Annotated in this window: 52 protein-coding genes and 2 pseudogenes (2 of these 54 cut by a window edge); 30 read left to right on the forward strand and 24 right to left on the reverse strand. The window is 60.4% G+C overall.

The window, feature by feature from the left end:
- Positions 1–31, forward strand: the end of a protein-coding gene (locus tag CKW32_RS12000) for a hypothetical protein (RefSeq protein ID WP_095185049.1). Its footprint begins 212 nt before the window's first position; only the last 31 of its 243 coding nucleotides appear in the window; its start codon lies off the left edge, out of view; its stop codon occupies positions 29–31.
- A gap of 767 nt (positions 32–798) precedes the next feature.
- Here CKW32_RS12000 and CKW32_RS28570 read toward each other — a convergent pair.
- Positions 799–1098, reverse strand: a pseudogene (locus CKW32_RS28570) (VOC family protein); the annotation flags it as partial.
- Between the two features lie 8 nt (positions 1099–1106).
- On the opposite strand from CKW32_RS28570, the pseudogene CKW32_RS28575 reads away from it, so the two are divergent.
- From CKW32_RS28575 to pqqE, 10 genes and pseudogenes are all read left to right on the forward strand, one after another.
- Positions 1107–1259: pseudogene (locus CKW32_RS28575) on the forward strand (LysR family transcriptional regulator); the annotation flags it as partial.
- 36 nt (positions 1260–1295) lie between these two features.
- Entirely contained in the window at positions 1296–1742 is a 447-nt protein-coding gene (locus CKW32_RS12015) for an Lrp/AsnC family transcriptional regulator (protein WP_032883895.1), read from the forward strand.
- 146 nt (positions 1743–1888) lie between these two features.
- A complete protein-coding gene (locus tag CKW32_RS12020; RefSeq protein ID WP_095185050.1) occupies positions 1889–3580 on the forward strand; it encodes an NAD(P)/FAD-dependent oxidoreductase in 1692 nt (563 codons plus the stop codon).
- An 11-nt stretch (positions 3581–3591) separates the two neighbouring features.
- A complete protein-coding gene (locus CKW32_RS12025) occupies positions 3592–4386 on the forward strand; it encodes a carbon-nitrogen hydrolase family protein (protein WP_095185051.1) in 795 nt (264 codons plus the stop codon).
- A 48-nt stretch (positions 4387–4434) separates the two neighbouring features.
- Positions 4435–6789 carry a pyrroloquinoline quinone biosynthesis protein PqqF gene (gene pqqF, locus CKW32_RS12030; protein ID WP_095185052.1) on the forward strand — a complete coding sequence of 785 codons (2355 nt, stop codon included), beginning with the start codon at positions 4435–4437 and terminating at the stop codon, positions 6787–6789.
- 174 nt (positions 6790–6963) lie between these two features.
- Positions 6964–7038, forward strand: coding sequence for a pyrroloquinoline quinone precursor peptide PqqA (pqqA, locus tag CKW32_RS12035; RefSeq protein ID WP_003194766.1), 75 nt, complete (start codon positions 6964–6966; stop codon positions 7036–7038).
- A 71-nt stretch (positions 7039–7109) separates the two neighbouring features.
- Entirely contained in the window at positions 7110–8021 is a 912-nt protein-coding gene (gene pqqB / locus CKW32_RS12040; RefSeq protein WP_032883902.1) for a pyrroloquinoline quinone biosynthesis protein PqqB, read from the forward strand.
- Positions 8022–8032: 11 nt separating this feature from the next.
- The gene (pqqC, locus tag CKW32_RS12045; protein WP_095185053.1) at positions 8033–8785 is read left to right on the forward strand and encodes a pyrroloquinoline-quinone synthase PqqC; all 753 of its coding nucleotides are present in this window, start codon (positions 8033–8035) and stop codon (positions 8783–8785) included.
- Positions 8782–9057 (forward strand): pyrroloquinoline quinone biosynthesis peptide chaperone PqqD, encoded by a 276-nt coding sequence (gene pqqD, locus CKW32_RS12050; RefSeq protein WP_095185054.1) that lies wholly within the window; start codon positions 8782–8784, stop codon positions 9055–9057. The genes pqqC and pqqD overlap by 4 nt, the downstream gene beginning before the upstream one ends.
- Positions 9050–10180, forward strand: coding sequence for a pyrroloquinoline quinone biosynthesis protein PqqE (pqqE, locus tag CKW32_RS12055; RefSeq protein WP_095185055.1), 1131 nt, complete (start codon positions 9050–9052; stop codon positions 10178–10180). Before pqqD ends, pqqE begins: the two co-directional genes overlap by 8 nt.
- A gap of 5 nt (positions 10181–10185) precedes the next feature.
- Here pqqE and CKW32_RS12060 read toward each other — a convergent pair whose 3' ends face one another.
- Positions 10186–10344, reverse strand: a complete 159-nt coding sequence (locus tag CKW32_RS12060; RefSeq protein WP_003194776.1) for a YqaE/Pmp3 family membrane protein — start codon at positions 10342–10344, stop codon at positions 10186–10188.
- Between the two features lie 182 nt (positions 10345–10526).
- A complete protein-coding gene (locus tag CKW32_RS12065; RefSeq protein ID WP_095185056.1) occupies positions 10527–11792 on the reverse strand; it encodes an aspartate aminotransferase family protein in 1266 nt (421 codons plus the stop codon).
- A 197-nt stretch (positions 11793–11989) separates the two neighbouring features.
- Here CKW32_RS12065 and CKW32_RS12070 point away from each other — a divergent pair, with 197 nt between their 5' ends.
- Positions 11990–12889, forward strand: a complete 900-nt coding sequence (locus tag CKW32_RS12070) for a LysR family transcriptional regulator (protein ID WP_032883909.1) — start codon at positions 11990–11992, stop codon at positions 12887–12889.
- 227 nt (positions 12890–13116) lie between these two features.
- On the opposite strand, the gene CKW32_RS12075 is transcribed toward CKW32_RS12070, so the two are convergent.
- From CKW32_RS12075 to bioB, 10 genes are all read right to left on the reverse strand, one after another.
- Positions 13117–14895, reverse strand: a complete 1779-nt coding sequence (locus CKW32_RS12075) for an acyl-CoA dehydrogenase C-terminal domain-containing protein (RefSeq protein WP_032883911.1) — start codon at positions 14893–14895, stop codon at positions 13117–13119.
- A 122-nt stretch (positions 14896–15017) separates the two neighbouring features.
- Positions 15018–16787 carry an acyl-CoA dehydrogenase C-terminal domain-containing protein gene (locus CKW32_RS12080; RefSeq protein ID WP_095185057.1) on the reverse strand — a complete coding sequence of 590 codons (1770 nt, stop codon included), beginning with the start codon at positions 16785–16787 and terminating at the stop codon, positions 15018–15020.
- Positions 16788–16877: 90 nt separating this feature from the next.
- On the reverse strand, positions 16878–18167 hold the full coding sequence (locus tag CKW32_RS12085) for a diguanylate cyclase (protein WP_095185058.1): 1290 nt from the start codon (positions 18165–18167) through the stop codon (positions 16878–16880).
- Positions 18168–18367: 200 nt separating this feature from the next.
- A complete protein-coding gene (locus CKW32_RS12090; protein ID WP_032883916.1) occupies positions 18368–20173 on the reverse strand; it encodes a phenylacyl-CoA dehydrogenase in 1806 nt (601 codons plus the stop codon).
- A gap of 263 nt (positions 20174–20436) precedes the next feature.
- A complete protein-coding gene (locus CKW32_RS12095) occupies positions 20437–20718 on the reverse strand; it encodes a hypothetical protein (protein WP_032883917.1) in 282 nt (93 codons plus the stop codon).
- A 106-nt stretch (positions 20719–20824) separates the two neighbouring features.
- Positions 20825–21505 carry a dethiobiotin synthase gene (bioD, locus tag CKW32_RS12100; protein WP_032883918.1) on the reverse strand — a complete coding sequence of 227 codons (681 nt, stop codon included), beginning with the start codon at positions 21503–21505 and terminating at the stop codon, positions 20825–20827.
- The gene (bioC, locus tag CKW32_RS12105) at positions 21502–22314 is read right to left on the reverse strand and encodes a malonyl-ACP O-methyltransferase BioC (RefSeq protein ID WP_095185059.1); all 813 of its coding nucleotides are present in this window, start codon (positions 22312–22314) and stop codon (positions 21502–21504) included. Before bioC ends, bioD begins: the two co-directional genes overlap by 4 nt.
- On the reverse strand, positions 22307–23038 hold the full coding sequence (locus CKW32_RS12110; protein ID WP_095185060.1) for an alpha/beta fold hydrolase: 732 nt from the start codon (positions 23036–23038) through the stop codon (positions 22307–22309). Before CKW32_RS12110 ends, bioC begins: the two co-directional genes overlap by 8 nt.
- Positions 23031–24212 (reverse strand): 8-amino-7-oxononanoate synthase, encoded by a 1182-nt coding sequence (gene bioF / locus CKW32_RS12115; protein WP_032883921.1) that lies wholly within the window; start codon positions 24210–24212, stop codon positions 23031–23033. Before bioF ends, CKW32_RS12110 begins: the two co-directional genes overlap by 8 nt.
- A 143-nt stretch (positions 24213–24355) precedes the next feature.
- The gene (gene bioB, locus CKW32_RS12120) at positions 24356–25411 is read right to left on the reverse strand and encodes a biotin synthase BioB (RefSeq protein ID WP_032883922.1); all 1056 of its coding nucleotides are present in this window, start codon (positions 25409–25411) and stop codon (positions 24356–24358) included.
- A 92-nt stretch (positions 25412–25503) separates the two neighbouring features.
- Here bioB and CKW32_RS12125 point away from each other — a divergent pair, with 92 nt between their 5' ends.
- The 5 genes from CKW32_RS12125 to rarD all read left to right on the forward strand — a co-directional run bounded on the left by CKW32_RS12125 (position 25504) and on the right by rarD (position 31204).
- A complete protein-coding gene (locus tag CKW32_RS12125) occupies positions 25504–26241 on the forward strand; it encodes a ComF family protein (RefSeq protein ID WP_095185061.1) in 738 nt (245 codons plus the stop codon).
- 52 nt (positions 26242–26293) lie between these two features.
- Positions 26294–27058: a TOBE domain-containing protein gene (locus tag CKW32_RS12130; RefSeq protein ID WP_095185062.1), complete on the forward strand. Its 765-nt coding sequence runs from the start codon at positions 26294–26296 to the stop codon at positions 27056–27058.
- A gap of 79 nt (positions 27059–27137) precedes the next feature.
- Positions 27138–29036 (forward strand): PhoX family phosphatase, encoded by a 1899-nt coding sequence (locus tag CKW32_RS12135; protein WP_095185063.1) that lies wholly within the window; start codon positions 27138–27140, stop codon positions 29034–29036.
- Between the two features lie 179 nt (positions 29037–29215).
- Positions 29216–30190, forward strand: coding sequence for a serine/threonine protein kinase (locus CKW32_RS12140; protein WP_032883927.1), 975 nt, complete (start codon positions 29216–29218; stop codon positions 30188–30190).
- A gap of 129 nt (positions 30191–30319) precedes the next feature.
- The gene (gene rarD / locus CKW32_RS12145) at positions 30320–31204 is read left to right on the forward strand and encodes an EamA family transporter RarD (RefSeq protein ID WP_032883928.1); all 885 of its coding nucleotides are present in this window, start codon (positions 30320–30322) and stop codon (positions 31202–31204) included.
- Between the two features lie 111 nt (positions 31205–31315).
- Here rarD and CKW32_RS12150 read toward each other — a convergent pair whose 3' ends face one another.
- On the reverse strand, positions 31316–31828 hold the full coding sequence (locus CKW32_RS12150) for a glycine cleavage system protein R (protein WP_032883932.1): 513 nt from the start codon (positions 31826–31828) through the stop codon (positions 31316–31318).
- A gap of 266 nt (positions 31829–32094) precedes the next feature.
- Between CKW32_RS12150 and CKW32_RS12155 the strand changes: the two genes are divergently transcribed.
- Positions 32095–34272: a malate synthase G gene (locus CKW32_RS12155; RefSeq protein ID WP_032883935.1), complete on the forward strand. Its 2178-nt coding sequence runs from the start codon at positions 32095–32097 to the stop codon at positions 34270–34272.
- A gap of 118 nt (positions 34273–34390) precedes the next feature.
- Here the strand turns inward: CKW32_RS12155 and CKW32_RS12160 are convergent, their stop codons facing one another.
- Positions 34391–34837 carry a response regulator gene (locus CKW32_RS12160; RefSeq protein WP_032884510.1) on the reverse strand — a complete coding sequence of 149 codons (447 nt, stop codon included), beginning with the start codon at positions 34835–34837 and terminating at the stop codon, positions 34391–34393.
- Positions 34838–35083: 246 nt separating this feature from the next.
- Here CKW32_RS12160 and CKW32_RS12165 point away from each other — a divergent pair, with 246 nt between their 5' ends.
- The 8 genes from CKW32_RS12165 (at position 35084) to CKW32_RS12200 (ending at position 45080) form a co-directional block, all read left to right on the forward strand.
- Complete coding sequence (locus CKW32_RS12165) at positions 35084–37006, forward strand: putative nucleotidyltransferase substrate binding domain-containing protein (RefSeq protein ID WP_177434275.1); 1923 nt, start codon at positions 35084–35086, stop codon at positions 37004–37006.
- Entirely contained in the window at positions 37003–37710 is a 708-nt protein-coding gene (locus CKW32_RS12170; protein WP_032883937.1) for a PolC-type DNA polymerase III, read from the forward strand. The genes CKW32_RS12165 and CKW32_RS12170 overlap by 4 nt, the downstream gene beginning before the upstream one ends.
- Before the next feature lie 1126 nt (positions 37711–38836).
- The gene (locus CKW32_RS12175; RefSeq protein ID WP_032883939.1) at positions 38837–39355 is read left to right on the forward strand and encodes an RNA polymerase sigma factor; all 519 of its coding nucleotides are present in this window, start codon (positions 38837–38839) and stop codon (positions 39353–39355) included.
- Positions 39352–40320 (forward strand): FecR domain-containing protein, encoded by a 969-nt coding sequence (locus CKW32_RS12180; protein ID WP_095185065.1) that lies wholly within the window; start codon positions 39352–39354, stop codon positions 40318–40320. The genes CKW32_RS12175 and CKW32_RS12180 overlap by 4 nt, the downstream gene beginning before the upstream one ends.
- 157 nt (positions 40321–40477) lie before the next feature.
- Positions 40478–42916: a TonB-dependent siderophore receptor gene (locus CKW32_RS12185; RefSeq protein ID WP_095185066.1), complete on the forward strand. Its 2439-nt coding sequence runs from the start codon at positions 40478–40480 to the stop codon at positions 42914–42916.
- A 64-nt stretch (positions 42917–42980) separates the two neighbouring features.
- Positions 42981–44084 carry a PepSY domain-containing protein gene (locus CKW32_RS12190; protein ID WP_032883945.1) on the forward strand — a complete coding sequence of 368 codons (1104 nt, stop codon included), beginning with the start codon at positions 42981–42983 and terminating at the stop codon, positions 44082–44084.
- Positions 44081–44263, forward strand: a complete 183-nt coding sequence (locus tag CKW32_RS12195; protein ID WP_095185067.1) for a hypothetical protein — start codon at positions 44081–44083, stop codon at positions 44261–44263. The genes CKW32_RS12190 and CKW32_RS12195 overlap by 4 nt, the downstream gene beginning before the upstream one ends.
- Positions 44264–44450: 187 nt before the next feature.
- The gene (locus CKW32_RS12200; protein ID WP_095185068.1) at positions 44451–45080 is read left to right on the forward strand and encodes a glutathione S-transferase; all 630 of its coding nucleotides are present in this window, start codon (positions 44451–44453) and stop codon (positions 45078–45080) included.
- Between the two features lie 418 nt (positions 45081–45498).
- Here the strand turns inward: CKW32_RS12200 and creD are convergent, their stop codons facing one another.
- The 4 genes from creD to CKW32_RS12220 are packed head-to-tail and all read right to left on the reverse strand — an operon-like array spanning position 45499 to position 49541.
- Entirely contained in the window at positions 45499–46872 is a 1374-nt protein-coding gene (gene creD, locus CKW32_RS12205; protein WP_095185069.1) for a cell envelope integrity protein CreD, read from the reverse strand.
- A gap of 51 nt (positions 46873–46923) precedes the next feature.
- The gene (creC, locus tag CKW32_RS12210) at positions 46924–48363 is read right to left on the reverse strand and encodes a two-component system sensor histidine kinase CreC (RefSeq protein WP_095185070.1); all 1440 of its coding nucleotides are present in this window, start codon (positions 48361–48363) and stop codon (positions 46924–46926) included.
- Positions 48363–49031, reverse strand: a complete 669-nt coding sequence (gene creB / locus CKW32_RS12215) for a two-component system response regulator CreB (protein WP_032883959.1) — start codon at positions 49029–49031, stop codon at positions 48363–48365. Before creB ends, creC begins: the two co-directional genes overlap by 1 nt.
- 9 nt (positions 49032–49040) lie before the next feature.
- The gene (locus CKW32_RS12220; protein ID WP_032883961.1) at positions 49041–49541 is read right to left on the reverse strand and encodes an ATP-dependent zinc protease; all 501 of its coding nucleotides are present in this window, start codon (positions 49539–49541) and stop codon (positions 49041–49043) included.
- Between the two features lie 172 nt (positions 49542–49713).
- Between CKW32_RS12220 and CKW32_RS12225 the strand changes: the two genes are divergently transcribed.
- Positions 49714–50601, forward strand: coding sequence for an acyltransferase (locus CKW32_RS12225; RefSeq protein ID WP_095185071.1), 888 nt, complete (start codon positions 49714–49716; stop codon positions 50599–50601).
- On the opposite strand, the gene CKW32_RS12230 is transcribed toward CKW32_RS12225, so the two are convergent.
- Positions 50598–51170, reverse strand: a complete 573-nt coding sequence (locus CKW32_RS12230) for a DUF2780 domain-containing protein (RefSeq protein ID WP_095185072.1) — start codon at positions 51168–51170, stop codon at positions 50598–50600. The genes CKW32_RS12225 and CKW32_RS12230 overlap by 4 nt on opposite strands.
- 130 nt (positions 51171–51300) lie before the next feature.
- On the opposite strand from CKW32_RS12230, the gene CKW32_RS12235 reads away from it, so the two are divergent.
- The 3 genes from CKW32_RS12235 (at position 51301) to CKW32_RS12245 (ending at position 53136) form a co-directional block, all read left to right on the forward strand.
- Complete coding sequence (locus CKW32_RS12235; protein WP_095185073.1) at positions 51301–51927, forward strand: sigma-70 family RNA polymerase sigma factor; 627 nt, start codon at positions 51301–51303, stop codon at positions 51925–51927.
- Positions 51924–52601, forward strand: a complete 678-nt coding sequence (locus tag CKW32_RS12240) for an anti-sigma factor domain-containing protein (RefSeq protein WP_095185074.1) — start codon at positions 51924–51926, stop codon at positions 52599–52601. Before CKW32_RS12235 ends, CKW32_RS12240 begins: the two co-directional genes overlap by 4 nt.
- Before the next feature lie 76 nt (positions 52602–52677).
- Complete coding sequence (locus tag CKW32_RS12245) at positions 52678–53136, forward strand: anti-sigma factor domain-containing protein (RefSeq protein WP_095185075.1); 459 nt, start codon at positions 52678–52680, stop codon at positions 53134–53136.
- Between the two features lie 135 nt (positions 53137–53271).
- Here the strand turns inward: CKW32_RS12245 and fdhA are convergent, their stop codons facing one another.
- The 4 genes from fdhA to CKW32_RS12265 form a co-directional block, all read right to left on the reverse strand.
- Complete coding sequence (fdhA, locus tag CKW32_RS12250; protein WP_005792122.1) at positions 53272–54471, reverse strand: formaldehyde dehydrogenase, glutathione-independent; 1200 nt, start codon at positions 54469–54471, stop codon at positions 53272–53274.
- 197 nt (positions 54472–54668) lie between these two features.
- Complete coding sequence (gene purU, locus CKW32_RS12255) at positions 54669–55526, reverse strand: formyltetrahydrofolate deformylase (protein ID WP_032883972.1); 858 nt, start codon at positions 55524–55526, stop codon at positions 54669–54671.
- A 168-nt stretch (positions 55527–55694) separates the two neighbouring features.
- Positions 55695–56327 (reverse strand): sarcosine oxidase subunit gamma, encoded by a 633-nt coding sequence (locus CKW32_RS12260; RefSeq protein WP_032883974.1) that lies wholly within the window; start codon positions 56325–56327, stop codon positions 55695–55697.
- A gap of 129 nt (positions 56328–56456) precedes the next feature.
- A protein-coding gene (locus CKW32_RS12265; protein WP_095185076.1) for a sarcosine oxidase subunit alpha crosses the window boundary here: on the reverse strand, positions 56457–57671 show its 3' portion. Its footprint extends 1803 nt past the window's final position; 1215 of the gene's 3018 nt are visible here — the last part of the coding sequence; the start codon falls outside the window, past its right edge — the gene reads right to left on this strand; its stop codon occupies positions 56457–56459.

Here is a 57671-nt window from a genome sequence, read left to right on the forward strand (position 1 = left end):
GACGCGGCGGCGGTTCACGGAGAGGGACTGAAGCCCTTGCACGATTTCTCGGTGCCGTCTCTGACCCAAAATCATATGGGACAACAGTCGATCAACAGCGCGTTGATCGATAATCTTAGCGTTGGACCTTGCAGGCGGATTGAGGGGTTACTTTGAACATACTGGTAACTCCTAACGTAGGTTAGATGCCGCCAAAATCACTGCTAAATGATGGGTGGCGGCTGTAACGCAGACCAGGTGCAGTCGGAAATGTGTAATGCCACATTGACCAGCCTCGCCAACTCTGCGGGCGCGGCCTAATTCTGATCCTAGACAGCACGGATCTAGCGCACATGAAAGGTCACCGCAATCGCCAACCTTTAAAGTCAGACTATACGCATGCCTTAGGCCAAGTCGCGCTTTGCTTCTCGATCTGTGAATGGAACGTGGTTTTGAGATGCAAGAGAATTAGCCCGGGGGCACTACAGAAGATCGTGGGCGAAGAATTCACTGCGGGGCAAATTGCGAAACTCAAAGGGCGCAAAATCAGTACAACCACGGTACAGTACTCAGCTTGAGCAACCTTTTCAAAATTACGCTTAACACCACGTACTACGGGGCCTCCAGCTATTCCAACCTACGTTCACCTACGAACGATTTCTCTAGGCATATCAGCTCGCCCAGCAACTCATAATCCTTTGGTCCACGGTTCAAGTCCGTGTGGGCCCACCAACTCCAAAGCCGCGCATTGCGCGGCTTTTGTGTGTCTGAAGACCCACTCTCAGTGTCCGGACTGTCCACACAACGTCCGCCGCCCCACTTCGCAAACAACTGCCCAATATCCCTGGTTGCTTTGAACTCAAGCGCATTAACGCACGGGTCAAACAGGAACAATGTCGCCTGCCCTCCTACTTGGCCCTTGAACCGAATATGCGACTCCAGCGCAAACGTCGTACCTCGCGCCTGCAAGCGTTCCGCCAGTACGTGCCAATCTTCACAGCCCAATACCACGCCGAAATACGGCACGGGGACATCGTGGACGTCGACGGCATTGGTGTGGGCCGCGTCCTGGAAGGCGGTTTTCGGATGTTCGGGGATGACCAATGGGTGGCCGAAGAAACTACTGACTGTGGCTGGAGCGCTCGCCCCAAGTAAGAATAATCCCGCTGGGCGGCCTGACGTTTTACCGAGAGGTCATCCTACTGAGTCGCTATAGCCAACGGCACTTACCAGTGCCACAACTGTTTGCCCGCTGCCTGCTGGACGATTCAAGCCTGTAACATGCGTTTCCATTGCAGCCCGTCACGGAGCCTCCCTTGCCTGTCCTCGATGAAATCGATCGCCAACTGATCGCCGCCTTGCAGATCAACGCCCGCGAAAGCGTAGCCATGCTTGCGCGGCAGTTGGGCATCGCGCGCACCACGGTGACCTCCCGCCTGGCGCGCCTGGAGAAAACCCAAGTGATCACCGGTTATGGCGTGCGCTTGGGCCAACGGGTGGCAGACGGTGGTTTGCAGGCCTACGTGGGCATCACTGTGCAACCTCGCTCAGGCAAAGAAGTGTTGCGCAGGCTGAGTGCCATGGCTCAGGTGCAACAGTTGTGCGCGGTGAGCGGCGAGTTTGATTACGTGGCTTGGCTACGGACGGATTCGCCGGAGCAACTGGATCAGTTACTGGACCAGATCGGCAGTGTCGATGGTGTAGAGAAAACCACCACCTCGATCATCCTCAGTAACAAATTGGATCGCGGACAACCAATATGACCAGCAACCTCGTCACTTCGACTGAAAACAATTCATTCCGACGACACATTGCGTCTTATTAACGAGCGCAACGCTCCCTAAACTGGCTGCCATCTTTTCCTATACTCAGCGGGTCGTGCCCCGCCGGGTATCCAGCCAGGTCAGCCATGAATACGTCGAACAAAAAAAGTCGCCACCCTGCAGACGGTCAAAAGCCCATCACCATCTTCGGCCCGGATTTTCCGTTTGCCTTTGATGACTGGATCGAGCACCCCGCAGGCCTAGGCAGCATCCCCGCCGCCAACCATGGTGCAGAAGTAGCCATCATCGGCGCAGGTATCGCCGGGCTGGTTGCCGCCTATGAGCTGATGAAGCTGGGCCTCAAACCCGTAGTGTACGAAGCCTCGAAAATGGGTGGCCGTTTGCGCTCCCAGGCTTTCGAAGGTGCCGAAGGCATCATCGCCGAGCTGGGCGGTATGCGCTTCCCGGTGTCGTCCACCGCCTTCTATCACTATGTGGACAAGCTGGGACTGGAAACCAAACCGTTCCCCAACCCACTGACGCCGGCCTCCGGCAGCACCGTGATCGACCTCGAAGGCCAAACCCACTACGCACAAAAGCTGTCCGACTTGCCTGCACTGTTCCAGGAAGTGGCTGACGCCTGGGCCGACGCCCTGGAAGCCGGCTCGCAGTTCGGTGATATCCAGCAAGCCATTCGCGACCGCGACGTACCGCGCCTCAAAGCGCTGTGGAATGAGCTGGTGCCCCTGTGGGACGACCGCACCTTCTACGATTTCGTCGCCACGTCCAAGGCGTTCGCCAAGTTGTCGTTTCATCACCGTGAAGTGTTTGGGCAAGTCGGTTTCGGCACCGGCGGCTGGGACTCGGACTTTCCCAACTCGATGCTGGAAATCTTCCGCGTAGTGATGACCAACTGCGACGACCACCAACACCTGGTGGTCGGTGGCGTGGCCCAAGTGCCAATGGGTATCTGGCGCCATGTACCGGAACGCTGCGCCCACTGGCCGGCCGGCACCAGCCTCAGCTCGTTGCACAGCGGCGCGCCGAGAGCCGGGGTCAAGCGCATTGCACACGCAGCCGATGGCCGTTTCGCGGTGACCGACAACTACGGCGACACCCGTGAATATGCCGCCGTCCTCACCACCTGCCAAAGCTGGCTGCTGACCACCCAAATCGAATGCGATGAAACCCTGTTCTCGCAAAAGATGTGGATGGCCCTGGACCGCACCCGCTACATGCAATCCTCGAAAACCTTCGTGATGGTCGACCGCCCCTTCTGGAAAGACAAAGATCCGGAAACCGGCCGCGACCTCATGAGCATGACCCTCACCGACCGCCTCACCCGCGGCACTTACCTGTTCGACAACGGCGACGACAAACCAGGGGTGATCTGCTTGTCGTACTCGTGGATGAGCGACGCGCTGAAAATGCTTCCGCAGCCTATCGAAAAGCGGGTAAAGCTGGCCCTGGATGCCTTGAACAAGATCTACCCGAAAGTCGATATCAAGGCGCGCATCATTGGTGATCCGATCACCGTGTCCTGGGAGGCCGACCCGCATTTCCTCGGGGCCTTCAAAGGCGCGCTGCCTGGCCACTATCGTTACAACCAGCGTATGTATGCGCACTTTATGCAGAAGGACATGCCGGCCGAACAGCGTGGGATTTTTATCGCCGGCGACGACGTTTCCTGGACACCTGCCTGGGTGGAAGGCGCAGTACAAACCTCGCTGAACGCGGTGTGGGGCATCATGACCCACTTCGGTGGCAGTACTCACGCCGAGAACCCAGGGCCGGGCGACGTGTTCGATGACATCGGGCCAATCGCCCTGGCCGAATAAGGAGTTACGCCATGCGTGTCGCCCTGTACCAATGCCCGCCGCTGCCACTGGAAGTGGCGGGCAACCTCAAGCGCCTGCGCCAGCTCGCACACGAAGCGACCGGCGCCGATGTGCTAGTGCTGCCGGAGATGTTCCTGACCGGTTACAACATCGGCGCAGAAGCCGTCGGGGCATTGGCCGAAGCGCGGGATGGCGAGTCTGCCCAGACCATTGCCGACATCGCGCAAAGCGCCGGACTGGCCATTTTGTATGGTTATCCTGAGCGGGCCGACGATGGACAGATCTACAACGCCGTGCAGCTGATAGACGCCAACGGCCAGCGCCTCTGCAACTATCGCAAGACCCATCTGTTCGGGGATCTGGACCATTCGATGTTCAGTGCCGGCGACGATGACTTCCCACTGGTGGAGCTCAACGGTTGGAAGCTGGGATTCCTGATTTGCTACGACCTGGAGTTCCCGGAAAACACCCGACGCCTGGCCTTGGCCGGGGCCGAATTAATACTGGTGCCCACCGCCAACATGGTGCCGTTCGATTTCGTTGCCGACGTCACCGTGCGGGCGCGGGCCTTTGAAAACCAGTGCTACGTGGCCTATGCCAACTATTGCGGGCACGAAGGCGAGATTCAGTACTGTGGCCAAAGCAGCATCGCCGCACCGGATGGCCAGCGCATCGCCCAGGCCGGTCTGGATGAAGCCTTGATTGTCGGCACGTTGGATCACCAATCGATCCTCGACGCCCGCGCCGCCAATCACTACCTGCAAGACCGTCGCCCCGAGCTTTACGGCCCGCTGCACAAGCCCTGATCCGATGGGTTTGTTAGCATAGGCACTTGCCCCGTTCTGGAAGTGCCCATGCCTGTCCCGGCCCACCCTTATCCCGTTCATTTGACCCTGGCCAACGGCCTGCGGGTTTGCCTGCGCCATGCGCCACGTTTGAAGCGTTGCGCCGCAGCGTTAAGGGTGGCTGCCGGCAGCCATGACGTACCGTTGGCTTGGCCGGGTCTGGCGCATTTTCTTGAGCATTTGTTGTTTCTCGGCACCGAGCGGTTTCCCAGCGGCGAAGGGTTGATGGCCTACGTACAACGTCACGGTGGCCAAGTGAATGCCAGCACCCGCGAACGCACCACGGACTTCTTCTTTGAACTGCCCGTTCCGACCTTTGCAGAAGGGCTTGAGCGGCTGGCAGACATGCTGACCCATCCGCGCCTGACGCTGGAGGATCAACTGCGCGAGCGCGAAGTGCTGCACGCAGAGTTTGTCGCCTGGTCTCAAGATGCCAAGGCTCAGCAACAGGTGGCGCTGTTCGAAGGCTTGGCGGCGGATCATCCGTTGCGTGGTTTTCATGCCGGCAACCGCGACAGCCTGCCGGTGGAGCGCGAGGCGTTTCAACAAGCCTTGCGGGAATTCCACACACATTTCTATCAGAGCGGGCAGATGACTTTGAGCCTTGCCGGTCCGCAGTCGCTGCAAGAGCTGGAAGCCCTGGCGCAGCAGTTCAGTGTGCAACTGGTCTCTGGCCCGCAACATCCGCAGGCGTCGCCACCGGCCCTGATGCAAGGCCAGGCTCGGCGGTATCAGCACACCGAAGGCGGCCACCTGCACCACGTCATCACTTGTGACGTACCCCGCGAAGCACTGGATTTCCTCTGCACTTGGCTAAACGCCTCTGCACCGGGCGGGCTGCTCGCTGAGTTGAAAGCACGGCAATTGGTCAGCGCACTGCAGGCGTCAGTGCTGTACCACGCGGCCGGACAAGCAGTGCTGGATATCGACTTTACGCTCGGGACCGCAGACAAACCGGCGACACACATTGAGGCACTGTTGCACGACTGGCTGAGCTTTTTCTCACACAGCGACTGGACTCCGCTGCGCGAAGAGTTCGCGCTGCTGAACGGGCGACAACAACAGATCCAGGGCGCCCTGGCATTGGCCCGAAACGACAGCGACGATCTGGGTGAACAAGGCATCGCCGCGCTCAAGGCCCTGTTTGAATCACTGCAACTACCGCCCGCCGAACATCGCTGGCAACTCCCATCGAACAATCCGTTCCTGCGCCCACCGGTCAAGCAAGAGCGCGCAGGCCTGATCCGCGGCCAAACCAGCGCCCACCGAGGGCTGCGAACCTTTGCCCAGGATCGCTCGCGGGGTCGCCGGGAGGTAGCGGCGCTAACATTCAGCCAGGCCTTGGCGGATGACAGCGACGAAGGCGCGCTGTACCTGCAATGGCGGTTTGGCTCGCCAGTTGCCACCGGGGTGGAAAGCAGCTTGCAGCCCTTGCTTGAAAATGCACGTCAGGCGGGTGTTGAAGTGTCCTTTGAAGCCACCGGTAGTGACTGGCTGGTGAAAATGACCGGCCTGCACGAGCCCATGCCGGCCGTGCTGGAGGTCTTGGCGCAAAGCCTGAATCAGCCGCAAGAAGCTGTCATCGCGCCACCTCCCATGATCCCAATCCGAGCGTTGCTCAAAGCGCTGCCCTCGTGCTGCGCCGCTGGTAATGTCGACCCCCACGAGCAGCCTCCATCCTGGGCGACCGCACGCTGGCATGGCCTGGGCCTGGGTTTACCCATTGCAACTCAAGCGTTGATCAAAGCGGCCGCCGCCCGTCTGCCTGGGCAACCTGCCCACATCGAACAAACACTGCAAAACCTCAGTGGTCAACGCGTGTGGCATGAGATAAAAACCAGCTCCACCGAAGCCGCCTTGCTGCTGTTTTGCCCGACCCCAAGCCAATCCCTGGACGATGAAGCGTCGTGGCGACTGCTTGGACACCTGCTCCAAGCTCCTTTCTACCAACGCCTGCGGGTTAAGTTGCAGTTGGGCTACGCAGTATTCAGCGCAGTCCGACAGATAAACGGGCAAACCGGCCTGTTGTTTGGCGTGCAGTCTCCCAGCGTGTCCCTGGAAGGCATCGTTGAGCACCTGGAAACTTTCCTGGCCCAACTGCCAGCGTTGGTCGGCAGTTTCGAAGATCTGGGCAACCTTGCCCTGGCTCAACAGTTTTCACATCAGGCGTTGCCGGTCGCCCAAGCTGCCGAGCTGCTGTGGCACGCACACTTGGCCGGCCATCCGTCGGGTTATCTCACGCACATTCAGCAACTGATCCACAGCGTTAGCCGTGAAGACCTGCTGCTGGCCGCCCAGCAATTGAATGACGCCCTAGGTGGCTGGCGCTACGTAGCCAACGGCCCGGAGACGTTGAGCGCCTGAACGCCTGCAGGCTGATCATTGCCAACCCTGCAACAGGCTTTTTCCACCAAGACAGCGCTAACCTGACAAGAATTGAGTAACATTCCTACGCACACATCTGAACATCTCCGACTGGAGGTGGACTATATGTATTACTTGGTAGTAAACGTCCCATCACTTCGTAGGAGTAAGAATATGACTTGGTCCAAACCTGCTTACACTGATCTGCGCATCGGTTTCGAAGTCACCATGTACTTCGCCAGCCGTTAATCCGCTGGGTAATACAACGCCTCGGTTCGCCCGGGGCGTTTTTGTTTTGAGCTTTGCGTGATGGAGTAACCATGTTCGTCCAGATTCTAGGTTCCGCCGCCGGCGGTGGTTTCCCGCAGTGGAACTGCAACTGCGTGAACTGCGCAGGTTTTCGTGATGGCAGCCTGCGGGCCCAGGCACGTACCCAGTCGTCCATCGCGATCTCCGACGATGGTGTGAATTGGGTGCTGTGCAATGCCTCCCCGGATATTCGCGCACAGCTGCAAGGCTTTGCGCCGATGCAACCGGGCCGTGCCCTGCGCGACACCGGCATCAGTGCGATCATCCTGATGGACAGCCAAATCGACCACACCACGGGCCTCTTGAGCCTGCGCGAAGGCTGCCCGCACCAGGTGTGGTGCACTGACATGGTCCATGAAGACCTGAGCACCGGCTTCCCGCTGTTCACCATGCTCACCCACTGGAACGGCGGTCTGGCCTGGAACCGCATCGAACTGGACGCCAGCTTCACCATCCCGGCCTGCCCGAATCTGCGCTTCACTCCATTGCCACTGCGCAGCGCTGCGCCGCCTTACTCGCCGCACCGTTTCGACCCGCACCCCGGCGATAACATTGGCCTGATCGTTGAAGACCTGCGCACCGGCGGCAAACTGTTCTACGCCCCGGGCCTGGGCAAAGTCGACGCGCCACTGTTGGAGATCATGGCCGGCAGCGACTGCCTGCTGGTAGACGGCACGATGTGGGACGACGATGAAATGCAGCGCCGTGGCGTCGGTACCCGCACCGGTCGCGAGATGGGCCACCTGGCGCAAAACGGCCCCGGCGGCATGCTGGAAGTGCTGGAGCAACTGCCGGAGCAGCGCAAGGTGCTTATCCACATCAACAACACCAACCCGATCCTCGATGAAGATTCTCCCGAGCGGGCGGAGCTGGTGCGGCGCAATGTCGAAGTGGCTTACGACGGCATGAGCATTGAATTGTAGGAGCAGACGACATGACTGACAGACCGTTGACTACCGCCGAATTCGAAGCCGCCTTGCGCGCCAAGGGCGCCTTCTACCATATCCATCACCCTTACCATGTGGCGATGTACGAAGGCCGTGCCAGCCGCGAACAAATCCAGGGCTGGGTCGCCAACCGTTTCTACTATCAAGTGAACATTCCCCTGAAGGACGCCGCGATTCTGGCCAACTGCCCGGACCGCGAGATCCGTCGCGAGTGGATCCAGCGCTTGCTCGACCACGATGGTGCTCCCGGTGAGGACGGCGGTATCGAAGCCTGGCTTCGACTGGGCGAGGCAGTCGGCCTCGACCCGGACCAACTGCGCTCCCAGGAATTGGTGCTGCCCGGCGTACGGTTTGCGGTGGACGCCTACGTCAACTTCGCCCGTCGCGCCAGTTGGCAGGAGGCCGCCAGCAGCTCGTTGACCGAACTGTTCGCGCCGCAGATCCACCAGTCGCGCCTCGACAGTTGGCCGCAGCATTACCCGTGGATCGACCCAACCGGCTACGAATATTTCCGCACTCGCTTGGGTCAGGCTCGTCGCGATGTGGAGCACGGCCTGGCGATCACCCTGCAGCACTACACCACCCGCGAAGGCCAGGAGCGCATGCTGGAAATTCTCCAGTTCAAACTGGACATCCTGTGGAGCATGCTGGATGCCATGAGCATGGCCTACGAACTCAAACGCCCGCCGTATCACAGCGTGACCGAGCAGCGGGTCTGGCATAAAGGGATCACCCTATGAGCTTTGATCGCAGCAGAACACCGACCTGGCGCCAGGGTTATCGCTACCAGTACGAGCCTGCGCAAAAGGGCCATGTGCTGCTCTACCCAGAGGGCATGATCAAGCTCAATGACAGCGCCGCGTTGATCGGTGGTTTGATCGACGGCGAGCGCGACGTGGCCGCAATCATCGCCGAGTTGGATAAACAATTCCCAGGTGTGCCTGAGCTCGGTGACGACATCGAGCAATTCATGGAGGTCGCCCGTGCTGAGCACTGGATCACCCTTGCCTGAAAAGCCGGCCATTGGCCTGCCGCTGTGGCTGCTGGCCGAGCTGACTTACCGCTGCCCGCTGCAGTGCCCGTATTGCTCCAACCCGCTGGACTTTGCCGAGCAGGGCAAGGAACTGAGCACCGAGCAGTGGATCAAGGTATTTCGCGAAGCCCGGGAAATGGGCGCCGCGCAGCTGGGGTTTTCCGGCGGTGAACCGCTGGTGCGTCAGGACTTGGCCGAGTTGATCGCCGAGGCTCGCAAACTGGGGTTCTACACCAACCTGATCACTTCCGGCATCGGCCTCACCGAGCAGAAGATCAGCGACTTCAAGAAGGCCGGCCTGGACCATATCCAGATCAGCTTCCAGGCCAGCGACGAACAGGTCAATAACCTGCTGGCCGGCTCGAAAAAAGCCTTCGCGCAAAAATTGGAAATGGCTCGTGCGGTGAAAGCCCACGGCTATCCGATGGTGCTGAACTTCGTCACCCATCGGCACAATATTGACAAGATCGACCGCATCATCGAGTTGTGCATCGCGCTGGAAGCGGACTTTGTTGAGCTCGCGACCTGCCAGTTCTACGGCTGGGCGCAGCTCAATCGTGTTGGGCTGTTGCCAACCAAGGAGCAGTTGGTGCGCGCCGAGCGCATCACCAACGAATACCGCGCCAAGCTCGAAGCCGAAGGCCATCCGTGCAAGCTGATCTTCGTGACGCCGGATTACTACGAAGAACGCCCAAAAGCCTGCATGAACGGTTGGGGCAGTATCTTTCTTACAGTCACGCCAGACGGCACCGCCCTGCCCTGCCACGGCGCCCGACAGATGCCGGTGCAGTTTCCGAATGTGCGCGACCACAGCATGCAACACATCTGGTACGACTCGTTTGGCTTCAACCGCTTTCGCGGCTACGACTGGATGCCCGAGCCATGCCGTTCATGCGATGAAAAGGAAAAGGACTTCGGCGGCTGCCGTTGCCAGGCCTTCATGCTCACGGGGGATGCGAGCAACGCCGACCCGGTGTGCAGCAAGTCCGAGCAGCACGGCATCATCCTGCAAGCGCGGGAAGAGGCCGAACACGCCACCCAGACCATCGAGCAACTGGCCTTTCGCAATGAGCGCAATTCACGGCTCATCGCAAAAGGCTAACAGCCTCAGCGCTTGGCGATGATGTACACCGCGTGGATGATCCCAGGGAAGTAACCGCACAACGTCAGCAGAATATTCAGCCAGAACGCGCCGCCGAAGCCTACTTGCAGAAACACACCCAGTGGCGGCAGCAGAATGGCGATGATGATACGAATGATGTCCATGGGTCAGCTCCAAAAAATCGGCTCGTGTGAGCCGTGTAGCTAATCGACCTTTGCCATTCGTGAGGGTTCAGTGAATTCTGGCATTGAGCCATCCTGTAACGAGCAGGCAAAAAAACGCCCCCAGCCAAAAGAATCAGGCTGGAGGCGCCGCGTATACCGCGAGACGGTTCAGAAAAATGGGGTTAAACAGCGATGCCCTTGCGGCATTGCAGCTGTGCGGTACGCACGCGGGAGAACGCGCGAGCAAGGCGCAGGAGCATTTCGTCAATGTTGCTTTTGCTCACCGTCAGCGCTGGCGTGAAGCGTAGGCAGTCAGGTTGCGGGGCGTTGAGGATCAGGCCTTCTTGCAGTGCGGCGCTTACTACGGCATCGGCAGAATCATCCGACAACGTCAGCCCCCACATCAGGCCCTGGCCGCGCAGTTGGCCGTGGTCGTAGCGATAGGCCAGACGGGTGAGGCCTTCGCCAAGATAAAGGCCGGACTCGCGCACATGCTCAAGAAAGCCATGCTCCAGCACGGTATCGAGTACCGCCGCGCCGGCTGACGCCATCAACGCATTGCCGTGATGCGTGCCTTCCAATTCACCTACTTCGAAACAACACGCCTTGCCACGTGCCAGCAGCGCCGCCAGGGGCACGCCGCCGCCCAGACCTTTGCCAAGGGTGATGATGTCAGCGCGTACACCGTACTGTTGTTCAGCCAGCAACGTGCCATAACGACCGAGGCCTGTCTGCACTTCGTCAAGGATCAGCAGGATCCCCAGTTCACGGCACAAGCGCTCAACGCCCTTGAGGTAGCGCTCCGTCGCAGGGGTTACGCCGGCACCCTGGATCGGTTCGAGCATGATGGCTACGGTTTGAGCATCGACAGCAGCGTGCAGCGCCGGCAGGTCGTTGAAAGGCACATGGCTGAAACCAGGCAATTGCGGTTCGAAACGGTTTTCCAAAGTAGCGGCCGATGCAGCCAGCGCCGCGAAACTGCGGCCATGGCAACCGTTGCTGGCACTGATGATGCGGTACGCGCCACCACGATGCAGCTGACCCCATTTGCGCGCCAGCTTGATCGCCGCTTCACAGGCTTCCGCGCCACTGTTGAGCAGATAAGCCTGGTCGCTGCCGGTACGGTGACACAAACGGTCGACGAGGTTGAGTTGGGCACGGTTATGCAGACCCACGCCGGGGTTGATCAACGCTTGGGTCTGGTCACTCAGCGCTTTGATCAACACCTGGGGGCTATGGCCGAGGCTATTGGCGCCATTGCCTTGGCTGAAGTCCAGGTAAGCGCGGTCGTCGCTGTCCCACAACCAGGAACCTTGGCCACGCACGAAGACTTGCGGCGGCCTCGCCACCGTGGGCATCAAGGATTCGCTGGACGGATCATCGTGCTGCGTATCCAAGACCAAATCGTCCAGGCTAGGCGCGGGGCGGCGAATAGAGAACAAGTTCACAGATCCCCCCCGATAGCAACCGAGCAAGCCGCGAAGACTGCCTGTGAATTTTTTGAGTTGCCTATGTAAACGCTATCAACACAAACACTGTTCATTGCCTGATCTGGCCCTGTAAGCCCTGCGAATAGGCGCTAGACTAGGCGCCTAAAGGGCTAACAGCCATTTCGATTTTTCAGCTTTTTCGATAAGAAAGACTTATGGATTTCAAGCAACTGCGTTATTTCGTCGCGGTGTATGAAGAGGGCCATGTAGGCCGTGCCGCCGAACGTCTGTCGATTTCCCAACCAGCGTTGTCGCAACAGATTCGCCAACTGGAGCAGAACCTGGATGTGAGCCTGTTCGAGCGCAGCAGCAAACGTCTACTGCCAACCCTGGCCGCTCACACGCTGTACAACCACGCGTTGCCGTTGATAGATGGCATGCAGCAAGCCGTCGAAGCGCTGCGCAACTTCAAGGGCCAGGCCCTGCGCACCTTGGCTATCGGCGTGCTGCAAACCGTGCACACCAGCCTGGTGCCGCAGATGCTTGAGCGCGTACGCAAGGCCCAGCCGCATCTGGTGGTGCAGATTTACGAATTGACCGGGCTTGAGATTGAACGGCGCCTGCTCAATGGTTCGCTGGACATCGGCATCAGTTACCTGCCACCCCGTCAGCCGGGATTACATGGCGTGCTGCTGTATGAAGATGAGTTGAAAGTGGTCATTCCGGACGATCATCCCCTGCGCGAATTCAAGAAAGTCTCGCTGAAACAGGCGGCCGAGTTGCCGATGTTGTTGCTGGGGGAAGAGTTTCAAATCAGGCAGATCTGGCAGGGCCAACTCGCCAACCTTGGGCGACGGCCACAAGTCCAGGCTGAGCTCAACACCATGGTGGGGATTCTCGACAGCCTGCCCCATACCAAACTGGCAACGGTGCTGCCGGGGCGCTCCCAGGACGAACACAACAGCCAGATGCTGCTGTGGAAACCCTTGAGTGAACCGAGGGTGCCGCTGAAAGTAGGCTTGGTGTGCCGTGACGTGCAGCGCCAGCAAGCAACAGTGGCGCTGCTGCGCACCTTGCTTGAAGACGTGATGAATGCCCCGCAGGCGCCGGCCTGACTTTTTCGCGGGCAAAAGAAAACCCCGCCGAAGCGGGGCTTTGCAGACTGTTTCCCTGACATCCATTTCACTCCGCCGTCCTGGCAGAATCCTACGTGTCCGTGTTGTTTCTTTGCGCTTCCTGCGCGACGTCCATGTGAAGTAGATTATCCGTGGATCCAATTTGGCGATAGAGGACGAATAGCAGCACGTCATGTAAGAGAATGCTTACACGCCCTCGCCCCCCCTTAAAACAGTGCCTCATCCATCAAAAACAGTGATTCGCTACCGGCCTTTACCGACGCACTCAGCGAGTGAATACGCGGCAGCAGACGCGCAAAGTAGAAGCGCGCGGTCCCCAGCTTGCTGGCGTAGAAGTCTTCTTCAGCCTCTTTGCCCAACGCGGCCTTGGCCATACGCGCCCACATGTAGGCGTAGGCCATGTATCCAAACGCATGCAAATACTCCACTGAGGCCGCACCGATTTCGTTCGGGTTGGTCTTGGCGCGATCCAGCACCCAGGCCGTCAACTCATCGAGGTTGTCCACCGCCGCACTCAGCGGTTTGGTGAACTCAGCCAGGTCGGCGTTCGAGTGAGCAATGAACTGGCGGATCTCGTCGGCAAACAAGGTGTAGAACGCCCCGCCGCTGCCCACGATCTTGCGCCCCATCAAGTCCAGGGCCTGAATGCCGTTGGTGCCTTCGTAGATCTGGGTGATGCGCACATCACGCACTAATTGCTCTTGGCCCCACTCGCGGATGTACCCGTGGCCACCAAACACCTGCTGGCCGAGCACCGTGGTTTCCAGGCCCAGGTCGCTGAGGAACGCTTTGGCCACCGGCGTCAGCAATGCCACCAGGTTATCCGCACGCTCACGGGCTGCGGCGTCTTCGCTGAACTTTGCGATATCCAGCTGCGTTGCCACGTAGGTGGAGAACGCGCGGCCGCCTTCGTTCGCAGCTTTCATGGTCAGCAGCATGCGGCGCACGTCCGGATGGACGATGATCGGGTCAGCGGCTTTGTCTTTCGCCTGAGCGCCTGTCGGTGAGCGGCTTTGCAGACGATCACGCGCATACTCAATCGCGTTCTGATAGGAACGCTCGCCGGACGCCAGGCCCTGAATACCCACACCCAGACGCTCGTAGTTCATCATGGTGAACATCGCCGCCAGCCCACGGTTAGGCTCGCCCACCAGGTAACCCACGGCTTCGTCGAAGTTCATCACGCAAGTAGCGGACGCCTGGATACCCATCTTGTGTTCAATGGAACCACAGCTCACCAGGTTGCGCGCGCCGAGGCTGCCGTCGGCATTGACCATGAACTTGGGCACCAGGAACAGCGAGATCCCCTTAGGCCCGGCCGGCGCATCCGGCAGCTTGGCCAAGACCAGATGGATAATGTTTTCGGTGAGGTCGTGCTCGCCACCGGTGATAAAGATCTTGGTCCCGCTGATTTTGTAGGAGCCGTCCGTCTGAGGTTCGGCCTTGGTCCGGATAATCCCCAAGTCTGTGCCGGCATGGGCCTCGGTCAGGCACATGGAACCGGCCCATTCACCGGAATACATCTTCGGCAGGTAGGCAGCCTTGAGCTCTTCGCTGGCGTGGGTGTTGATCGATACGCACGCACCAGACGTCAACATCGGATACAGGCCAAACGCCAGGCTCGACGAGTTGATCATCTCTTCAACCTGGGCCGACACCGCCTTGGGCATGCCCATACCGCCAAACACCGGATCGCCGCCGACACCGACCCAGCCGCCTTCAGCGTAGGTTTTGTAGGCCTGTGGATAACCGTCCGGGGTAAACACCGCGGTGTTATCCCAGCGGCAGCCTTGCTCATCGCCACCGCGACTCAGCGGGGCGATGGATTTGGCGGTGACTTTGCCGGCTTCCTCGAGGATCGCCTCGACAGTTTCGGCGTCAACGCTGTCTGCCAATGCCGGCAATTGGGCCCATGTATTGGCGACCTCAAAAACTTCGTTGAGGACGAAGCGCATATCACGCAGCGGCGCTTTGTAATCAGCCATGGCAAACCTCGTGAGAACGGGAAAAGTGATTCGATAGGATCGGTTTTACAGGCTCCGAGTGTACCCGAACAACTTTTCAGACACATAGGGTCCACTTGTGACTGATTGGTATTTTTAAGTCACTACAGTGCAAATGCCTCCGCTGGCAGACTCATCAGGCATTCGCTGCCGGCTTGCACAGCGGCGCGGTGGGTTGTGGTACGCGGCAGCAGACGCTTGAAGTAGAACTCGCACGTGGCCAGCTTGGCCTTGGCAAACTCGACATCGTCATGGGCCTGCGCCGCAATCGCCATGCGCAGCCACAGGTAGGCAAGGACGATGTAACCGCTGTACATCAAGTAATCCACGGCAGCGGCGCCCACTTCGTCGGGATTTTTCATCGCGGCCATGCCGACCTGGGTGGTCAACTCGCCCCACTCCTGGTTCAACTGATTGAGCTGCGCCACATAGGCCTTGAACTGCGGATGTTCGGCATTCGCGGCGCAGAACTTATGCACAATCTTGGTAAACCCGCGCAGCAACTTGCCCTGGCTGCCCAGCACCTTGCGCCCCAGCAGGTCGAGTGCCTGAATGCCGTTAGTGCCTTCATAGATCGGCGCAATCCGCGCATCGCGAGCCAACTGCTCCATGCCCCATTCGCGGATATAGCCATGGCCGCCAAATACCTGCATGCCGTGGTTGGTCACTTCCAGCCCGGTGTCGGTCATAAAGGCTTTGCAGATCGGCGTGAGGAACGCCAGCAGGTCTTCGGCTTCCTGGCGTTGAGCGGCGTCGCTGCTCAGGTGTGCAGTGTCGAGTAATTGCGCGGTGAAGTAGGTCAGCGCGCGATTGCCTTCGTTGAAGGCTTTCATGGTCAGCAGCATACGACGCACATCGGGGTGCACGATGATCGGGTCGGCGGCTTTGTTCGGCGCCTTGGCGCCAGTCAGGGAGCGCATTTGCAGGCGGTCGTTGGCGTATTTGATCGCGCCCTGGAAGCTCGCCTCGCCGTTGCACAGGCCCTGCATGCCGGTACCCAGCCGCGCGTGGTTCATCATGGTGAACATGCAATTGAGGCCTTTATTGGCCTCTCCAATCAAAAAACCCTTGGCGCCGTCGAAGTTCAGCACGCAGGTGGCCGAGGCCTTGATGCCCATCTTGTGCTCGATGGAGCCGCAGTGCACCGCGTTGCGTTCGCCGGAGTCAGCGTGGAACTTGGGCACGATAAACAGCGAGATACCTTTGGTGCCCGCGGGTGCATCCGGCAGTTTGGCCAACACCAGGTGGATGATGTTGGCGCTCATGTCGTGCTCACCGGCCGAGATGAAGATCTTGCTGCCGGTGATCGCATAGCTGCCATCGGCCTGGGGCACGGCGCGGGTCTTGATCAGGCCCAGGTCGGTGCCGCAATGGGCTTCGGTGAGGCACATGGTGCCGGTCCATTCGCCTGCGGTGAGTTTGCCCAGGAACGTGGCCTTCTGCTCTTCCGTCCCGTGGGCGTGGATCGCCGACATCGCGCCGTGAGTCAGGCCCGGATACATGCCCCATGAGGTGTTGCTGGAGCCGATCATCTCGCTGAGCACCAGGCCCAACGATTGCGGCAAGCCCTGGCCGCCGTAGGCCGGATCCGACGCCACACCGTGCCAACCGCCTTCGACGTATTGGGCGAAGGCTTCCTTGAAGCCCTTGGGCGTGGTCACGACGCCATTGTCGAAATGGCAGCCCTCTTCATCACCGCTGCGGTTGAGTGGCGAGAGCACGTTCTCGCAGAATTTGGCGCCCTCTTCGAGGATAGCGCTGACCATGTCCGGGCTGGCGTCGGTTGCGCCCAGCGTGGCGTAGTGACCGTGGAAATCAAATACGTTGTCGATCAGAAAGCGCATGTCGCGCAGGGGAGCTTTGTACTCAGGCATGGTCATGTCTCCGGCAGCAGATGGTCTCAACCTACTGCTGGCCAGCGTCGCAAACAATCACTGTAGAACCGCTGAATACACCGCCATTACTTAACCGGCAGCGCTGTCCATACGCACCGCGCCACGGCGCGTCTGCCCGGCGGCGATCACGCAGTTACGCCCGGCGCCCTTGGCCGCATACAGCGCCTGGTCGGCGGACTTGAGGACTTCTTCGGAGCTGCGCTGCTCGGCCTGGCGTTCGGCCACGCCGATACTGACCGTCACCGACACACTCGTCGCGCCGCTGCCCGCCCGGCGCTGACGGCCTTGTTGATCATCCTGGGGACGGTCCGCGTTGCGCAGCTTAATGTCATAGTTGGCGATAATTTCGCGGATTTCCTCTAGGTGCGGCATGCACTCATCCAGGGTTTTGCCGGCAAACACCACGGCGAACTCTTCACCGCCGTAGCGGTAGGCGCGTCCACCGCCATTGACCTTGGACAACTTGCTCGCCACCAGGCGCAGCACTTGGTCACCCACATCGTGACCATGGGTGTCATTGAAACGTTTGAAGTGGTCGACGTCGGTCATCGCCAACACATAGTTGCGCCCCAGCCGCTGCATGCGCTCGTTGAGGGCGCGGCGTCCCGGCAGGCCGGTCAGCTCATCGCGGAACGCCATTTGATAGGCCTCATGGGCCACGCCGGCCGCGATCATCAACATCACCTGGCTGCACATGATGTTCAGGGTGAACGGCAGGATGAAGGTTTTCGGCAGCATCCAGAACAGCCCCAGCAACCCCACCAATTGCGCCGCATGCAGCGGGCGCGGCTGGTACCAGTATTGGGCGGCGAGGGTGAGAAAACCGACCAGGAACATCGGATACGACAACTGGATCAGGCTCATCCAGGTCCCGTGCAGCGCCGGCCAGCGAATCTCCGCCAGCCAGTTCAACACCGCTTGGGGATAACTTTGCTCCAGGGCCAGCGCCACGCTGCCTATCGCCAGTACCACAGCGCAACGGGCCACGAAGTCGCGGAACAGATGGGTTTTCTCCTGCCACAGCGCGTAGATGCTGAACAGCAGCGGCAACAGCAGGCAACACAGATGAAACACCACGGCAGCGTCTTCGCGCACGCGGCCGTTGTCGCGATAGAAATCGGTCTGGGTATCGAGCAGGAAGTAGGCGATGTACACCGTGATCATCAAAAACAGCTCACGCTGGCGCCGATACACAGCGCAGTACGAACCGCCGAGCAACAGCACCAAGGTTGGCAACACATTGAACAGTGACGTGAAGAAGACGTTGAGGTCCTTGACGTACGCAGCCGAAAGCCCGGCCAGCAAGAGCAGCAACGAAGGGAGGAAATGACTGAAACGAACAGCGGACACGCGTGACAAGGGTAGAACTCCGACCCGCAAAAATGATGGCTATGTGCCTTAGCGCGGACAGTTAAGCACACCCTGCCTGTCACGTATCACATTGCCATCACTGTAACGGCAGGCGGCGACAATCCCTGAGCGCTGCGCTGTGTTTTTTATCGCCCATAAAAAACCGCCGCTTCCAAGGGAAGCGGCGGTTCAGGGAAACCCGGTGAGGCTTAGTAAGCCAGGCCGAAGTCTTCCTCTTTCATGTCCATCAGGTTGTTGGCGCCCGACAGCATGGTGGCTTTGTGCGCCAAAGTACGCGGCAGAATGCGTTGGAAGTAGAAGCGCGCAGTCTGCAACTTGGCGGTGTAGAACGCCTCTTCGGTCGTGCCGGCAGCCAGTTTTTCGGCCGCCAGGCGTGCCATGTCGGCCCAGAAGTAAGCCAGGCAGGCGTAACCGGAATACATCAGGTAATCCACCGAAGCGGCACCGACTTCCTCACGGTCTTTCATCGCGGCCATGCCGACCTTCATGGTCAACTCGCCCCACTCTTTGTTCAGTGCAGCCAGCGGTGTAACGAACTCCTGAACGGCCGCGTTACCTTCATTGGCCTGGCAGAACTTGTGCACGATCTTGGTGAAGCCCTTGAGCGCCTCGCCTTGGGTCATCAGCACTTTACGGCCGAGCAGGTCCAGCGCCTGGATACCGGTGGTGCCTTCGTACAGCATCGAAATGCGGCTGTCGCGCACGTTCTGCTCCATGCCCCACTCAGCGATGAAGCCGTGACCGCCGTAGATCTGCACGCCATGGTTGGCCGATTCAAAACCGACTTCGGTCATGAATGCCTTGGCGATTGGCGTCATGAAAGCCAGCAGGCCATCGGCCTGTTTCTTGGCTTCGTCATCGGTGCCGTACTTGACGATATCCACTTGCTTGGCCGTGAAGTACACCATTGCGCGATTACCTTCGGCGAAGGCTTTCATGGTCAGCAACATGCGGCGCACGTCTGGGTGCACGATGATCGGGTCAGCGGCCTTGTCCGGTGCTTTCGGGCCGGTGAGGGAGCGCATTTGCAGGCGATCGCGGGCGTATTTCAGGCCGCCCTGGAAGCCGATCTCGGCATGGGCCAGGCCTTGCAGCGCGGTGCCCAGGCGAGCGGTGTTCATAAAGGTGAACATGCAGTTCAGGCCTTTGTTCGCCGGGCCGATCAGGAAACCGGTGGCCGCGTCGAAGTTCATCACGCAGGTGGCGTTGCCGTGGATACCCATCTTGTGTTCCAGGGAACCACAGGTCACCGCGTTGCGCTCACCCACCGAACCGTCGGCGTTAGGCATGAACTTGGGCACGATAAACAGCGATATGCCTTTAGTGCCGGCCGGTGCGTCCGGCAGGCGGGCCAATACGATGTGGACGATGTTGTCGGCCATGTCGTGTTCACCGGCCGAGATGAAGATCTTGGTACCGGAGACTTTGTAGGAGCCGTCGGCCTGAGGCTCGGCCTTGGTGCGCAGCATGCCCAGGTCGGTGCCGCAGTGTGGCTCGGTCAGGCACATGGTGCCGGTCCATTCGCCCGATACCAGCTTGGTCAGGTAGGCCTCTTGCTGCTCGGGGGTGCCGTGCTCGGAGATGGTGTTCATCGCACCATGGGACAGGCCTGGGTACATGCCCCACGACCAGTTGGCTTCGCCGACCATTTCGCTCACGGCCAGACCCAGGGATTCCGGCAGGCCTTGGCCGCCGTGCTCCACGTCGTGGGCCAGGCTAGGCCAGCCGCCTTCGACGAATTGTTTGTAGGCTTCTTTGAAACCCGTCGGCGTCTTAACGCCTGACTCACTCCAGGTGCACCCTTCGATGTCGCCCACGCGGTTCAACGGTGCCAGCACTTGTTCACAGAACTTGGCGCCTTCTTCAAGGATGGCGTCAACCATGTCCGGAGTAGCGTCCTGGCAAGCCGGCAGACTCTGATAGTGCGCTTCATAACCGAGCAGTTCGTCACGAACGAAGCGAATATCACGCAAGGGGGCCTTGTAGTCAGGCATAGCGATAAACCTCTGCTGATGTAGCTGGAATGAACAACCGCGTGGATGTGTTGTGGCGGTCAAACAGGTGTTTGAAACATACGTTTACGACCTGGGGATGTCAAGCGTCGGGCAGATGCCGTCTGTCATGACGCACGTCAACCCAGGCGCAACAAGGCCTGAGGCGAGATGCCACATCGGGGAGAGTGTAGAGAGGGATCAGAATAAAACAGGACAAATGTGGGAGGGGGACGAGCCCCTCTCACATTTCGAGCGCCAGCAGATCAGGCGTAGGTGTCGATCAAGGTGCCGAGCATTTCGTCGGAAGCCTTGGCGACTTTGACGCCTAGCTCCACCTGAAACTTGCCTTCTGCCAGTTCCACCATATTGCTGGCGGAATCGGTCGGCTGGCCACGGTTGATCGCCTGCAAGCGATCATTCTGGGCATCGGAAGGTTGGCTGGTGGCTGCGCTGGCGATCTTGCCAGCGGCCTGGTCGACACGGCTCTGCCCGGACTGAATGGTGTTCAGGCCCGAATAAAACGCGCTGCTTCCAGAGATTTCCATGGCGTAAGCCTGCCTTTAGAGAATCGTGAATGCTGATTGAAGCAGAGAACCTGGCAAAACGCCCGTCAAAAACACTAATGGCATAATGCCTTAGCGATAGCCAAAATCAGTCAAGCAAGTCCAACTGTAAGTATTGCGCCACGGCTTCGGCGCTGGCGTGCTTGAGTTTCGGCACTCGACCCAGGCACGGAGCAGGTAGCCGTTCGGCCAGGGTGGCGAGGTTTTCTTCCAGACGGGAGGTCTTGGGATCGATGATGTTCGCCACCCAGCCCGCCAGCGACAGACCATCCCTTGCGATGGCTTCGGCGGTGAGCAAAGCATGGCTGATACAACCCAGGCGCACGCCTACCACCAAGATCACCGGCAGTTTGAGCCCGATGGCCAGGTCCGACAGATTGGCCTGGTCAGCCAACGGCACGCGCCAGCCACCTGCGCCCTCGATTAAAGTGAAATCCGCTTGCCGCGCCAGAATCTGCTGCATGGGCTTGAGCAGCGATTGCACCGTCAGCGAAACCCCTGCCTCCCTTGCCGCCAAGTGCGGGGCGATGGCGGGCTCGAAAGCCACCGGATTGACCTCGGCATAACTCAACGGCAATGAACATTCGGCCAGCAGCGCCAATGCATCGGCATTGCGCAGGCCCTCGGGGGTTACTGCGCAACCGGAGGCGACAGGTTTACCAGCGGCGGTGCTTTTGCCGGCTTGGCCGGCTGCATGCAGGAGGCCGGCGGCGATGGTGGTCTTGCCGACGTCGGTGTCGGTGCCCGTAATGAAATAAGCGGCGTTCATAGAGGTTTCTCCAGTACGGCGTACACCACTTGATAAGTCGCCGGCAGGCCTTGGGACTGGCGGAATCGCTCATAAGCCTCGACCAGTGCAACAATTCGCGCGCGGCCCGTCAGCCCTCCGGGGCGTCCGGGGTTGAGATTGTGTGCACCAAGAGCCTTCAATTCATGGGTCAGACTGCGCACATCCGGGTAATGCAGCACATGGGGCTGGCGCTCCAGGCTGACCACACGCAGGCCGCTGGCCGCACACAGTTGTTGGTAAGCCTCGAAGGTACGGAAGCGATTGACGTGCACCAGGCCATCGGCGGCGCGCCAGCTTTCGCGCAGTTCGTCCAATGTACCCACACACAAACTGGCAAAGGCCAATACCCCGCCCGGTTGCAGCACGCGATGTGCCTCGCTGAGCACTGCATCGAAGTTGGCACACCATTGCACCGCAAGGCTGGAGAAGATCAGCCCGCAGCTTGCATCGTGCACGGGCAAACGCTCGGCATCTCCCGCGATGAAATGCGCCGCGCCGCCTAAAGGCCGCGCATGGTTGAGCATGCCTTCAGCGATATCCAGCGCCACGCCCTCGCTGGTCGGCAATAACTCACCCAGCACGCGACTGAAATACCCAGTGCCGCATCCCATATCCAGCCAACGTCGTGGCGCGCACGCTGACGGCAGGCGCGACAGCAGTTCATGCCCCACCGCTCGCTGCAGCTCGGCGACACTGTCGTAACTGGCCGCCGCACGGGAAAACGACGCCGCTACCTGGCGCTTGTCCGGCAAGGCACCCGGCAGAGGGGGGTGGGATAAATCAGTCATCAACGCACTCATGCAAAAAAGCCTGGATGGCCCCCGCTACTCCGTGGGGGTCCTCCAGAAGAAAAGCGTGACCGGCCTGTTCAATCAGACCGATTTCAACATCGGGGAGCAGCGTCAGCAGGTCGCTGGCGGCTTCGGCAGGCACCAACCCGTCCATACCGGCAAACAGATGCAACTGCGGGCCGCGATAGGCCAGCAAGGCTTCGCGGGTGTCCAATTGCGCAAGCAGTTCGAGACCGGTCATCAACGCGCCGGACGGCGTCTGCGGCGCGCCGCTGACCAACAAACGCGCCAGCCCGCGAGGGTCTTCAGCACCTTTGGCGCACAACAATCCGAAGCGCTTGAGGGTGACCAGGGAATCGGCGTGGCAGCCGGCGAGGAAGGAATCGAACGTCTGCGCAGGCATCGCACTCGGCCAACCCTCGTGGGCGACAAAACATGGATTGCTCGCCAGGGTCAGCAACCCGCAGCAGCGTTCGCCACGTCGCGCCGCCAATTCCGAGGCCAGCATGCCGCCCAGGGACCAGCCGCCGAGCCAGGCGTTATCCGGCAATGTGGCGTCGAGTTCATCCAGCCATTCGCCGAGATCGCTGGAGTCCAGCACCGGCAACGGCTCGATCTGTACGTGCAAGTGTTCGTCCAGCCCTTGCAATGCGGCGGCCAAAGGTTCCAGCGGCGATACGCCGAGGCCCCAGCCGGGCAGCAATATCAGTCGATCACGCATGGTCGGGCTCCAGGGCGCCTAGCAAGCGGAAACACTCTTCCAATGCGTTTAACAATAGCTGCACCTGCGCCTCGCTGTGGGCCGCCGTCAATGTCACGCGCAAACGGGCGCTGCCGACGGGTACCGTTGGTGGTCGGATCGCGGTGACCATCAAGCCGCGCTCGCGCAGCATCTGGGACAAACGCACGGCTCTGGCGCTGTCGCCGATCAGGATCGGTTGGATCGGCGTAAAGCTGTCCATCAAGTCCAGGCCGAGCTGCTCGGCGCCCTGTCGGAACTGGCGGATCAGGCCATTGAGGTGTTCACGCCGCCAATGCTCGGTGCGCAGCAGCTCCAGGCTTTTCAACGTGGCGCAGGCCAACGCGGGTGGTTGGCTGGTGGTGTAGATATACGGCCGGGCGAACTGGATCAGGCTTTCGATCAATTCTTCACTGCCCGCCACAAACGCGCCGGCGGTGCCGAAGGCTTTGCCCAGGGTGCCGACCAGTACCGGCACGTCTTCCTGACTCAAGCCAAAATGCTCGACGATCCCTGCGCCGTTGGCCCCCAACGGGCCGAAACCATGGGCGTCGTCCACCATCAGCCAGGCGCCTTTGGCCTTGGCTTCACGGGCCAGCGCGGGCAAGTCGGCCAAATCGCCGTCCATGCTGAACACGCCATCGGTGACCACCAACGTATTACCGGTGGCTTTCTCCAGGCGCTTGGCCAGGCTGGCGGCGTCGTTATGCAGGTAGCGATTGAACCGCGCACCGGACAGCAAGCCCGCATCCAGCAAGGACGCGTGATTGAGACGGTCTTGCAGCACCGTATCGCCCTGCCCCACCAGCGCCGTGACTGCGCCCATATTGGCCATGTAGCCCGTGGTAAACAGCAGCGCACGGGGGCGACCGGTCAGGTCAGCCAGGGCCTCTTCCAGTTCATGGTGCGGCGTGGCATGCCCGACCACCAAATGCGATGCGCCACCGCCCACGCCCCAACGGGACGCACCAGCACGCCAGGCTTCGATCACTTGAGGATGATTGGCCAGGCCCAGGTAGTCGTTATTGCAGAAGGCGAGCAACGGTTGGCCGTCGACCACCACTTCAGGGCCTTGGGGGCTCTGCAGCAGTGGCCGCTGACGGTAAAGGTGTTCGGCACGGCGGGCAGCGAGGCGCGCGGATAGATCAAACGACATGCAGGCCTCGGACTAGCAGGATTAACTCGATCAAATTGTAGGAGGAGGCTTGCCCTTGATAGCGGTGGGCCAGTCACTTTATTTATCGACTGACACTCCCTCATCGGGGGCAAGCCCCCTCCCACATTGGCCTTTCATTTCAATCAGACGACAGCGTTGTAGAACTGCTCGCTGCTCTTCTGCTCGACCAACGCCTGCTCAATCGCCGCTTGATGCACTTCATCGGCGTGCTCTTCACGGGCTTCCGGCAGGATGCCCAGGCGCGAGAACAGTTGCATGTCCTTGTCGGCCTGCGGGTTGGCGGTGGTCAACAGTTTGTCGCCGTAGAAAATCGAGTTGGCGCCGGCGAAAAACGCCAGGGCCTGCATCTGCTCGTTCATGGCTTCACGGCCGGCGGACAGCCGCACATGGGACTGAGGCATCAGGATGCGCGCCACGGCGAGCATCCGGATGAAGTCGAACGGGTCGATGTCTTCGGCGTTTTCCAGCGGCGTACCGGCCACTTTCACCAGCATGTTGATCGGCACCGACTCCGGATGCTCCGGCAGGTTGGCCAACTGGATCAGCAGGTTGGCACGGTCGTCGAGGGACTCGCCCATGCCGAGGATGCCGCCGGAACAGATCTTCATCCCCGAATCACGTACATAGGCCAGGGTTTGCAGGCGCTCGCTGTAGGTGCGGGTGGTGATGATGCTGCCGTAGAACTCCGGCGAGGTGTCCAGGTTGTGGTTGTAGTAGTCGAGGCCGGCCTGGGCCAGGGCTTCGGTCTGGTCCTGGTCAAGACGGCCGAGGGTCATGCAGGTTTCCAGGCCCATGGCCTTCACGCCTTTGACCATCTGCAGCACGTACGGCATGTCTTTGGCCGACGGGTGTTTCCAGGCAGCGCCCATGCAGAAGCGCGTCGAACCGATGGCCTTGGCGCGGGCAGCCTCTTCGAGGACCTTCTGCACTTCCATCAGCTTTTCTTTTTCCAGGCCAGTGTTGTAGTGGCCCGACTGCGGACAATATTTGCAATCTTCCGGACAGGCGCCGGTTTTGATCGACAGCAGGGTCGACACCTGCACACGGTTCGCGTCGAAATGCGCACGGTGTACGGTCTGCGCCTGGAACAACAGGTCATTGAACGGCTGCACAAACAGTGCTTTGACTTCAGCCAGGGACCAATCGTGACGCAAGGTGGCGGTGATGCTGGCGCTCATGGGCGATTCCTTGATTATGCTTTGGCAAACGCTGCGGGAAGGGCAATACCCACAGGCGCGACACGGATGCTCGGCATATTTAAGGAAGATTCATGCACTGTCAACCAAGATACAAACACGAAGTTTACATCTGGTTAAAAAACATACGCACCTGTTTAATCTGCGATGAGGCCACAGAAACAGACGATTGTGTGTGCAACGTCTGCGAAACCGAGCTGCCCTGGCTGATGGAGCACTGCCAGACCTGCGCGCTACCCTTGGCGATGGACGGTTTGATCTGCGGCCAATGCGTGAAACACCCCCCCGCCTTTAAACAAGTAATCGCCCCCTGGACCTACAGCTTTCCCGTGGACACCTTGATCAGTCGCTTCAAGCACCAGGCGCGCTGGCCCCTCGGGCATCTACTGGGGCACTTGCTGGGGCAACACCTGCGGGATCGCTTCGACAACAACGAACTCACCCGCCCAGACGTTCTGCTGCCGGTACCCATGGCCCGCCAGCGCTTGCGCGAGCGTGGTTATAACCAGGCGCTGATGCTGGCGCGCTGGCTCAGTGCCGACCTGAATATCCCCTACGATGAACACCTGTTATTACGCCCCCATGAAACCATGGCGCAACAGACCCTCGACGCCAAGGCGCGCAAACGCAACCTGCTCAACGCCTTCGCCCTGACCCCTGACGCCCTTGTACAAGGCCGCCACCTGGCGCTGGTGGACGACGTGCTCACCACCGGCGCCACCGCCCACAGCCTGGCGCGGCTGTTGATCAACGCCGGCGCGCGACAGGTGGACGTGTACTGCCTGGCCCGCACACCCAAGCCCGGCACTTGACTCTCATGCCTCACAGCCGCAACGTCCGCTCATCCCAACACAGCGTATGCCCATGTCTCTTCCGACTTTACTGAGCCAACACATCGTCCGCCGCCCCCAACGCATCGCCCTGCTTGGGCATATCGCCGAACAGGGCTCCATCACCCGCGCCGCCAAGAGTGCTGGCTTGAGTTACAAGGCCGCTTGGGATGCCATTGATGAACTGAACAACCTCGCGCAAAAACCGCTGGTAGAACGCAGCGTCGGCGGCAAAGGCGGCGGCGGCGCCAGGCTCACGGCTGAAGGGGAACGGGTATTGCGCCTCTATCAACGCCTGCAAGCCTTGCAGGCTGAGGTGCTGGGCTCGGACGAAGCCGCCAGTGACTTCAATCTGCTGGGCCGTCTGATGCTGCGAACCAGCGCGCGCAATCAGTTGCATGGCCTGGTCATCAGAATTGAAAGCCATGGCCGCAACGACCTGATTCATTTGCAACTCGCGGGTGGATTGACCCTCGCCGCGCAAATCACCCACGACAGCACACAACGGCTGGAGCTGGAGATCGGCGTGGAAGTCGTCGCGCTGATCAAGGCTGGCTGGCTGGAATTGCTGGCACCGGATGGCGCCGTAACACTCGGACACAATTGTATGAGCGGGACGCTAGACGCCATTCTCCACGCCGAGGACGGTCCCAGCGAAGTGCGTATCGCCCTGCCCAATGGCCAGGTTTTATGCGCCCTGGCGCAGCCCGACGTACTCATCGCCCTGGACGCCGCCGAAGGCCAGGCGATCCAAGTGCAATTTGCCCCCAGTCATGTGCTGCTCGGCACACCGGTCTGAGCCGCAGAGTTCTTCAAACTGCAACAACTTCGTCACACCCGCTCCTTATGGTGTCTGCAAAAACCGCAGGGAGCCTGAGATGAGCCTATTAGAAGAAAACCAAGCCACCGACCTTGAACAGATGGTTGGCCTCACCCGCCGCCGCTTCATCGGCGCCGGCGCCCTGTGCGGTGCCGCGATGTTCCTGGGCGGCAACCTGCTGAGCCGCAGCGCACTGGCCGTGAACGCCGCTTCCGCCAGCCCGCTGCTGGGGTTTGCCAGCATCGCTGCCGCCACCAGCGACACCATCACCTTGCCGCCGGGCTACAGCGCCTCGGTGCTGATCAGTTGGGGCCAACCGCTGCACAAGAGCGCGCCGGCTTTCGACCCTTCCGGCAACGGCACGGCCAAGGCCCAAGAACAGCAATTCGGCGACAACAACGATGGCATGAGCCTGTTCGCCTTCCCCGGCGACGACAACCGCGCGCTGATGGCGATCAACAACGAATACACCAATTACCGCTATCTCTTCGCCCACGGCGGCGCGCCGCAATCGGCGGAAGATGTGCACAAGGCCCAGGCCAGCGAAGGCGTGTCGATAATTGAAGTGCGGCGCAAGGGTGACACCTGGCAGTTCGTCCAGGACTCGCGTTACAACCGCCGTATCCACGGCAACTCGCCAATCCGCCTGAGCGGCCCTGCTGCTGGCCACGACTGGCTGAAAACCAGCGCCGACAAATCCGGCAAGAAAGCCCTCGGTACCTTCCAGAACTGCGCCAACGGCAAGACACCCTGGGGCACTTATCTGACGTGTGAAGAAAACTTCACCGACTGCTTCGGCAGCAGCGACCCACAACAAACCTTCGACGCCGCACAGAAACGCTACGGCGTGGTGGCCGCCAGTAAAGACATCAACTGGCACCAGCACGACCCCCGCTTCGACTTGGCCAAGAACCCCAACGAACTCAATCGTCATGGCTGGGTGGTGGAAATCGACCCATTCGACCCGCAATCCACCCCGGCCAAACGCACGGCGCTGGGCCGCTTCAAACACGAAAACGCCGCCCTCGCTGAAACCCGCGACGGCCGCGCGGTGGTGTACATGGGCGACGACGAGCGCGGTGAGTTCATCTACAAGTTCGTCAGCCGCGACAAGATCAACCACAAGAACCCCAAGGCCAACAAAGACTTGCTCGACCACGGCACCTTGTACGTGGCGATCTTCGACGCGGGCAACGGCGATGCCGATCATCCCAAGGGCAAAGGCCAGTGGGTCGAGTTGACCCATGGAAAAAACGGCATTGACGCCAGCAGCGGTTTCGCCAACCAGGCAGAAGTGCTGATCCACGCGCGCCTGGCCGCCAGTGTGGTCAAAGCCACGCGCATGGACCGCCCGGAATGGATCGTGGTCAGCCCCACCGATGGCCAGGTTTACTGCACCCTGACCAACAACGCCAAGCGCGGCGAAGACGGCCAACCAGTAGGCGGCCCCAACCCACGGGAAAAGAACGTCTACGGCCAGATCCTGCGCTGGAAAGCCAATGCCGATGACCACGGTGCGGCCGATTTCAGCTGGGACTTGTTTGTGGTCGCCGGCAACCCCGGCGTACACGCGGGCAAGCCCAAGGGCGGATCGTCCAACATCAACCCGCAGAACATGTTCAACAGCCCCGACGGCCTGGGCTTCGACAAGGCCGGACGCCTGTGGATCCTCACCGATGGCGATTACAGCAACGCGGGCGACTTTGCCGGGATGGGCAACAACCAGATGCTCTGCGCCGACCCAGTCACCGGAGAAATCCGCCGCTTCATGGTCGGGCCGGTGGCGTGTGAAGTGACGGGTATCAGCTTCTCACCAGATCAGAAAACGTTGTTTGTGGGGATTCAGCATCCGGGGGAAACCGGCGGCTCGACTTGGCCGGAGCATCTGCCGAATGGCAAGCCGCGTTCGTCGGTGATAGCGATTCGGCGAGATGATGGCGGGATTGTCGGCGCCTGATAGGCCGCTATCGAGGGCAAGCGTCCTCCCACATCAGACCGCATTCCTACAGGATAAACGCGGTCACCTGTGGGAGGGCACTTGCCCCCGATGACAATGGCACAGGCGCCCCCTATCTCAGGCTTGGTGCGTTACCATACCCGGCCGGAAGCGGCGCCCTGCTGCCCGCAGGAGTTCCCATGGCCCATCCGTTTGAAACCCTCACCCCTGACCTCGTGCTCGACGCCGTCGAAAGCATCGGTTTCCTCAGCGATGCTCGTGTTCTGGCGCTCAACAGCTACGAAAACCGCGTGTATCAGGTGGGTATCGAAGACGGTGAACCGCTGATCGCCAAGTTCTATCGCCCTCAACGCTGGACCAACGACGCGATCCTTGAAGAACACCGCTTCACCTTCGAGCTGGCCGACTGCGAAGTGCCAGTAGTCGCGCCATTGATCCACAACGGCGAGAGCCTGTTCGAACACGCCGGCTTCCGCTTCACCTTGTTCCCTCGCCGTGGCGGCCGTGCGCCAGAGCCCGGCAACCTTGATCAACTGTATCGACTCGGGCAACTGCTCGGCCGTTTGCACGCGGTGGGTTCGACCCGCCCGTTCGAACACCGTGAAGCCCTGGGCGTGAAGAACTTCGGTCACGATTCACTCAACACGCTGCTCGAAGGCAATTTCATTCCCAAAAGCCTGCTGCCGGCCTACGAGTCCGTTGCCCGCGACCTGCTCAAGCGTGTGGAAGAGGTCTACAAGGCCACACCGCACAAGAACATCCGCATGCACGGCGATTGCCACCCCGGCAACATGATGTGCCGCGACGAGATGTTCCATATCGTCGACCTGGATGACTGCCGTATGGGGCCGGCGGTGCAGGACCTGTGGATGATGCTCGCTGGCGACCGTCAGGAATGCCTGGGCCAACTGTCCGAGTTGATGGACGGCTATCAGGAGTTCCACGATTTCGACCCGCGGGAATTGGCACTCATCGAACCGCTGCGCGCCCTGCGCCTGATGCACTACAGCGCTTGGCTCGCGCGGCGTTGGGACGATCCCGCCTTCCCCCACAGCTTCCCGTGGTTCGGCAGCGAGCGGTATTGGGGTGATCAGGTGCTGGCACTGCGCGAGCAGCTTTCGGCGCTCAATGAAGAGCCGCTCAAACTCTTCTGATTGCTTTCGAACGTGGGAGGGGGCTTGCACCCTCCTACACAAAGCAGACCGCATTACCAAGCCAGTCCCATTGCCTGACAAATATCCTTACAATCGCGCTTTGTTAGCTGCCTAAGCAAGGATTCTGCAATGCACGCCGCCAACCCCCGCAAGGGGTACATCCTGGGCCTGAGCGCCTACGTCATCTGGGGCTTGTTCCCGCTCTACTTCAAAGCCATCGCCAGCGTACCCGCCGCCGAGATCATCGTTCACCGTGTGCTGTGGTCGGCGTTGTTCGGCGGCTTGCTGTTGATGGTGTGGAAGCATCCCGGTTGGTTCCGCGAGCTGCGCGACAACCCCCAGCGCCTGGCGATCCTTGCCCTCAGCGGTTCGTTGATTGCCGGTAACTGGCTGACGTATGTGTGGTCGGTGAACAGTGGCCGCATGCTGGAAGCCAGCCTGGGTTACTACATCAACCCGTTGGTGAATGTACTGCTGGGCATGTTGCTTCTCGGCGAACGCTTGCGTCGCCTGCAATGGGCCGCCGTGGGCCTGGCCGCAGTGGGCGTGGCGCAACAGGTGTGGCAAGTGGGCAGTTTGCCGTGGGTGTCGTTGGTGCTGGCGCTGACCTTTGGGTTCTACGGCCTGATCCGCAAACAGGCACCGGTCAAGGCGCTACCAGGGCTGGTGGTGGAAACCTGGATGCTGGTGCCAATTGCCGTCGCGTGGCTGCTGTTCAACCCCTCCGCCCACAGTGCGCAACTGGCGTTCTGGAGTACGTCCGAAGCCTGGTGGCTGGTGGCCGCCGGTCCGGTAACGCTCATCCCGCTGGTGTGCTTCAACGCCGCCGCACGGCATTTGCCGTACACCGCGCTGGGTTTCTTGCAGTACGTCGCGCCGACCCTGGTGTTGCTCGAAGCCGTACTGCTGTTCGGCGAACACCTGGCGCCAAGCACGCTGATTGCCTTCGCCTTTATCTGGGCTGGGTTGGTGGTCTACAGCGTGGACGCCTGGCTGACCGTGCGCAAACGCTGATCAAATAACGTACAACATCCTGCAAGCCACAGCCCGCATGGCTTGCAGGCATTCACCCCAAGGTTATCCACAGGCCCATGCAAGATTTCCATGCATAACCTTGTGGACAAATTATTCCTCGTTACGCAGCTCCACCATCAAGTCATCGGCCAAGGTTTCCAGGGATTGCTGCAAGCTCTCCAGGGACAACGATGGTGGCACCTGCAACAACGCTTCAGCTGTGAACAGCGGGTCGCCACTCATAGGGGCCGGGCGCACATCCGTGCTCAAGCGCTCCAGGTTCACGCCCTGCTGACTCAATAACGCCGTGATCTCACGCACGATGCCCGAACGGTCATTGCCCACCAATGTCATCACAATTGGTTTGGACGCCGAGGCCTGCCCAGTGCTTCCCTCACCCACCAACACGCGAATGCCGTGTGTGGATAAGTCCTCCAGCGCCCCCAATAACGCCTGACGGCTTTCCGTAGGTACGCTGACCCGCAGGATCCCGGCAAACTGCCCGGCCATATGGGCCATGCGGCTTTCCAGCCAGTTGCCACCGTGGGCGGCAATGTTCTGCGCGATGCGCTCGACCAGGCCGGGTTTGTCGGCGGCGATAATTGTGAGTACAAGATGGTCCATGGCGAAGCCCTCTGAATTCAATCTACAAGGTGGACCCGGGGGCCCACGAAAACAAATCGTGTACCATTTTTATATTTATCTGGAACAATCTAATAGTTTTTTGAGAACATCCTGTTCTCCGCTGTGACCGTACGACCAAAGTGGGTCGCTAAACGACGTATTTAGTCTAATTTTCACAACCGCAAGTCATCATGTAGTATGCCCAACCGTGCACTACATAATGAAAATCTGAAAAAGCGCATAAGCTCCGCAGAGTGAGGCAAGCAATGACTGAACACGTTCAAGTCGGTGGCCTGCAGGTCGCCAAAGTCCTGTTCGACTTCGTGAACAACGAAGCCATTCCCGGTACCGGCATCACTGCCGACCAGTTCTGGGCCGGCGCCGACAAGGTCATCCATGACCTGGCACCGAAGAACAAAGCCCTACTCGCCAAACGCGACGATTTCCAGGCGCGCATCGATACCTGGCACCAGACCCATGCCGGCCAGGCTCACGACCCGGTGGCCTACAAAGCCTTCCTGCAAGACATCGGATACCTGCTGCCAGAAGCCGCAGACTTCCAGGCTTCGACCCAAAACGTCGATGACGAAATCGCCCGTATGGCCGGCCCACAGCTGGTGGTGCCGGTGATGAATGCCCGTTTCGCCCTCAACGCCTCTAATGCGCGCTGGGGTTCGCTGTACGACGCGCTATATGGTACCGACGCCATCAGCGAAGCCGACGGCGCCGAGAAGGGCAAGGGCTACAACAAAGTGCGTGGCGACAAAGTGATTGCCTTCGCCCGTGCCTTCCTCGACGAAGCCGCGCCGCTCAGCGCCGGCAGCCACGTCGATTCCACCGGTTACAAGATCGTCGACGGCACGTTGATCGTCAGCCTCAAGGGCGGCAGCAACAGCGGCCTGCGTGACGATGCGCAACTGATCGGCTTCCAGGGCCCGGCGGCCGAGCCGATTGCGATCCTGCTCAAACACAACGGCCTGCACTTCGAAATCCAGATCGACGCCAGCACCCCGGTCGGCCAGACCGACGCCGCCGGCGTGAAAGACGTACTGATGGAAGCTGCGCTCACCACCATTATGGACTGCGAAGACTCCGTCGCCGCCGTGGATGCCGACGACAAAGTGGTGATCTACCGCAACTGGCTCGGCCTGATGAAGGGCGACTTGGCCGAAGAAGTGGCCAAGGGCGGCAAGACCTTCACCCGTACCATGAACCCTGACCGTGTCTACACCGGCATCGACGGTCAGGACGTGACGTTGCATGGCCGTTCGCTGTTGTTCGTGCGCAACGTTGGTCACTTGATGACCATCGACGCGATCCTCGACAAGAACGGCGATGAAGTGCCGGAAGGCATCCTCGACGGCCTGGTCACCAGCCTGGCGGCGGTCCACAGCCTCAACGGCAACAACACCCGCAAGAACAGCCGCACCGGCTCGGTGTACATCGTGAAGCCGAAAATGCACGGTCCGGAAGAAGCCGCGTTTACCAACGAGCTGTTCGGTCGCATCGAAGACGTGCTGAACCTGCCGCGCAACACCCTCAAGGTCGGGATTATGGACGAGGAGCGCCGCACCACGGTCAACCTCAAGGCCTGCATCAAGGCGGCCAGCGAGCGCGTGGTGTTTATTAACACCGGCTTCCTGGACCGTACCGGCGACGAAATCCACACCTCCATGGAAGCGGGCGCGATGGTGCGCAAGGCCGCCATGAAGGCCGAAAAATGGATCGGCGCCTACGAGAACTGGAACGTCGATATCGGCTTGAGCACGGGCCTGCAAGGCCGCGCACAGATCGGTAAAGGCATGTGGGCGATGCCCGACCTGATGGCCGCGATGCTCGAACAGAAAATCGCTCACCCATTGGCCGGTGCCAACACCGCCTGGGTACCGTCGCCTACGGCGGCTGCGCTGCACGCCCTGCACTATCACAAGGTTGACGTATTCGCCCGCCAAGCCGAACTGGCCACGCGCGAGCGCGCCTCGGTGGACGACATCCTGACCATTCCCCTGGCCAGCAACACCGATTGGTCCGAGGAAGAAATCCGCAACGAGCTGGACAACAACGCCCAGGGCATCCTCGGCTACGTGGTCCGCTGGATCGACCAAGGTGTCGGCTGCTCCAAAGTGCCGGACATCAACGATGTGGGCCTGATGGAAGACCGCGCCACCCTGCGTATTTCGAGCCAGCACATCGCCAACTGGTTGCGCCACGGCATCGTCAACGAAGCCCAGGTGATGGAAAGCCTCAAGCGCATGGCGCCAGTGGTGGACCGTCAGAACGCAGGGGACGCGCTGTATCGCCCACTGGCCCCGGACTTCGACAGCAACATCGCGTTCCAGGCAGCGGTGGAGTTGGTGATTGAAGGAACCAAGCAACCCAACGGTTACACCGAGCCGGTGTTGCACCGTCGGCGTCGGGAGTTCAAGGCTAAAAACGGCCTGTAAATGAAAAAGCCCTGATCGAGAGATCAGGGCTTTTTCTTTGGGGCTGTGTCGTGGATGTACGCGGTCAACTGTGGGACGGGACTTGCTCCCGATGAGGCCCGTGCAGATACCGCAGAAATCAAGAAGCCATCCCCAACTCGCGCTTGACCAGTTTCGCTAACTTCACGCTGTCGATCGGCTTGAGCAAAAAGTCCACCACACTCAAATGCATCGCATCGATCACATCCGGCGCTTCGGCGTCCCCCGACATGATGATGATCGGCAGCGCCGCGCGGGTGGATTCGCGCACTTGGCGGATTAACTCCAGGCCATTGCTCGGTGCCATGCGCAAGTCGGTGATCAGCAAACCGATGGAGCTGCTGGATTTCAACAAATTCCACGCTGCCTCACCACTCTCGGCAGTCATGCAGCGAATACCGTCCAGAGCAAGGATCTCCGCCAGCAGTTCTCGCGCATCCTTGTCGTCATCGACAATCAGCACGCGTTGCGGCGGTAAATCAGGCTCCAGCATCACGGCGCTCAGGGCCTCGCGCTCGGCATCACTCAAAATATCGTGGTCGGACATACGGTTCTCAACAATTTTCATCAATCTCCCAGCACACTCGTCAGACATCTGCGGAAGGGCGATCAATGTGCACTTCGTCGGAAAGTTTGACTAGTGGGTGTTCCACGGGGTTTGGACGATATTCATGTAAGGTTTTTCCCTAGCTCTACGCTGTTTTCATCGACCTAGACTTACGTCCAATGGGCACCTATCGCGTAGGAGTCGACCATGCAGGACGATAACGACAAAAAAACTGCGGTCACTGTTATGAGTAAAGCTGATGCTTTCACGCAGGCGGGTAAAACCGCCGTGTTGCAGAACATCCACGGCACTTTGCAATTCCTGCAACGTTTCCCGCCATTCAATCAAATGGAAAATGCGCACCTGGCATTTCTGGTTGAACAGTGTCAATTACGTTTCTTCGGCCCTGGCGAGAGCATTCTCAAGCCGTCGGGCGGGCCGGTGGAGCACTTTTACATCGTCAAACAAGGCCGCGTCGTGGGCGAACGACCGGACTCGGCAGAAACCACCTTCGAAATCACCACTGGCGAGTGCTTCCCCCTTGCTGCGCTTTTAGGTGAACGAGCCACGCGCACCGAGCATAAAGCCGCCGAAGACACCTTCTGCCTGCAACTGAACAAGCCCGCCTTTATCAAACTGTTTGCCCTCTCCAGCCCGTTTCGCGACTTTGCCCTGCGCGGCGTCAGCAGCCTGCTGGATCAGGTCAACCAGCAAGTGCAGCAAAAAGCCGTGGAAACCCTAGGCACGCAGTACTCGCTCAATACCCGTCTGGGCGAATTGGCCATGCGCCACCCGGTAATGTGCAGCCCGGACACGCCGCTGCGCGAAGCCGTGACGCTGATGCACGAGCAACAGGTGGGCAGCATTGTGATCGTCGACGTCCATCAGTCGCCCCTGGGGATTTTTACCCTGCGCGACCTGCGCCAAGTGGTCGCCGACGGCACCAGCGATTTCACCCAGGCGATCGACAGTCACATGACCCAGGCGCCGTTTTTCCTGACCCCGGACCACAGCGCATTCGACGCCGCCATCGCCATGACCGAACGGCATATCGCCCATGTGTGCCTGGTCAAGGACCAGCGCCTGTGTGGCGTGGTATCCGAACGCGATCTGTTTTCCCTGCAACGGGTCGATCTGGTGCACCTCGCCCGCACCATCCGCAATGCGCCCCGGGTGGAGAACCTGGTGGCGATTCGCGGCGAGATTGGCCAGTTGGTCGAGCGGATGCTCGCCCATGGCGCGTCATCCACCCAGATCACTCACATCATTACCCTGCTCAACGATCACACGGTGTGTCGAGTAATCGAGTTGACCCTCGCCGAAAAAGGCGACCCCGGCGTGCCGTTCAGTTGGTTGTGTTTCGGCAGCGAAGGCCGCCGCGAGCAGACGCTGTACACCGACCAGGACAACGGCATTCTGTTCGAGGCCAAGGACGCGGTTGAGGCCGCCGAGATTCGCGGTCGGTTGCTGCCCCTGGCGCAGCAGATCAACCAGAGCCTGGCGCTGTGCGGGTTCAGCCTGTGCAAGGGCAATATCATGGCCGGCAACCCCGAGCTGTGCCTGTCGCGGGCGGAATGGGCGCGGCGGTTTGCGGCGTTTATTCGTGAAGCAACGCCGGAGAACCTGTTGGGTTCGAGCATCTATTTTGATCTGCGGGTGGTGTGGGGCGATGAACAGGGGGGCGATTTTTTGCGCCAAAACGTCCTGGATCAGGTCGCAGATAACCGGCTGTTTCAACGCATGCTTGCCGAGAACGCCTTACGCCAACGGCCACCTGTAGGACGTTTCCGCGAATTCGTGCTGACACGCAAAAGCGGTGAAAAAGCCACGCTCGACCTCAAGGTGCAGGGCCTCACACCGTTTGTCGACGGCGCGCGCCTGCTGGCGCTGGCCAATGGCATCCACGCCAACAACACCCTGGAGCGTCTGCGCCAGTTGGTGGCCAAGGAAGTCATCGAACCGCTGGACGGCGCCGCGTATGAAGAGGCGTACCACTTTATCCAGCAAACCCGCATGCAGCAGCACCAGTTACAGACCCGCGAGAACCAGCCGTATTCCAACCGCGTCGACCCCGATAGCCTCAACCACCTGGACCGGCGCATTCTGCGCGAATCCCTGCGCCAGGCCCAACGCCTGCAAAGCAGCCTGACGTTGCGGTATCAACTGTGAGTTTATTCGACTGGTTACGTGCGAAAAAACCTGGCCTTGATGCCGCGCAACAACGGCGCCTGGAGCAACTGTCCAAGCCCGCGGCATTGGGCGATAACCCACTGCGTACCCAACGCTGGGTGGTGGTGGATCTGGAAACCAGCGGCCTGAATCTCAACCGTGACCAAGTGCTGTCCATCGGCGCGGTGGTGATCGAAGACGGCGCGGTGGACTTTTCACAGCTGTTCGAACGCACCCTGCAGCGCGCCGAAACAAAGCTCAGCCCCAGCGTGTTGATCCATGGTCTGGGGCCCAGCGCCATCGCCGCTGGCAGTGATCCGGTGGAAGCGCTGCTGGACTTCATGGCATTTGTCGGCGACAGCCCATTGCTGGCCTTCCATGCACCGTTCGACCAGCACATGCTCGGTCGCGCACTCAAGGACAGCCTGGGTTATCGCCTGGCGCATCCGTTTCTGGATGTGGCCGACATCGCCCCACTGCTGTGCCCCGAGGCGCCTATCCGCGAAGCCGGGCTGGACGACTGGATAAACCATTTCAAACTGCACGTGGGCGAACGCCATCACGCCAGCGCCGACGCCCTGGCCACGGCGGAGCTGATGCTTATCTTGTTCAGTCGTGCGCGACAACAGCAGATCGACTCCCCGAAGGCGCTTCAGGAGCGCTTGAGCCAATGGAAACGGCGCAAGCAAGCGCCCTCTTTCTAACCACTTAATAAATGACCTTTAGGTGAAAGGGCTTTCGTTGTGGTGAGCGGGCTTGCCCCGCACTGGGCTGCGGAGCAGCCCCAATCCAGGCACCGCGTTTCTTCAGTCATAACCCATTGGCAGGTGTTGGGGCCGCTCCGCAGCCCAGCGCGGGGCAAGCCCGCTCACCACAGAAAATCTAGTCACCACAGAAAGCCTGCTCACCAAAGAAATCCCAGTCACCATAGAAAGCCCCCTCACCACGCTTGAGCCAATGGAAACGGCGCAAGCAAGCGCCTCTTTCTAACCACTTAAATAAATGACCTTTAGGTGAATGAGCTTTCATTGTGGTGAGCGGGCTTGCCCCGCGCTGGGCTGCGAAGCAGCCCCAATCCAGGCACCGCGCTTCTTCAGTCATAACCCATTGGCAGGTGTTGGGGCCGCTTCGCAGCCCAGCGCGGGGCAAGCCCGCTCACCACAGAAAGCCCCCTCACCACAGAAATCCTGCTCACCACAAAAAACACACTCACCACAGAAAGCCTGCTCACCAAAGAAAGCCCCTTCACCACGCTTGAGCCAGTGGAAACGGCGCAAGCAAGCGCCTCTTTCTAACCACTTAAATAAATGACCTTTAGGTGAATGAGCTTTCATTGTGGTGAGCGGGCTTGCCCCGCGCTGGGCTGCGGAGCAGCCCCAATCCAGGCACCGCGTTTCTTCAGTCATAACCCATTGGCAGGTGTTGGGGCCGCTTCGCAGCCCAGCGCGGGGCAAGCCCGCTCACCACAGAAAACCTACTCACCACAGAAAGCACCTCACAACAGAAAACCTACTCACCACAGAAAGCCCCTCACAACAGAAAACCTGCTCACCACAGAAAGCCCCCTCACAACAGAAAACCTGCTCACCACAGAAAGCCCCCTCACAACAGAAAACCTACTCACCACAGAAAGCCCCCTCACAACAGAAAACCTGCTCACCACAGAAAGCCCACACCACAAAGAGCTCTTCTCACAAGGCAACGCTCATCGACCAATGAGATGTCATTAAGCCTTCAACCCGACGGACGCCAATTGCGCCCATCCCACGCCTCTGACACAATCGCGAATAATTCTCGTTAGTTTAAACCCCTTGTTTATTCGGTGATGCCTTGTCGTCGGTCCAGAACCCACACAGTGAGCTTGTTGGCGCGTTGTATCGCGACCATCGTGGCTGGCTGTTGGCCTGGCTGCGGCGTAATGTGGCCTGCCCGAGTCGCGCCGAAGACCTGAGTCAGGACACCTTCATGCGCCTGCTGGGCCGTGACGAGCTGCGCGCCCCCCGCGAGCCACGGGCATTTCTGGTGGCGATCGCCAAAGGCTTGCTGTTCGACTACTTCCGTCGCGCCGCCTTGGAACAGGCCTATCTCGCCGAATTAATGCTAGTCCCGGAAAGCGAACACCCTTCTGCGGAAGAACAGCAACTTATCCTGGAAGACCTCAAGGCCATCGACCGCCTGCTCGGCAAGCTGTCGAGCAAGGCCCGCGCCGCCTTCCTCTATAACCGCCTCGACGGCCTGGGCCACGCGGAAATCGCCCAGCGCCTCGGCGTGTCAGTACCCCGTGTGCGCCAGTACCTGGCCCAGGGCATTCGCCAGTGCTACATCGCGTTGTATGGCGAACCGTTGTGAGTGCGATCAGCTCAAAACCGGTCTCGGCCCGTGTGCTGGATGCGGCGATTGCCTGGCAGCTGTCCCTGGATTCCGGCGACGGCAGCGCGGTGGAACGTGAAGAGTTCAGCAAATGGTTGGCCAGCAATGAAGAACACGCTCGCGCCTGGCGCCAGCTGGGGATGCTCGATCAGCGCTTTGGCGTGGCCTCGGGCCCGGCGCGGGCGGCGTTGTTGCAATCGCGTGAAGGTATTCGCCAACGGGTGCGCAAGCTCGGTACTGGCCTGGCGAGTATCGCGCTGGTGTGCGGTTTGGCGTTGTTTGCCGGCGAGCGTTATGTGCCGATCCACTATTGGCTGGCCGACCAACGCACCGCCACTGGCGAACAGCGCACGCTGAAACTGGCGGACGGCACGCAGATCAACCTCAATACCCACAGCGCCATCGACGTACGCTTTGATGAAAAACGCCGGCTGATCGTGTTGCAGGAAGGCGAAATCCTCGTCGAGACCGGCCACAACGACGCGCGCCCGTTCTACGTGCAAACCCGCGACGGCAGCCTGCGGGCACTGGGCACGCGGTTTATCGTCAGGCGCGAAGACGACGCCACGCGGTTGAGCGTCTTGCAATCGGCAGTCGCGGCGCAGCCGCAAGCATTGCATCAAGAACAGATTTTCAAGGAAGGCCAGCAAGTGCTGATGCGTGGCGACGGCCTCGGCCCAGCGCTGGCCGTCACCCCTGCCACCGACGCCTGGACCCGCGGCATGCTGGTGGTCGACAACGCCCGCCTGGGCGATGTGGTGGATGAGCTCAGCCGCTACCGCACCGGCTACTTGGGTGTGGATAAAAGCGTGGCTGACCTGCGCATCACCGGCAGCTTCCCGCTGCACGACACCACCCTTGCGCTCAACGCTCTGCTGCCGACCCTGCCGGTGCGGATCGAGCAGCACACGCCTTGGTGGGTAACGGTCACGGGTAAGCCTTAGGGTCTGGGGTGGCTGGGCTATCGCTATCGACGATTCGACTTGCCCCCGATGAGGACCTCACTCCCACCGCAAAAATATTTTGATCCTGCCCTATCACTTCTCGATTCTCGTTCGGCACATAGGCAATTGCGAATTACTTCCATTCAGGAGCCGCCCCATGTCCCGCACGCTAGACACCTTGTTGCGCCCCAGCCTGTTAGCCGTTGCCATAGCCCTCAGCGCCCCGCTGGCCAGCCCTTCACTGTTTGCCGCCGAACAAGCGTCCAGCGTGCGCGCCTACAACCTGCCGGCTGCACCGCTGGCCACCACCCTGAACCAAATCGCCAGCCAGGCCGGCATCGCGCTGACCCTCAACCCGTCGCTGGCCGCCGGCAAGACCTCGGCGCCGGTCCAGGGCCAGTTCGATGCACAAGGTGCACTGCGCGAGGCGTTGCGTGGGACTGGGTTGCAATTGGAACAGGGTGGTGCGGGAACGTTTACCTTGGTGGCGATTCCTGAGGGGATTGTGGCGTTGCCAGAGACCAGCATCACCGGACAGGGCAGTTATGAAAGCGCATGGGGGCCGGTGGATGGTTATGTCGCCACCCGCACAGCGGCTGGCACCAAGACCGATACTCCTATCGCCGAGTTGCCTCGCTCGGTCACGGTGATCACTCGCCAGCAAATGGAAGACCGCTCCGTTCTCAACCTTAACGATGCACTGCGTTACACCGCTGGCGTGCAGAGCAGTGGCTACGGATCAGACTCGCGCAGTGACTGGCTGCTGGTACGCGGGTTTGTCCCAACCCAATTCCTTGACGGTCTGCCATTGCCCAAAGGCAACTACGCCACGCCGAAGATTGACACCTGGAACCTGGAGCGCATCGCAGTCCTTCGAGGTCCGGCCTCGTCGGTCTACGGGCAAACCCCACCCGGCGGTTTGCTGGATATGGTCAGTCGCCGCCCCCAGGCCGAAAGCTCGAACGAAATTGAAGTTCAGGCAGGCAGCAATAACCACAAACAGATCAACTTCGATAGCACCGGCAAGATCGACGATGAAGGACAGTTCCTCTACCGCGTAAGCGGCGTGGTGCGCGACAGCAACACCGCCGTCGACCACATCCCGGACAAGCGCTACAACGTCGCACCCAGCCTGACGTGGAATATCAACGACGACACCAGGTTCACGCTGCTGACCCAGTTCACCCGCGACGATACGGGTATCACCGGGCAGTTCCTGCCACTGCAAGGCACCAAGTTGAGTTCACCGGCCGGCAAGATTTCCCACCACAAAAACCTGGGCGATCCGGACTGGGAATTCTATGACCGCACTTACTACGCACTGGGTTACGCGTTCGAGACGCGCCTGAACGACACCTGGCAGTTCCACCAAAACCTGCGTTACACCAAGAATGACCTGTCCTTCCAGGGCATTACCGCCGGTGGCGCGTTCTTTCCAAATGGGCCTGAAGTTGCGGTTGATGCCGATGGCAACGTGAGTCGTTCCGCTGGCAAGGTCGATGAAAACATCGGCCAATTCGCCGTCGACAACAACTTCCAGGCAGACTTCAAGACCGGCGCAATCAATCACACCCTGCTGCTGGGTCTCGACCACCAGCGCTCCGACAGCGATGCGCGCTGGTTGTGGGGATCGGCGGGCGTGCCGACCATCAACTTCAACCGTCCGGTGTATGGGCAGGACTTCTCGAAAGTCACCTACTTCACCATGTATGACTACAACCAGAAGACCCAGCAGACCGGCCTCTACCTTCAAGACCAAATGGCCCTCGACAACTGGCGCCTGACCCTCGGCGGGCGTGAAGACTGGGTCCATACCGGCACCACGTTTCATAACCTCAACGACGCAACCAATACTCAGCGTGACAAACATTTCAGCGGTAACGCGGCGCTGAGCTATGTCTTCGACAACGGCATCACTCCGTACCTGTCCTACGCTGAATCATTCCAGGCCGGCTCGGGTACACAAGTAGCCAGCACCGGAGCATTTAAGCCCACCGAAGGCAAGCAATATGAAGCCGGTATCAAATACCAGCCTCCCGGCACCAAAGCATTATTCACCGCTGCAGTGTTCGACCTGACACAACAAAACACCTCGGTCACCGAAGGCAGCATCACTCGCCAAGTCGGTGAGGTACGGGTTCGAGGCCTTGAACTGGAAGCCAGTGCCGACGTCACCGAAAGCCTCAAGCTCGTAGGTTCCTACACCTATAACGACAGTGAAATCACCGAAGGGGTTGCGGCAGAAAAAGGCAATCGCCTGAACCAGTTGCCTCGCAACCAAGCCACAGGCTGGGCCGACTACACCTGGCACAGCGGCATGCTGGACGGGTTCGGCGTGGGTGCAGGTGTGCGCTACGTCGGCGACACCTACGGCAATGCTGCCAACACCGACCTCGGTCATGTGGGGTCCTACACCGTATATGACGCCTCCGTGCACTACGACCTGGGCCGCGTAAACAGTTCTATGAAAGGTGTGACGGTGGCGGTCGACGCCAAGAACATCTTCAACAAGGATTACCTGTCGACCTGCGACGGCTTCTACTGCTACTACGGCGACCAGCGTAACGTGGTCGCCAGCGTGAACTACAAATTTTAAGACGGTGAAAAACCGCTGATGAAGGGCCGCCTGAACTGCGGCCCTTTTGCCTTTTGGAGCCGTGATGAAAAGCAAAACCATCCGCCGCTGGTCCTTCATCCACACTTGGACCAGCCTGATCTGCACCGTATTCCTCCTGCTGCTCGCCCTCACCGGCCTGCCCCTGGTGTTTCACCATGAGATCGACCATCTGCTGGGCAACGAGCCCACACTGGCGCAGATGCCTGCCGATACGCCGCAGCTCAACCTTGAGCAACTGGTCGCCAAGGCGCAGGCCCATCGCCCCGGTGAAGCCATGCAATACCTGGCGTGGGACGAGGACGACAAGAACGGTGTGATCGCGATCATGGCCGCTACTGCGGGCACTGAGCCCAATTCGTCCCACACCTTTATGCTCGACGCGCGCACCGGCGAGTCGGTGGAGATGCCTTCGGCCAATGGCGGTTTCACGCTGTTCCTGCTGCGTCTGCATGTGGACATGTTCGCCGGGCTGCCGGGCAAGTTGCTGCTGGCGTTCATGGGCGTGTTGTTTGTGCTGGCGATCATCTCCGGCACAGTGTTGTACCTGCCGTTTATGCGCCGATTGAAGTTCGCCACTGTGCGCCAGGACAAATCCACCCGCCTGCGCTGGCTGGACCTGCACAACCTGATCGGCGTGGTCACCCTGACCTGGGCGCTGGTGGTGGGCGTGACCGGCGTGATCAGCGCCTGCGCCGACCTGATCATCGCCGCGTGGCGTCAGGACAGCCTCAGCGCGATGATCGAACCGTACAAGAATGCCCCCCCGCTGACCCAGCGTGCCCCAGCAACGGAACTACTGACCATCGCCGCCAAGGCCGCCCCTGGTATGCAGCCGGATTTTATCGCCTTCCCTGGTACACGCTTTTCCAGCGAGCATCATTACGCGGTGTTCATGAAAGGCAGCACCCACCTGACCTCGCACCTGCTCACGCCGGTGCTGATCGACGCGAGCACCCTGGCCGTCACCGCCGTTGCCGAACGGCCGTGGTACATGGACGCCATGGGCATGTCCCAGCCGCTGCACTTCGGTGACTACGGCGGCATGCCGATGAAAATCCTTTGGGCGGTGCTGGATGTGTTGACCATCGTTGTGCTGATCAGCGGGATTTATCTGTGGATCGTCCGGCGCAAGGCGGGCAAGGCATGAAGCCAAGACAGTCGAGTTTCTGGAAGGTATTTGGCATCCCGCTGGGGATTGGCCTGCTCAGCGCCGCCGGGTTGTTTGCGGCGTTGCTGGGTGATGGGCCGTGGGATTCGTTGAGTTGGGTGGGGTTGGGGATACCGGCCGCCATTGGCATGTGGGCGTTGTTCAAGCGGCGTGGCTGAGGGCGCTATCGGGGGCAAGCCCCTCCCACAGGTGTTCCGCGTTCGTCATGACAACTCGGTCAACCGTGGGAGGGGCGGTGCGACGATTCGACTTGCCCCGATGAGGCCCTCAAAAACACCCGCACTCCCCCTCGCCAGCCACCGCGCAACCCTCTAGGCTAGCCACAGTCAATTTTGAGGTTTGCCCATGTCCACTCCCAGCATGACCTTGTTCCATAACCCCGCGTCACCGTTCGTTCGTAAGGTCCGCGTGCTGCTGATCGAAACCGGCCAGCAGGATCGCGTGGCCCTGCAAGGGTGCATGCCGACCCCGGTCAACCCGGACGCGCAGGTGGTGCAAGGCAACCCCGTGGGTAAGATCCCGGCGCTGCGCCTGGCGGACGGCAGCGCGTTGCACGACAGTCGGGTGATCCTTGATTACCTCGACCACCAGCATGTGGGCAACCCACTTATCCCCCGCGACGGCGCGGCCCGCTGGCGCCGCCTGACCCTGGCCTCGATGGCCGACGGCATCATGGATGCCGCCGTGCTGGTGCGTTATGAATCGACCCTGCGTCCGGTGGAGAAACATTGGGCGCCTTGGCTCGACGAGCAGCGCAACAAGATCCGCCGCGCCCTCGCCGAGCTGGAACAGGATGCCATCGCCGAGCTGACCAGCCACTTTGACATTGCTTCGATCAGCGTGGCCTGCGCCCTGGGCTACCTCGACTTCCGTCATCCGGACATGCAGTGGCGAGTCGACAACCCTAAGCTTGCTGGCTGGTACGCCGAAGTCAGCCAGCGACCTTCGATGCTGGAGACCCAGCCGCCGGTCTAGCAAACCGCTCAGCTTTCCTGTGGTGAGTGGACGGTCTGTGGTAGTGGGCTGTCTGTGGTGAGCGGGCTTGCCCCGCGCTGGGCTGCGAAGCGGCCCCAAAACCTGCCAATCGGGTATTGCTGAAAAAACGCGGTGTCTGGATTAGGGCTGCTTCGCAGCCCAGCGCGGGGCAAGCCCGCTCACCACAGACAACCCGTTCACCCCAAAAAATTCACTCACCACAGACAGCCCCTTCACCCCAAAAATCCACTCACCACAGACCGCCCACTCTCCACAGACCGTCCACTCACCACAGACCGCTCACTCTCCACAGCCCGCCCGCTCACCACGCAAACCTCACTCACCACAACAGCGGAAAACAGCGCGTTAATTTTCTCCACCAACCGCGACCGCTCTTGCCGATCCTCTCGTAACCCACTCATTGCACCGCCTCCAGATCAAACGCCAACGGCTCGACCACCTTGCGCTTGCCCACGCCGTACCAATCCAGTTTGCGCGTCAGCACCATCACCGTTCCCAGCAGGCCGAACAACAGCAGCGAGCCCATCAGCAGCGCGTAATCCTCGGCGCTCAACAGCCCGTATAACAAGCCGTACAACGCCGCCAACCCCGCCGAAAACCCCAGGCCGTGGGCGATGCTGCGCAGCACGTGGCACACATAAAAGCCGATCAACATCACACAGGCACTCGCCGAGATCAGGTACGCCAGGGCAAAACCCAAGTGCTCGGACAACGACAACAGCAGCAGGTAGAAGAACGCCAGCGCCACACCCACCAAGGCGTATTGAATCGGGTGCACTGCCAGGCTCTTGAGCACTTCGAAGAGGAAGAAGCCGGCAAAGGTCAGGGCGATGAACAGCAGCGCGTATTTGATCGCACGGTCGCTCTTGAGGTACTGGTCCACCGGATCGATGAAGTTCACCCCGAAACTGCGGCTGTTGAAGTCCTCACAGCTGTTTTCGGACAAACAGCCACGCAGGGCTTCTTCGAGGTTGGTGGAGAAGAACGAAGTCTGCCAGTTGGCGGTGAAGCCCTGGTCGGTGACCTCACGCTGAGCCGGCAGGAAGTTGCCGATAAAGCTCGGGTGTGGCCAGTTGGACGCGAGTGAGACCTGGCTGGTCTTGCCCACCGGCACCACTTGCAGTTGCTCGGTGCCTTGCAGGCGCAGGTCAAAGGCGAATTCCATGGCGGCCGGTTTCTTGTTGTCCTGCGCCGGCAGTTCGACGTGTACACCTTCACCCAACCAACCGACCTGACTGCCCGGCGAGAACTCCAGGCGCTGGCTGCCCAGCTCCAGTTTCAGCGCGTTTTCGATACCGCGAATATCGCTGATGCCCACCGCCAGAAACGCCGGTTCAAAGCGGTAATCGGCATAGTTCTCGGTGATGCCCCATTGCTCCGGCAGCACAAAACGCCCGCTGATGCGATTGTCGGCGTGGAACAGCCGAGCTTGGTAAATGCCCCGTGCGCGCAGTTCTGTCTGCACCTTGCCGTCGAGTTCAAAACGCTCCGGAAGGAAATACAAACGACCACGCACTTCACGGGTTTCTTCGTAGCGCTTGTTGAGCTTTTCATTGAGCTTCCACTCACGCACGGTCTTGCGATACGGCACCACCATCACCGGGCCGGTGAGGCGTTGGGCGTAGCTGGAGCTGCGTGCGATGTCCATCAGTACGCCGTCGCGCAGTTGCTGGCGGTCGCTGATGATGCCGTTGATCATCAGCAACGGAATCAGCAACAGCAGGATCAGCAGCGCAATCGCGCCAAGTTTGAAAAGCAGGCTGCGGTTCATGGGTCTCTCCCTGTTTTGATGGAGAGAGAGTGGGCCGCGCATGTGGGGGATTTATGTGGGCAATGTGGAGACTGTGTGGAGATGCAGTTCTACGCGCACGCCGCCAGAGACGTTACCGATCTGCAATGCGCCGCCGTGAAGCTTCATCACTTCCTCGACAAAGTTGAGGCCCAGCCCCGTGCTTTTGCGTCCGCTGGCCGGGCGTGGCAGGGAATAAAAACGTTCGCTCAGGCGCGGCAACGCATAGTCGGGAATCGGTGCGGCCTGGTTGAACAGGCTCACCTGCACATCGTTATGGTGCGTCTGTGCAGCGAATGCCAACAGCCCGCCAGGGGGGGTGAAATCCAAGGCGTTCTCCAGCAGATTGCCCAGTGCCTGGCGAAGGAGGAAGGGCTCGCCGAACACCTTCACATCCGCCGCAATCGTCTGCTCCACTTGCAAGCCGGCGCCTTCGATCCGCGCACATTGGGCCTTGAGCACGTCGTCGACCAAGGCTGCCAGCGGGACACTCACCTGCTCTTCCAGGCCTTGGCGTTGTTCCACTTGCGCCAGGTTCAGCAAGCGCTCGATCAACTGCTGCAGGCGTGCGCTTTCACTGTCGATATTGCCGACAAAACGCTGCTGCTGCTCGCGGGTCATATCACCCTGCAACAGCTCTGCCGCGCCACGAATCGCCGCCAATGGGCTTTTCAATTCATGGGTCAGGGTGTGCACGTAATGCTCGACGTAGGCCTTGCCCTCCAGTTGCGTGCGCATGTGCTCAACGGCAGTGGATAACTGCTTCAACTCGCCGCCACGGTAGTGAGGCAACTCGGCGCGCCGGCCTTCGCTGACCGCCTCGGCATAGGCCGTCAGCCGTCGTAGCGCGACGCTCAACCACCACGACAACAGCGCGCCCAACAGCAGGCCCAGGATGACTAATCCGGCGCCGTACCACAGCAGGCGCCGCTCAGTGCGATCCACATAAGGCTGCAATGAACTGTTGGGCTTGGCCACGGTGACCACGCCGATGATCTGGCCGTTGTCGCGGATCGGTGCACCTACGTGCATCACTGATGAAGTGGCGTCATCCGGTTGGCTGCGGGTGGAGCGGGCGCCGTATTCGCCGCGCAGCGTCAGGTAAACATCGTTCCATTTGGAGTAGTCCTGGCCCACCGCTTCGCCTGTGGAGTCGAGCAACACGATGCCTTTGGCGTCGGTGACATAGATGCGGTGGTTGACCTGGTTTTTCGGCAGGCCCCATATGGTCGCGCCCGGCTGACGGTTCCCGTAGGCCTTGAGCAATTCCTGCCAGTGGCTTTGGCCGAGGGTGCGGTTTTTGACGTCATCGCGCAGGATCTCGGCCAACAGGTTGGCGGTGTCCACCAGGGTTTCCTCGGTGGACTGGCGCACGCCGGGACGGATTTCCTTCATCACCGTGCTGAGCACGAAGTAACCGGTGAGGCCGATAAACAGCGCGTACACCAGGAAAATCCGCAGCCCCAGGCGCATCAGCTGTTGCTCGGGCTGTAGCTGTAGCCCAGGCCGCGATGGGTCTGGATCGGTTCGGCGTCGGCCGCCACGCTACGCAGTTTGCTGCGCAGGCTTTTGATATGGCTGTCGATATTGCGCTCGTAGCCGGCATCCGCCGGTACGCCTACGGCATCCAGCAATTGCTCGCGGCTGAACACCCGCTCGGGTTGTTCAAGCAGGCTCTGCAGCAGGCGGAATTCATGGCGCGTGAGGCTCAGGGGCTGGCCCCGATAGGTGATCTGCATGCGTTCCAGGTCCACCTGGAACACCGCCGGTGCAACGCCGGGGCCGACCCGTTTGAGAATCGCCCTGACCCGCGCCGCCACTTCCCGTGGGCTGAACGGCTTGACCACATAATCATCGGCGCCGATTTCCAGCCCCACTACCCGGTCGATCTCAGCATCGCGCGCGCTGAGGAACATCACCGGCACTTCGGTGAAACGGCGCAATTGCTTGCAGGTTTCAAAACCGCTGATGTCGGGCAGGCCGATGTCGAGGATGATCAAGTCGGCGGGCGTCTGCCGCTGATGGGCCAATGCCTCCTGGCCGAGACTCAGCCAGGTGGTGGTAAAGCCCTCGCCTTGCAGGGCGAATATCAGCGTGTCGGCTATCGCCGCTTCGTCTTCGACAATCAGGATGTGGGGCATGGGTTCAAATCAGCAGTCCGGTTTGTCGGCAGTGTACCGACGAGCCGGGTTTACCGCTGCGCCAAATTCACGCAAGGCCTTGGCGCCGATCAGCAACGGATAATTGAAGCTGCTGCGGTCGGTCAGGTTGACCTCGACGGTCCGCTTGACGTTGCCCAGACACATTTCCAGGTCGATCACCGGGCGCTTGGCGACGCTGGCTTCGTCCTTGTCGTCGTCTTCGTCGGCGCGGCTCTTGATCTTGCTGATGCGCGAGACTTTGTGTTCGTAGACCTTATCGGAGGCGTCCTTGCCGCCGAGACGGAAGCGCACCCAGTCATCGCCATCACGGGTGAAGGTGTCGATGTCGCGGGCCGACAGCGAGGCGGTCAGCGCGCCGGTGTCCATCTTGGCCTTGAAGGTTTCGCCGATCTCCGGCAGTTGAATGTATTCGTAGCGACCGTAAAGGGTCGGTTCGGCTGCCATGACAGGCAGCGCAACGAGGGCAAGCAAGGCAAGGATAGATTTCACGTAGGTGGTTTCCTTGAATTAAGTAGGCGGATTCTAGACCGCAAAAGCGACCGTTAGTTAGTCAGCCCAACATACCCGGAACATTGTGAAACATTCGTCCGACGCTTTGCGATTTGGCCTCTAGACTCAGCTTGCTTATCATGATCCGCCCACAAGATCCCAAGAGTTGCTTATGCGCCGCCTGCTCACCGGCTGTTTGGTCACCCTGCTGCTGTTACTCAATACGCTGATCCTGATCGGCCCCTTGCTGGTGTTCGCCCTGCTCAAGCTGGTGGCACCGGGGCGCTACCGTGACTATGCGTCATGGGCGGTGATGTGGATCGCCGAGACCTGGGCCGAGATCGACAAACTGATCTTCGCCCGCTGCATCCCGACGCAATGGGACATTCGCGGCGGCGGCGACTTGCGCAGGGACACCTCCTACCTGGTCATCAGCAACCACCAGTCCTGGGTGGATATTCCGGCGCTGATCCAGGCGCTCAACCGGCGTACGCCGTTCTTTAAATTCTTCCTGAAAAAAGAACTGATCTGGGTGCCCTTCCTGGGCCTGGCCTGGTGGGCGCTGGATTACCCGTTCATGAAACGCTACACCAAGGCGTTCCTGGCCAAGCACCCCGAGCTGGCGGGCCAGGATTTGAAGATCACCAAACAAGCCTGTGAGCTGTTCAAGCGCCAGCCGGTGACGGTGGTCAATTACCTGGAAGGCACGCGGTTCAGCGAGACCAAACGCACGCAGCAGGACTCACCGTTCACCCAGTTGCTCAAACCCAAGGCAGGCGGTGTGGCGTTTGTGCTGGCAGCGATGGGGGAACAGCTGGACGCAATCCTCGACGTCACGGTGGTCTATCCGCAGCAGAAGATTCCGGGGTTCTGGGACTTGATCAGCGGCGCGGTGCCGAAGGTGATCATCGACATCCAGACCCGTGAGCTGGACCCGGCGTTGTGGCAGGGAGATTACGAAAACGATCCAGCATTTCGCCAGACCGTCCAGAACTGGGTCAACCAGCTCTGGAAGGAGAAAGACGCGCGCATCGAACAACTGCGCGCGCAGAGTATTTAGCTGCCGGTACCCCAGGCCTGGGCCAGTTTGCCCAGCACCGAACTGCTGGCGCCCTGGCCGCCCAGGTATTGCAGGATCACCGGAGCGAATTGGGCGATCATGCCGCTGTCCATGCCCAACGCGCTGAACGCGGTGTTGAGGTCGTTTGTGTTCTTCACGTTACCCAGCAAGCCGTCCAGGCCGCTGGTTTTGCTGCCACCGGTCTGGCCGAGCATCCCGCTCAAGGCCCCGAGGCTGCCCAATGCATTGTTGCCCGACAGCTGATCCAGGCCCGGCACACTGTTGCCCAGTTGCGAATAATCGTTGCCGCTCAGTTTGTTCTTGGCCAGGCCCAACATCGCGCCGGTGCCACCAACGGCTTGCTCGGGGGTGATATTGAGTTGCGAGGTCAGCGCGCTCAGCAAACCGGCCGTCTCGGACGACGGTGCGGCGGCAGCGGCTTTGTTGCTACCGCCCTGCATGCCGGAAATGGCATTGGCCGCATCACCAAGGCTGAAGCCCGCGGCGAGTACGGGGCCGGCCGCCAGAGTCATCAGGCAGGAAAGGGCGAAACCGCGTGAAATCTTCATTGAAACAACCTCTGGATATAGGTGCGAAAGCAGGCGTTTGACTGGGCATTCCGGGGGATTGTTCCCACACCCGCATCCGAATCGCCCTGCCCTACGTATAGGCTTCATACGCTGCCCGGAGCTGGATGGAATGAATGCCCAAGCTGAACTAACCTCTGCCTACCGTGCGCAGTCCCGTCGCCCTCAAACGAGAGCCTGGAGAAGCCCTATTACGCTCACTGATGCTGACACGTTGCGGCCCCTGCTGGCCCAATGCGCCTTGGGCAATCGCCAAGCGTTTGAAACGCTCTATCGCAGTGTTTCGCCGCGTCTGCACGGGGTCGCCATGGTGTTTATGGGACGCCAGGACCTGGCTGAAGAGGTGCTGCAGGAAGCCTTCGTACGCATCTGGTACAACGCCTCGCGCTACGAAGCCCACCTGGCGGCGCCGATGACCTGGATGATCAACATCACCCGCAACCTGGCCATCGACCAACTGCGTAAACGCCGCGAACAGCCTTTGGCCGACGGTCAACAGGACGCCTTGCTCGACGAAGGCCCCAGCGCCTACGAACGGCTCGACAGCGAACGCGAAGCCCGCGCGCTCAACCGCTGCCTCGACACCCTCGACGACATGCAGCGTCAATCGATCACTGTGGCTTACTTCCAGGGCCTGTCGTGCTCGGAGTTGGCCGAACACTTGGCCGCGCCGCTGGGCTCGGTCAAATCCTGGATTCGCCGCGGCATGGAGCGCCTGCGCAGGTGCCTTGAATCATGAACTACAAAACCACAGCCCTGCGCCGCGCCCTGGCAGCCGACTACGCCATCGGACTGATGCCCGCCACCGCCCGTCGGCGTTTTGATGCGCTGTTATTGGAAGACGCCGCGCTGCGCGTTGAACTGGGCCATTGGCAGGAAGCGCTTGCCAGCCTAACCGGCGCATTGCCCGAACGGCCGGTGCCCGAGCATGTGTGGGCGGGCATCAAGTCACGGATCGAGCCGCAGGTGCTGCACATGCCGGCCAAGAAACCGTTGTGGACGAACCTGCGACTGTGGGCGGCGGCGTTCGGGATTGTTATCGCAGTGCTGGTGGGCGTGTTGTACCAGCGCGACCTGGGTGTGGCGTACAACGCCACACTGGTCGCCGCCAACCAACAACCCGCGTTGCAGATCAAGGCCTTTGCCGACCACCTGCAAGTGGAACCCTTGTCACTGGCCGCCGTGACGTCGGCACAGGACCTGGAATTGTGGGCCATCAAGCCCGGAGGCAAACCGATCTCCCTGGGCCTGGTGCCCGCAGTGGGCAAAGGCCGAATCCAACTGAGCGAAGCGCAGCGAGCCTTGCTTACCGCACCGCTGACCTTGGCCGTGAGCCTGGAACCACACGGCGGCTCGCCCACCGGGCAACCCACCGGACCGGTGCTGTATCAGGGCCAATTGGCATCACTTTGACCTGCAAGGGGGCCAGGAACCCATCGCGCAAACCAGAGTCCATGACAGCACTGAAAGCCCTGTCAGGAACAACGTTATGAGCGCGACACGCCCCACAATCATTGAGCCAAAGCCGCCTTTCTGGAGCCGTCCACGCCTGTTTATCGGCGTCTGCGTGGCCGTGATCGCCGGCCTCGGCGGCGCGTTCTACACTCAGGACAACGTCAAGTCCGCCGCCACCCTGATCACCACCACCCAACAGCCGGCGGCGCAGGTCATGGCGCACAAGGATTACCTGGAAGTGCAACCCATCGCCATCACCGCACCCGCGCCGGACCAGAGCCTGGAACTGTGGGCGATACCCGACGGCGGCAAGCCCGTGTCACTTGGACTGATACCGGAGGATGGCGAAGGCATCATCGGCTTGAACCCGAGGCAGCAGGCCTCGATCAGCAAACCGGTGGAATTGATGGTGAGTGCGGAGAGCAAAGGCGGCTCAGTGAGCAAGCAACCGACGGGGCCGACGGTCTATGAGGGGGCTTTGGCCAACCGCTGATGTTCCAAACACCACAACCCACTGTGGGAGGGGGCTTGCTCCCGATGGCGTTGAGTCAGCCAGTAAATAGGTAACTGACTGAACGCTATCGGGAGCAAGCCCCCTCCCACATTTGGGTTTTCGTATGCCTGGGATTTACGCCGCACTAAACAACTTATGCGGATCAATCACAAACTTCTTCGGCACGCCCGCATCGAACTCGCCATACCCACGTGGTGCGTCATCCAGGCTGATCACCTGCACACCGACGATTTCGGCAATGTTGATACGGTCCCACATGATCGCCTGCATCAGTTGGCGGTTGTACTTCATCACTGGCGTCTGGCCAGTGTGGAAGCTGTGGGATTTGGCCCAGCCCAGGCCGAAGCGGATGCTCAGGCTGCCCATTTTCGCGGCGGCATCCACAGCACCTGGATCTTCGGTGACGTACAGGCCGGGGATACCGATCTTGCCCGCCACGCGCACCACGCCCATCAGTGAGTTGAGCACCGTGGCCGGGGCTTCGGCCTTGACGCCGTCGTGACCGTGACCGCGTGCTTCAAAGCCTACGCAGTCAACCGCGCAGTCCACTTCGGGCTCGCCGAGGAGCGCGGCGATTTGTTCGTGCAATGGGGTGTCGGTGGAGAGGTCGACGATTTCAAAACCCTGGGCCTTGGCGTGGGCCAGGCGGATGGAGTTGACGTCGCCGATGATCACCACCGCCGCGCCCAACAGGCGTGCAGACGCAGCAGCTGCCAGGCCGACGGGACCGGCGCCGGCGATGTAGACGGTGCTGCCAGGGCCAACGCCAGCAGTCACCGCGCCGTGGTAGCCGGTGGGGAGAATGTCGGAGAGGCAGGTCAGGTCACGGATTTTCTCCATGGCCTTGTCACGGTCGGGCAGTTTGAGCAGGTTGAAGTCGGCGTACGGCACCAGCACGTACTCGGCCTGACCACCGGTCCAGTCGCCCATATCGACGTAGCCATAAGCACCACCGGCACGGGCCGGGTTGACGGTCAGGCACACGCCGGTGTGCTGTTCTTTGCAGGAGCGGCAGCGGCCGCAGGCGACGTTGAAGGGGACGGAAACCAGGTCGCCGATCTTCAGGTTTTCGACGTCGCTGCCCTTCTCGATCACTTCACCGGTGATCTCGTGACCGAGCACCAGGCCGGTCTGGGCGGTGGTGCGGCCGCGCACCATGTGTTGGTCGGAGCCGCAGATGTTGGTGGAGACCACGCGCAGGATGACGCCGTGTTCAATCTTCCTGCCACGGGGGTCCTGCATTTTGGGATAGTCGATTTTCTGTACTTCGACCTTGCCGTTGCCGAGATACACGACACCACGATTACCAGACATGCTTTCACCTCGCTGTTGTTTTTATGGAACTGCGTTGCCCGTTGGGTGGGCAGCGCGTTTAAGTGCTCGGGTACAGATGCTGTTATTGCGTTGTTTGTGAGGGCCTCATCGGGGGCAAGCCCCCTCCCACAGTTGACCGAGTTCTACCTTTGGCATGCGGTCGAATGTGGGAGGGGGCTTGCTCCCGATGGCGGCAGTCAGAGCACCACCGTCCGATTGGCATTCAAGAACACCCGCCGCTCAATGTGATACCCCACCGCCCGCGCCAATGTCAGCCCTTCGATGTCCCGCCCCTTGGCAATCAAATCCTCGGGATAGTGGCTGTGATCCACCACCTCCACGCCTTGGGCGATGATCGGACCTTCGTCCAGATCGTTGTTGATGTAATGCGCCGTAGCGCCGACGAGTTTCACGCCCTTGTTGTACGCCTGGTGATAAGGCTTGGCACCCTTGAACCCCGGCAGCAACGAGTGGTGGATATTGATGGCCTTGCCGTCCAGCTTGCGGCACAGCTCCGGCGACAGCACTTGCATGTAGCGCGCAAGGATCACCAATTCGGCGCCCGTCTCTTCAATCACCTGCCACACCTGACGCTCCTGGGACGGTTTGTCGTTGGGGTCGAGGGGGAAATGGTAGTAGGGAATTTGATGCCAGTCGGCCAAAGGTTTGAGATCGGGATGGTTGGACACCACTGCGACCACATCCATGGACAGCTGACCGATACGCTGGCGGTACAGCAGGTCGTTAAGGCAGTGATCGGCCTTGGAGACCATGATCACCACTTTTGGCCGGTAGTTCGGCGCCGTCAGCTCGAAGATCATGCCAAAGGCTTCACCGCGCGTGGCCAGGCCATCGCGGAAAGCCTGCTCGTCGAAGCCATCCGGCTGGCGGAATTCGACGCGAATAAAAAACCGACCCGAGAGACGGTCATCGAACGAATGGTGCTCGGTGACGTAGCAGCCCTGTTCGAACAGATAGCGGGTGACCGCGTCCACCGTGCCGAGCACGCTGGGGCAGTCGGCGGTCAAAATCCATGTATCGGGTGCGCGGCTCATACTGGAATCCTCAGGCCCTTGTGGCGAGGGGGCTTGTCCCCCGTTGAGCTGCGAAGCAGCTCCAAAACCCGCCACTCGGTTATTGCAGAAAAAATGAGCTGATCTTAGTGGGACCGCTGCGCGCTCCAACGGGGAGCAAGCCCCCTCGCCACAAGAGCGCCCACTCGATCAGGCTTGAACGCTCAGGCCGAATTCGGCCGAGGCGTCCTGCAGCCACAACCACCAGTAATCCGAGAAGCTGCGACGAATCACCAGTTCCCAGGTGTCTTCAGCCGTGTGGCGGATCACCAATTGCGACTTGGCGAACACCGTGCCCACTGCCTTGCCCACCGGGAAGTTGTTGGGGTGCACGTCGTAGCTGGTGGATTTCATCAGCACATCACGCACGTTCGGGCCGCTCAGTTCGAGGATCTGCTGACCGCCGCTGACGTTGACGACCTGGATATGCAAATCACCCAGAGCGGCGCGCAGGTTTTGTTCGGCGGCGAATTCCTCACCGCTTGGCACGATCAGCAACCACTCATCCGGGCCGAGCCATTGCAGGCTGGTTTCGCCTTTGACGATGACCTGCAGGGCGCCGGGCAGTTCGATGCCCAGGGCCTTGTGTACGCCGGCGGCGAAGGCTGCGTCATGGCCGTCACCACGAAGGGTCAGATGACCGAGGAGTTTCTTTTCACGCACGGTCACGCCGGCGTTCTTGCGGCCCTTACCGACCAGGCTGGCGAGGTCGGCATGGTGCAGCGACGACTCGGCCTTGGCGCCGGAGGTGGGGCGTTGTTGGTAAACATTGGCTGCTGTCATAAAGCACCTATCTGAATTCTGGGGTGACTGTTCTGGCCTCATCGGGGGCAAGCCCCCTCCCACATTTGAAAGTATTCACCCATCAAAATGTGGGAGGAGGCTTGCTCCCGATGGCCGCGCCGCGGTCTATCAGATGTTCTGCCGATCACCCTTAGGATCAAAGAACACCGAAGACACAATCTCCGCCTCGATCACGCTGCCATCCGCCTGGGGTGAGAACACCCGCTCGCCGATGCGCTTCAAGCCGCCCTTCACCACGCCCATGGCAAACGAATAGCCCAGGGAGTTATGCGCATAACTTGAGGTGACGTGGCCGACCATCTTCATCGGGATCGACTGCTTCGGATCGAACACCAGTTGCGCGCCTTCCGGCAGCCACACAGTCGGGTCGATCGGCTTCAAGCCCACCAGTTGCTTACGCTCTTCGCGCACGCAGTCTTCACGGTTCATCCCACGCCAGCCGATCCACGAGAACGGTTTGGTGCGGCCAACGCACCAGCCCATGTTCAGGTCGTCCGGGGTCATCGAGCCGTCGGTGTCCTGGCCGACGATGATGAAGCCCTTCTCGGCTCGCAGTACGTGCATGGTTTCGGTGCCGTACGGGGTCAGGTTGTATTTCTTGCCGGCCTCGACGATCTGTTCCAGCACGCCCATGGCGTAGTCGGCCTGCACGTTGACTTCGTACGACAGCTCACCGGTAAACGAGATACGGAACACCCGCGCCGGCACACCGCCCACCAGGCCTTCTTTCCAAGTCATGAACGGGAAACCGTCCTTGTCCAGGTCGATGTCGGTGACTTCGGCCAGCAGCTTGCGGCTGTTAGGACCGGACAGGGTCATGGTCGCCCAATGGTCGGTGACCGAGGTGAAGTACACCTTGAGGTCCGGCCATTCGGTCTGTTGGTAGATTTCCAGCCACTGCAGCACACGGGCGGCGCCGCCGGTGGTGGTGGTCATCAGGAAGTGGTTGTCGGCGAGACAGGCGGTGACGCCGTCATCGAAGACCATGCCATCTTCCTTGCACATCAGGCCGTAACGCGCCTTGCCCACATCGAGCTTGGTCCAGGCGTTGCTGTAGATGCGGTTGAGGAACTCGCGCGCATCCGGGCCCTGGATGTCGATCTTGCCGAGGGTGGACGCATCCAGCAGGCCGACGCTGTCGCGCACGGCCAGGCATTCGCGTTTCACGGCGGCGTGCAGGTCTTCACCGTTGCGCGGGAAGTACCACGGGCGTTTCCACTGACCGACGTCTTCAAACTCGGCGCCGTTTTTCACGTGCCAGGCTTGCAGCGCGGTGTAGCGCACGGGTTCGAAGATGTGCCCACAGTGCCGGCCCGCTACCGC

The organism is Pseudomonas sp. Irchel 3H9 (genome assembly GCF_900187495.1).
In the GTDB taxonomy this organism is placed as follows: domain Bacteria; phylum Pseudomonadota; class Gammaproteobacteria; order Pseudomonadales; family Pseudomonadaceae; genus Aquipseudomonas; species Aquipseudomonas sivasensis.

Coding starts and splice junctions, on each gene's coding strand:
- CKW32_RS12190 (WP_032883945.1), top strand. CDS start 42,981: ATGAAAAGCAAAACCATCCGCCGCTGGTCCTTCATCCACACTTGGACC.
- bioD (WP_032883918.1), bottom strand. CDS start 21,505: ATGAACGCCGCTTATTTCATTACGGGCACCGACACCGACGTCGGCAAG.
- CKW32_RS12025 (WP_095185051.1), top strand. CDS start 3,592: ATGCGTGTCGCCCTGTACCAATGCCCGCCGCTGCCACTGGAAGTGGCG.
- creB (WP_032883959.1), bottom strand. CDS start 49,031: ATGCCCCACATCCTGATTGTCGAAGACGAAGCGGCGATAGCCGACACG.
- rarD (WP_032883928.1), top strand. CDS start 30,320: ATGCACGCCGCCAACCCCCGCAAGGGGTACATCCTGGGCCTGAGCGCC.
- purU (WP_032883972.1), bottom strand. CDS start 55,526: ATGAGCCGCGCACCCGATACATGGATTTTGACCGCCGACTGCCCCAGC.
- CKW32_RS12225 (WP_095185071.1), top strand. CDS start 49,714: ATGCGCCGCCTGCTCACCGGCTGTTTGGTCACCCTGCTGCTGTTACTC.
- CKW32_RS12195 (WP_095185067.1), top strand. CDS start 44,081: ATGAAGCCAAGACAGTCGAGTTTCTGGAAGGTATTTGGCATCCCGCTG.
- creD (WP_095185069.1), bottom strand. CDS start 46,872: ATGAACCGCAGCCTGCTTTTCAAACTTGGCGCGATTGCGCTGCTGATC.
- CKW32_RS12130 (WP_095185062.1), top strand. CDS start 26,294: ATGTCTCTTCCGACTTTACTGAGCCAACACATCGTCCGCCGCCCCCAA.
- CKW32_RS12245 (WP_095185075.1), top strand. CDS start 52,678: ATGAGCGCGACACGCCCCACAATCATTGAGCCAAAGCCGCCTTTCTGG.
- CKW32_RS12110 (WP_095185060.1), bottom strand. CDS start 23,038: ATGCGTGATCGACTGATATTGCTGCCCGGCTGGGGCCTCGGCGTATCG.
- CKW32_RS12090 (WP_032883916.1), bottom strand. CDS start 20,173: ATGCCTGACTACAAGGCCCCCTTGCGTGATATTCGCTTCGTTCGTGAC.
- CKW32_RS12075 (WP_032883911.1), bottom strand. CDS start 14,895: ATGGCTGATTACAAAGCGCCGCTGCGTGATATGCGCTTCGTCCTCAAC.
- pqqF (WP_095185052.1), top strand. CDS start 4,435: ATGCCTGTCCCGGCCCACCCTTATCCCGTTCATTTGACCCTGGCCAAC.
- bioF (WP_032883921.1), bottom strand. CDS start 24,212: ATGTCGTTTGATCTATCCGCGCGCCTCGCTGCCCGCCGTGCCGAACAC.
- CKW32_RS12125 (WP_095185061.1), top strand. CDS start 25,504: ATGCACTGTCAACCAAGATACAAACACGAAGTTTACATCTGGTTAAAA.
- CKW32_RS12185 (WP_095185066.1), top strand. CDS start 40,478: ATGTCCCGCACGCTAGACACCTTGTTGCGCCCCAGCCTGTTAGCCGTT.
- CKW32_RS12150 (WP_032883932.1), bottom strand. CDS start 31,828: ATGGACCATCTTGTACTCACAATTATCGCCGCCGACAAACCCGGCCTG.
- CKW32_RS12155 (WP_032883935.1), top strand. CDS start 32,095: ATGACTGAACACGTTCAAGTCGGTGGCCTGCAGGTCGCCAAAGTCCTG.
- CKW32_RS12070 (WP_032883909.1), top strand. CDS start 11,990: ATGGATTTCAAGCAACTGCGTTATTTCGTCGCGGTGTATGAAGAGGGC.
- fdhA (WP_005792122.1), bottom strand. CDS start 54,471: ATGTCTGGTAATCGTGGTGTCGTGTATCTCGGCAACGGCAAGGTCGAA.
- CKW32_RS12140 (WP_032883927.1), top strand. CDS start 29,216: ATGGCCCATCCGTTTGAAACCCTCACCCCTGACCTCGTGCTCGACGCC.
- pqqD (WP_095185054.1), top strand. CDS start 8,782: ATGAGCTTTGATCGCAGCAGAACACCGACCTGGCGCCAGGGTTATCGC.
- CKW32_RS12095 (WP_032883917.1), bottom strand. CDS start 20,718: ATGGAAATCTCTGGAAGCAGCGCGTTTTATTCGGGCCTGAACACCATT.
- bioB (WP_032883922.1), bottom strand. CDS start 25,411: ATGAGCGCCAGCATCACCGCCACCTTGCGTCACGATTGGTCCCTGGCT.
- CKW32_RS12160 (WP_032884510.1), bottom strand. CDS start 34,837: ATGTCCGACCACGATATTTTGAGTGATGCCGAGCGCGAGGCCCTGAGC.
- pqqB (WP_032883902.1), top strand. CDS start 7,110: ATGTTCGTCCAGATTCTAGGTTCCGCCGCCGGCGGTGGTTTCCCGCAG.
- CKW32_RS12240 (WP_095185074.1), top strand. CDS start 51,924: ATGAACTACAAAACCACAGCCCTGCGCCGCGCCCTGGCAGCCGACTAC.
- CKW32_RS12020 (WP_095185050.1), top strand. CDS start 1,889: ATGAATACGTCGAACAAAAAAAGTCGCCACCCTGCAGACGGTCAAAAG.
- pqqC (WP_095185053.1), top strand. CDS start 8,033: ATGACTGACAGACCGTTGACTACCGCCGAATTCGAAGCCGCCTTGCGC.
- CKW32_RS12235 (WP_095185073.1), top strand. CDS start 51,301: ATGAATGCCCAAGCTGAACTAACCTCTGCCTACCGTGCGCAGTCCCGT.
- CKW32_RS12230 (WP_095185072.1), bottom strand. CDS start 51,170: ATGAAGATTTCACGCGGTTTCGCCCTTTCCTGCCTGATGACTCTGGCG.
- CKW32_RS12060 (WP_003194776.1), bottom strand. CDS start 10,344: ATGGACATCATTCGTATCATCATCGCCATTCTGCTGCCGCCACTGGGT.
- creC (WP_095185070.1), bottom strand. CDS start 48,363: ATGCGCCTGGGGCTGCGGATTTTCCTGGTGTACGCGCTGTTTATCGGC.
- CKW32_RS12260 (WP_032883974.1), bottom strand. CDS start 56,327: ATGACAGCAGCCAATGTTTACCAACAACGCCCCACCTCCGGCGCCAAG.
- CKW32_RS12135 (WP_095185063.1), top strand. CDS start 27,138: ATGAGCCTATTAGAAGAAAACCAAGCCACCGACCTTGAACAGATGGTT.
- CKW32_RS12080 (WP_095185057.1), bottom strand. CDS start 16,787: ATGCCTGAGTACAAAGCTCCCCTGCGCGACATGCGCTTTCTGATCGAC.
- CKW32_RS12200 (WP_095185068.1), top strand. CDS start 44,451: ATGTCCACTCCCAGCATGACCTTGTTCCATAACCCCGCGTCACCGTTC.
- CKW32_RS12165 (WP_177434275.1), top strand. CDS start 35,084: ATGAGTAAAGCTGATGCTTTCACGCAGGCGGGTAAAACCGCCGTGTTG.
- bioC (WP_095185059.1), bottom strand. CDS start 22,314: ATGACTGATTTATCCCACCCCCCTCTGCCGGGTGCCTTGCCGGACAAG.